Origin of the sequence: Mesorhizobium sp. M1006 (assembly GCF_040318825.1) — a bacterium.
Classification (GTDB): Bacteria; Pseudomonadota; Alphaproteobacteria; order Rhizobiales; family Rhizobiaceae; genus Mesorhizobium.
In genome coordinates this window covers 1-48,078 of record NZ_JAMYMZ010000040.1, presented here as the reverse complement: position 1 = coordinate 48,078, position 48,078 = coordinate 1, and the positions used below count along the sequence as shown (strand labels likewise).

At 61.5% G+C, this 48,078-nt stretch carries 44 protein-coding genes and 1 pseudogene; 30 read left to right on the top strand and 15 right to left on the bottom strand.

The annotated features are described in order from the left end of the window. Positions 1-225: 225 nt before the first annotated feature. Positions 226-522: a co-chaperone GroES gene (groES, locus tag NKH60_RS27005; RefSeq protein WP_006203049.1), complete on the bottom strand. Its 297-nt coding sequence runs from the start codon at positions 520-522 to the stop codon at positions 226-228. Positions 523-739: 217 nt separating this feature from the next. Between groES and NKH60_RS27000 the strand changes: the two genes are divergently transcribed. Further along, on the top strand, positions 740-1,675 hold the full coding sequence (locus NKH60_RS27000) for a bifunctional helix-turn-helix transcriptional regulator/GNAT family N-acetyltransferase (RefSeq protein WP_352874018.1): 936 nt from the start codon (positions 740-742) through the stop codon (positions 1,673-1,675). Positions 1,676-1,715: 40 nt separating this feature from the next. Here the strand turns inward: NKH60_RS27000 and NKH60_RS26995 are convergent, their stop codons facing one another. Beyond that, positions 1,716-2,378 carry an FAD-binding oxidoreductase gene (locus NKH60_RS26995; RefSeq protein ID WP_352874016.1) on the bottom strand — a complete coding sequence of 221 codons (663 nt, stop codon included), beginning with the start codon at positions 2,376-2,378 and terminating at the stop codon, positions 1,716-1,718. Positions 2,379-2,513: 135 nt separating this feature from the next. Between NKH60_RS26995 and NKH60_RS26990 the strand changes: the two genes are divergently transcribed. The 4 genes from NKH60_RS26990 to NKH60_RS26975 all read left to right on the top strand — a co-directional run bounded on the left by NKH60_RS26990 (position 2,514) and on the right by NKH60_RS26975 (position 8,870). Beyond that, the gene (locus NKH60_RS26990; RefSeq protein WP_352474535.1) at positions 2,514-2,993 is read left to right on the top strand and encodes a MarR family winged helix-turn-helix transcriptional regulator; all 480 of its coding nucleotides are present in this window, start codon (positions 2,514-2,516) and stop codon (positions 2,991-2,993) included. Next, positions 2,990-4,168, top strand: coding sequence for an HlyD family secretion protein (locus NKH60_RS26985; protein WP_352474507.1), 1,179 nt, complete (start codon positions 2,990-2,992; stop codon positions 4,166-4,168). The genes NKH60_RS26990 and NKH60_RS26985 overlap by 4 nt, the downstream gene beginning before the upstream one ends. A gap of 304 nt (positions 4,169-4,472) precedes the next feature. Further along, a complete protein-coding gene (locus NKH60_RS26980; protein WP_352874014.1) occupies positions 4,473-6,008 on the top strand; it encodes a DHA2 family efflux MFS transporter permease subunit in 1,536 nt (511 codons plus the stop codon). Positions 6,009-6,182: 174 nt separating this feature from the next. Then, positions 6,183-8,870, top strand: coding sequence for an EAL domain-containing protein (locus tag NKH60_RS26975; protein WP_352874012.1), 2,688 nt, complete (start codon positions 6,183-6,185; stop codon positions 8,868-8,870). A gap of 43 nt (positions 8,871-8,913) precedes the next feature. Here the strand turns inward: NKH60_RS26975 and NKH60_RS26970 are convergent, their stop codons facing one another. Next, complete coding sequence (locus NKH60_RS26970; protein ID WP_352874010.1) at positions 8,914-9,432, bottom strand: CAP domain-containing protein; 519 nt, start codon at positions 9,430-9,432, stop codon at positions 8,914-8,916. A 235-nt stretch (positions 9,433-9,667) separates the two neighbouring features. Next, positions 9,668-10,123 carry a MarR family winged helix-turn-helix transcriptional regulator gene (locus NKH60_RS26965; RefSeq protein ID WP_352685527.1) on the bottom strand — a complete coding sequence of 152 codons (456 nt, stop codon included), beginning with the start codon at positions 10,121-10,123 and terminating at the stop codon, positions 9,668-9,670. A gap of 62 nt (positions 10,124-10,185) precedes the next feature. Here NKH60_RS26965 and NKH60_RS26960 point away from each other — a divergent pair, with 62 nt between their 5' ends. Further along, positions 10,186-10,635: an SgcJ/EcaC family oxidoreductase gene (locus NKH60_RS26960; protein ID WP_352616835.1), complete on the top strand. Its 450-nt coding sequence runs from the start codon at positions 10,186-10,188 to the stop codon at positions 10,633-10,635. A gap of 276 nt (positions 10,636-10,911) precedes the next feature. On the opposite strand, the gene NKH60_RS26955 is transcribed toward NKH60_RS26960, so the two are convergent. Then, positions 10,912-11,277: a winged helix-turn-helix transcriptional regulator gene (locus NKH60_RS26955; RefSeq protein WP_352616838.1), complete on the bottom strand. Its 366-nt coding sequence runs from the start codon at positions 11,275-11,277 to the stop codon at positions 10,912-10,914. 106 nt (positions 11,278-11,383) lie between these two features. Here NKH60_RS26955 and NKH60_RS26950 point away from each other — a divergent pair, with 106 nt between their 5' ends. Then, positions 11,384-12,088 carry a glutathione S-transferase family protein gene (locus NKH60_RS26950; RefSeq protein ID WP_352874007.1) on the top strand — a complete coding sequence of 235 codons (705 nt, stop codon included), beginning with the start codon at positions 11,384-11,386 and terminating at the stop codon, positions 12,086-12,088. Positions 12,089-12,189: 101 nt separating this feature from the next. On the opposite strand, the gene NKH60_RS26945 is transcribed toward NKH60_RS26950, so the two are convergent. Then, on the bottom strand, positions 12,190-12,561 hold the full coding sequence (locus NKH60_RS26945) for a winged helix-turn-helix transcriptional regulator (RefSeq protein ID WP_352503373.1): 372 nt from the start codon (positions 12,559-12,561) through the stop codon (positions 12,190-12,192). A 125-nt stretch (positions 12,562-12,686) separates the two neighbouring features. Here NKH60_RS26945 and NKH60_RS26940 point away from each other — a divergent pair, with 125 nt between their 5' ends. Next, the gene (locus NKH60_RS26940; RefSeq protein ID WP_352569766.1) at positions 12,687-13,436 is read left to right on the top strand and encodes an SDR family oxidoreductase; all 750 of its coding nucleotides are present in this window, start codon (positions 12,687-12,689) and stop codon (positions 13,434-13,436) included. A gap of 133 nt (positions 13,437-13,569) precedes the next feature. Next, entirely contained in the window at positions 13,570-14,394 is an 825-nt protein-coding gene (locus NKH60_RS26935) for a DUF2189 domain-containing protein (RefSeq protein WP_352541597.1), read from the top strand. A gap of 6 nt (positions 14,395-14,400) precedes the next feature. Here NKH60_RS26935 and NKH60_RS26930 read toward each other — a convergent pair whose 3' ends face one another. Next, positions 14,401-15,033, bottom strand: coding sequence for a LysE family translocator (locus NKH60_RS26930; protein ID WP_352685524.1), 633 nt, complete (start codon positions 15,031-15,033; stop codon positions 14,401-14,403). Between the two features lie 120 nt (positions 15,034-15,153). Next, a complete protein-coding gene (locus NKH60_RS26925) occupies positions 15,154-17,121 on the bottom strand; it encodes a pilus assembly protein TadG-related protein (RefSeq protein WP_502904307.1) in 1,968 nt (655 codons plus the stop codon). A gap of 338 nt (positions 17,122-17,459) precedes the next feature. On the opposite strand from NKH60_RS26925, the gene NKH60_RS26920 reads away from it, so the two are divergent. Both NKH60_RS26920 and NKH60_RS26915 read left to right on the top strand, forming a co-directional pair. Next, the gene (locus tag NKH60_RS26920) at positions 17,460-18,320 is read left to right on the top strand and encodes a TIGR01459 family HAD-type hydrolase (protein ID WP_352503369.1); all 861 of its coding nucleotides are present in this window, start codon (positions 17,460-17,462) and stop codon (positions 18,318-18,320) included. A 9-nt stretch (positions 18,321-18,329) separates the two neighbouring features. Then, the gene (locus NKH60_RS26915) at positions 18,330-19,313 is read left to right on the top strand and encodes a bifunctional riboflavin kinase/FAD synthetase (RefSeq protein WP_352874004.1); all 984 of its coding nucleotides are present in this window, start codon (positions 18,330-18,332) and stop codon (positions 19,311-19,313) included. Positions 19,314-19,392: 79 nt separating this feature from the next. On the opposite strand, the gene NKH60_RS26910 is transcribed toward NKH60_RS26915, so the two are convergent. Further along, positions 19,393-19,947, bottom strand: coding sequence for an HdeD family acid-resistance protein (locus tag NKH60_RS26910; RefSeq protein ID WP_352685523.1), 555 nt, complete (start codon positions 19,945-19,947; stop codon positions 19,393-19,395). A 343-nt stretch (positions 19,948-20,290) separates the two neighbouring features. Between NKH60_RS26910 and NKH60_RS26905 the strand changes: the two genes are divergently transcribed. Continuing rightward, entirely contained in the window at positions 20,291-21,196 is a 906-nt protein-coding gene (locus NKH60_RS26905; RefSeq protein ID WP_352874001.1) for an alpha/beta hydrolase, read from the top strand. A gap of 197 nt (positions 21,197-21,393) precedes the next feature. Then, on the top strand, positions 21,394-22,197 hold the full coding sequence (locus NKH60_RS26900) for a MipA/OmpV family protein (RefSeq protein WP_352817449.1): 804 nt from the start codon (positions 21,394-21,396) through the stop codon (positions 22,195-22,197). A 16-nt stretch (positions 22,198-22,213) separates the two neighbouring features. On the opposite strand, the gene NKH60_RS26895 is transcribed toward NKH60_RS26900, so the two are convergent. The 3 genes from NKH60_RS26895 to NKH60_RS26885 all read right to left on the bottom strand — a co-directional run bounded on the left by NKH60_RS26895 (position 22,214) and on the right by NKH60_RS26885 (position 23,296). After that, a complete protein-coding gene (locus tag NKH60_RS26895; RefSeq protein ID WP_254817429.1) occupies positions 22,214-22,648 on the bottom strand; it encodes an RES family NAD+ phosphorylase in 435 nt (144 codons plus the stop codon). A 2-nt stretch (positions 22,649-22,650) separates the two neighbouring features. Next, positions 22,651-23,025, bottom strand: coding sequence for an Xre family toxin-antitoxin system antitoxin (locus NKH60_RS26890; protein ID WP_254817430.1), 375 nt, complete (start codon positions 23,023-23,025; stop codon positions 22,651-22,653). A gap of 85 nt (positions 23,026-23,110) precedes the next feature. After that, positions 23,111-23,296 (bottom strand): hypothetical protein, encoded by a 186-nt coding sequence (locus NKH60_RS26885; protein ID WP_352474531.1) that lies wholly within the window; start codon positions 23,294-23,296, stop codon positions 23,111-23,113. A gap of 42 nt (positions 23,297-23,338) precedes the next feature. On the opposite strand from NKH60_RS26885, the gene ileS reads away from it, so the two are divergent. Both ileS and NKH60_RS26875 read left to right on the top strand, forming a co-directional pair. Beyond that, the gene (gene ileS / locus NKH60_RS26880; RefSeq protein WP_352873998.1) at positions 23,339-26,329 is read left to right on the top strand and encodes an isoleucine--tRNA ligase; all 2,991 of its coding nucleotides are present in this window, start codon (positions 23,339-23,341) and stop codon (positions 26,327-26,329) included. Positions 26,330-26,524: 195 nt separating this feature from the next. Next, positions 26,525-27,205 carry a hypothetical protein gene (locus NKH60_RS26875; RefSeq protein ID WP_352453465.1) on the top strand — a complete coding sequence of 227 codons (681 nt, stop codon included), beginning with the start codon at positions 26,525-26,527 and terminating at the stop codon, positions 27,203-27,205. A gap of 83 nt (positions 27,206-27,288) precedes the next feature. On the opposite strand, the gene NKH60_RS26870 is transcribed toward NKH60_RS26875, so the two are convergent. Further along, positions 27,289-27,741, bottom strand: coding sequence for a nucleoside deaminase (locus NKH60_RS26870; RefSeq protein ID WP_352770845.1), 453 nt, complete (start codon positions 27,739-27,741; stop codon positions 27,289-27,291). A 76-nt stretch (positions 27,742-27,817) separates the two neighbouring features. Between NKH60_RS26870 and NKH60_RS26865 the strand changes: the two genes are divergently transcribed. The 5 genes from NKH60_RS26865 (at position 27,818) to NKH60_RS26845 (ending at position 34,122) form a co-directional block, all read left to right on the top strand. After that, a complete protein-coding gene (locus NKH60_RS26865) occupies positions 27,818-29,716 on the top strand; it encodes a pseudouridine synthase (protein WP_352873995.1) in 1,899 nt (632 codons plus the stop codon). After that, positions 29,697-30,251, top strand: coding sequence for a 16S rRNA (guanine(966)-N(2))-methyltransferase RsmD (gene rsmD, locus NKH60_RS26860; protein ID WP_352820471.1), 555 nt, complete (start codon positions 29,697-29,699; stop codon positions 30,249-30,251). The genes NKH60_RS26865 and rsmD overlap by 20 nt, the downstream gene beginning before the upstream one ends. Before the next feature lie 97 nt (positions 30,252-30,348). Next, positions 30,349-31,713 carry a M16 family metallopeptidase gene (locus NKH60_RS26855; RefSeq protein ID WP_352873993.1) on the top strand — a complete coding sequence of 455 codons (1,365 nt, stop codon included), beginning with the start codon at positions 30,349-30,351 and terminating at the stop codon, positions 31,711-31,713. A gap of 190 nt (positions 31,714-31,903) precedes the next feature. Next, on the top strand, positions 31,904-33,262 hold the full coding sequence (locus NKH60_RS26850) for a M16 family metallopeptidase (RefSeq protein ID WP_352874022.1): 1,359 nt from the start codon (positions 31,904-31,906) through the stop codon (positions 33,260-33,262). Beyond that, entirely contained in the window at positions 33,259-34,122 is an 864-nt protein-coding gene (locus NKH60_RS26845; protein ID WP_352541582.1) for a patatin-like phospholipase family protein, read from the top strand. Before NKH60_RS26850 ends, NKH60_RS26845 begins: the two co-directional genes overlap by 4 nt. Positions 34,123-34,292: 170 nt before the next feature. Here the strand turns inward: NKH60_RS26845 and NKH60_RS26840 are convergent, their stop codons facing one another. Both NKH60_RS26840 and NKH60_RS26835 read right to left on the bottom strand, forming a co-directional pair. Further along, positions 34,293-34,829: a dihydrofolate reductase family protein gene (locus NKH60_RS26840; RefSeq protein ID WP_352873990.1), complete on the bottom strand. Its 537-nt coding sequence runs from the start codon at positions 34,827-34,829 to the stop codon at positions 34,293-34,295. Positions 34,830-35,058: 229 nt separating this feature from the next. Beyond that, positions 35,059-36,789, bottom strand: a complete 1,731-nt coding sequence (locus NKH60_RS26835) for an adenylate/guanylate cyclase domain-containing protein (protein WP_352874020.1) — start codon at positions 36,787-36,789, stop codon at positions 35,059-35,061. A 483-nt stretch (positions 36,790-37,272) separates the two neighbouring features. Between NKH60_RS26835 and NKH60_RS26830 the strand changes: the two genes are divergently transcribed. From NKH60_RS26830 to NKH60_RS26785, 10 genes and pseudogenes are all read left to right on the top strand, one after another. Next, positions 37,273-38,094, top strand: a complete 822-nt coding sequence (locus NKH60_RS26830; RefSeq protein ID WP_352873988.1) for a DNA adenine methylase — start codon at positions 37,273-37,275, stop codon at positions 38,092-38,094. Beyond that, the gene (locus tag NKH60_RS26825; RefSeq protein WP_352873986.1) at positions 38,091-38,627 is read left to right on the top strand and encodes a hypothetical protein; all 537 of its coding nucleotides are present in this window, start codon (positions 38,091-38,093) and stop codon (positions 38,625-38,627) included. Before NKH60_RS26830 ends, NKH60_RS26825 begins: the two co-directional genes overlap by 4 nt. After that, the gene (locus NKH60_RS26820; protein WP_352873984.1) at positions 38,606-40,726 is read left to right on the top strand and encodes a DEAD/DEAH box helicase family protein; all 2,121 of its coding nucleotides are present in this window, start codon (positions 38,606-38,608) and stop codon (positions 40,724-40,726) included. The genes NKH60_RS26825 and NKH60_RS26820 overlap by 22 nt, the downstream gene beginning before the upstream one ends. After that, the gene (locus tag NKH60_RS26815; protein WP_352873983.1) at positions 40,713-40,901 is read left to right on the top strand and encodes a hypothetical protein; all 189 of its coding nucleotides are present in this window, start codon (positions 40,713-40,715) and stop codon (positions 40,899-40,901) included. Before NKH60_RS26820 ends, NKH60_RS26815 begins: the two co-directional genes overlap by 14 nt. A 5-nt stretch (positions 40,902-40,906) precedes the next feature. Then, positions 40,907-42,835: an AAA family ATPase gene (locus NKH60_RS26810; protein ID WP_352873981.1), complete on the top strand. Its 1,929-nt coding sequence runs from the start codon at positions 40,907-40,909 to the stop codon at positions 42,833-42,835. A 53-nt stretch (positions 42,836-42,888) separates the two neighbouring features. After that, positions 42,889-43,182: a hypothetical protein gene (locus NKH60_RS26805; protein WP_352873979.1), complete on the top strand. Its 294-nt coding sequence runs from the start codon at positions 42,889-42,891 to the stop codon at positions 43,180-43,182. A 182-nt stretch (positions 43,183-43,364) separates the two neighbouring features. Further along, positions 43,365-43,621, top strand: a pseudogene (locus NKH60_RS26800) (LacI family DNA-binding transcriptional regulator); the annotation flags it as partial. Positions 43,622-43,760: 139 nt separating this feature from the next. Beyond that, positions 43,761-45,203: a DUF6600 domain-containing protein gene (locus NKH60_RS26795; RefSeq protein ID WP_352873977.1), complete on the top strand. Its 1,443-nt coding sequence runs from the start codon at positions 43,761-43,763 to the stop codon at positions 45,201-45,203. A gap of 317 nt (positions 45,204-45,520) precedes the next feature. Next, on the top strand, positions 45,521-46,582 hold the full coding sequence (locus NKH60_RS26790) for a LacI family DNA-binding transcriptional regulator (RefSeq protein ID WP_352873975.1): 1,062 nt from the start codon (positions 45,521-45,523) through the stop codon (positions 46,580-46,582). Positions 46,583-46,665: 83 nt separating this feature from the next. Further along, complete coding sequence (locus tag NKH60_RS26785; protein ID WP_352873973.1) at positions 46,666-47,919, top strand: ABC transporter substrate-binding protein; 1,254 nt, start codon at positions 46,666-46,668, stop codon at positions 47,917-47,919. Positions 47,920-48,078: the final 159 nt, after the last annotated feature.

Genomic DNA, 48,078 nt, shown 5'->3' with positions numbered 1-48,078 from the left:
TGACGCCGTCCTTGGTGATGCGCGGTGCGCCGAACGACTTGTCGATGACGACGTTGCGGCCCTTGGGGCCGAGCGTGACCTTCACCGCGTCGGCGAGGATGTTGACGCCGCGCAGCATGCGCTCGCGAGCGTCGCGGGAGAATTTTACGTCTTTGGCAGCCATTTTTAGCTCCTGGCAGGGGCTTGGATTGAGCCCGAAGATTTAAATGAGGGTGAGGCCGATATTCAGCCGATGATGCCCATGATGTCGGATTCCTTCATGATCAGAAGGTCTTCGCCATTGAGCTTGACTTCGGTGCCCGACCACTTGCCGAACAGGATGCGGTCACCGGCCTTGACGTCCAGCGGGACGAGCTTGCCGGCTTCGTCGCGGGCGCCGGAACCGACGGCGATGATCTCGCCTTCCTGCGGCTTTTCCTTAGCCGTGTCGGGGATGATGATCCCGCCCGCGGTCTTGGATTCGGATTCGACCCGACGAACGACCACGCGGTCATGAAGCGGGCGGAACTTCGACTTTGCCATTTTTTATTCCTCGATGAGAATGGTGAGAACAGTTCCTCCGTCCGGCGGCGCCGGACATGTGGTTAGCACTCATCTTGGGGGAGTGCTAACGTGGCGCTGAAATAGGCTGGCAACTCGCGCGAGTCAAGGCGCCCGGTGAGCATCATCAGGACAATTGCTTCAAACGGATACTTGACTAAGTCAACTAAATCGCTGATCTTGCCGGGAGGAGGATGCCATGACCATTCATCATCACCCAGGCAAGGAGCGGATCGACGCGGTGCGGGCCTTCAACCGTTTCTACACCCGCCAGATCGGGCTGCTCGACGAAGGGCTGCTGAAAAGCACCTTCTCGCTGACCGAGGCGCGAGTGCTCTATGAGCTGGCGCATCGCCATGGCCTGACCGCCACCGACCTTGGGCGCGATCTCGGCCTCGATGCCGGTTATCTCAGCCGGCTGCTGAAGAAGTTCGAGGAGCGTGATCTGGTCGAGCGCGCCACGATCGAGACGGATGCACGGCGTTCGACGATCGCGCTGACCAAGGCCGGGCGGCAGGCCTTCGCGCCGCTGAACCAGGGTTCGCACGACCAGGTCGCGGCATTGCTCGACCGGCTTCCAGTTCCCGAACAGGACAGGCTGGTCAAGGCCATGCAGACGGTACAGCGTCTGCTGGGCGGAAGCGCCGAGCCCAAAATTCCCTATATGCTGCGGCCTCTGCAAGTCGGCGACATCGGCTGGATTATCCATCGGCAGGGCCTGCTCTACGCACAGGAATATGGCTGGGACGAAACCTATGAGGCGCTGGTCGCCGAAATCCTCGGCGCATTCGTCAAATCCTTCGATCCGAAATGGGAACGCAGCTGGATCGCCGAGCGGCAAGGCGAGGTCGTCGGCTCGGTCTTCGTCGTGCGCCAGTCGGACGCGGTGGCGAAGTTGCGCCTGCTCTATGTCGAGCCGTCGGCGCGCGGCCTCGGCATCGGCAAGCGGCTGGTCGAGGAATGTATCGGCTTTTGCCGCGCCACGGGTTACACGACACTGACGCTGTGGACCAACGACGTGCTCGCCGCCGCCCGCCACATCTATGAGGCTGCGGGCTTTAAATTGACCAACGAGGAGCGCCACCATTCCTTCGGCAAGGATCTGGTCGGCCAGAACTGGAATTTGGAGCTGTAGCGGTGCCGCAGAATTTCGAGCATCGGCCTGGGGCGGTCGCTCAGGCCGCAGGCTTGATGTTTTGGTTCAAGCGAAAGAAATTGGTGGGATCATACTTGTTCTTTAGTGCGGCCAATCTCGGATAATTCTCGCCGTAAGCCGCCAGAACCCGATCAGTGCCCTCTTCGCCGAGATTGTTCGCATAGACGCCGCCGGTCGAGAACGGTCTCATTGCATCCCACAGGTCGCGCGCCCATCGGATGTGCGTTTCGTCGTCAGACGGATTGTCCCAGATCGATATCGGGAAGCAATCGTAAAGTGCATCTCTGTTGGCGTAGGGCGTTCCGTCCATCGGTACTCGCGAGATGGCGCCGCCAACCTGCTGCAGGACCAGAAGCGATTCGCTGGGTGCAGTCATGTAAGTCGCAAGCATGGTATCGATCGCCTGATCTGTGATTTCGCGCATGAACTGCGCCTTCCAGTAGTAGCGCCGCCCGCGCGGAAAGAGGCTGTCCCCGGCCGATTGGATTTGAAGATAGGGGACAGGAGCAATCCGGCGCTCAACTGGCGTGCCATACTCTCTCAGAGGTTGAATGATTTGCTGGCCTTCGTCGAGTGGGCCGATGTAGCACGCCGATATGCTGACGAAGCGTTCGCCCGAGGGCGCCGTCACAAGTGCTGCATCCAGGCTCAGCTCATCCGGGGCGCCGCTCGAGAACCGCATCGCTTCGCGTTACAAGCGCCCGGCGTAATAAATTGCTAACTACGATCGCCCTGCACCAACTGCCATGCACACTCGCCGGCTTCTGGCACAATCCGGCTCCTTGAATTATGAGCACGCTTATTATATATGTCGCTCATGGTTTCCGACGGCATCGACAGATTAGGCTTTTTGATCCACGACGTGCAGCGCCTGATGCGCAAGCGCTTCGAGGCGCGCGCCAGTGGTTTCGGCCTTTCTTCAGCGCAATGGCGGCTTCTGGTACGTGTCGCCAAGGAGGCGGGTGTCGCGCAGGCGCGGCTTGCCGAGCTTCTCGAAATCGAGCCGATCAGCGTCTCGCGTCTTGTCGATCGCATGGAGGAGGGCGGCTGGATCGAGCGCCGTCCCGACGCAACCGACAGGCGAGTGCGCATGATTTTCCCGACCGCCAAGGCAAACGCGGCCTACACCCACGTCAAGAGCCTTGCCGGCGAGGTCTATGAGGAATCGCTCGTTGGCGTTTCGCCGGAAGATCGCCGCGTCCTGGTCAGGGCGCTGGAGACAATGGTGCAGAATCTTGCAGATGGTGAGGCGCCGCCCTCGGAAAAAGTGAAGAATACGGAAGGCACAGCAGCATGAACGCGGTAGCCAAACTAGATGAGAATGCGGCCAAGCTGGAGATGGAAGCTCCCGCGAAGCCGGCGGCAGCTCCGGTAACGGTCGCTCCGCAGATAGCTCCGGCGCCGGTGGCGCCGAAGCAGAAGCGCCGTGCCGGCCGCTTCCTTTTGATGTTTGTGCTGCCCGCTGCGTTGATCGCCGGCGGCAGCTATGTCTGGGTGACCGGCGGCCGCTATCAGGAGACCGAGAACGCCAATCTGCAGCAGGCCAAGGTGTCGATAGCCGCCGATACGGCGGGCCGCATCGTTCAGGTCGACATTTTCGACAACCAGTCTGTCAAGCAGGGCGACGTGTTGTTCGCTATCGATCCCGAGCCCTACCGGATCGCATTGGCCCAGGCCGACGCGGCGGTGGCCGGCGCACGGCTCAATGTCGAGCAGTTGCGTGCGGCCTACAGCCAGGCGCTGGCGCAGGAGAAGTCCGACGAAAGCCAGGTCCAGTACGCGCAGTCGCAATATGACCGCGCCGCCGACCTTGCCCAGAAGGGCATCAACGCCAAGTCGTCTCTGGACGAAGCCAAGAACGACCTCGACAAGGCGAAGCAGCAGCTGGCCGTGGCCCAGCAAGGGATCGTCAGCGCCAAGGCGGCACTTGGCGGCAATCCCGACATCGAGACCGACAAGCATCCAACGGTAATGGCGGCGCTCGCCGCACGCGACAAGGCGGCCTACGATCTGGTCCAGACCACGGTCAAGGCACCCGCCGACGGCATCATCAGCCAGGCCGCTTCGTTCAAGGTCGGCCAGTATGTCGGTTCGGGCACGCCGCTGTTTTCGCTGGTCGAGACCGGCGACACCTGGGTCGACGCCAATTTCAAGGAAACCCAGCTCACCAACATGAAACCCGGCCAGAAGGCCGAAATCATGGTCGATACTTATCCGGGCAAGACGTTCGAAGCCACCGTCAAGGCGATCGGCGCCGGCACCGGCGCCGAGTTCTCGCTGCTGCCCGCGCAGAACGCTACCGGCAACTGGGTCAAGGTCACGCAGCGCATTCCGGTCCGCCTGGAATTGACCGATGCCGACGCCAAGGCGGCGCTGCGCACCGGCATGAGCGCGACCGTCACGGTGGACACCGGCGTTTCCCGCGGGCTGCCGAGCATTTTCCGCCGCGCCACGGCAGGCGAGGCCAGGTAAAGAGGCCTGGTAGCGGCCGCATAGCAAACAGCGAGATGGATGCAGGATTGGTCCGAGGGGGGCGCGGGAAAAGTTGAATGCGTGGACGGGCTGCGCTGTAGCCTGCCTGAGCAGACAACGCCGCGCAGGATCTTCGGTCCTCAGGTTTCCGGGCGGCAGGCGCCCGCTTTGTCGAGACGCTCAGTCGATGTAACCCCCACATCGATGCTCGCGTCCCACCGCGATGAGGGTCTCTCTACAGCGGGGCCTCGCCGTCCGGAAACCTAATGTACACGTTTTTGTTACCTGCTGGAAGTTTTACGTCATGAGCAGCCCAGAACCCTTTCGCGAAGTACCGCACCGCGGCCTGATCACAGTTGCGCTCATGCTTGCGACGATCATGCAAGCGCTCGACACGACGATCGCCAACGTTGCGCTGCCGACCATGACCGGCGATCTCGGCGCCTCCCCCGACAACATCAACTGGGTGTTGACCTCCTACATCGTTGCCGCGGCGATCATGACGCCGGTGACCGGTTGGCTGGCCGACCGCTTCGGTCGCAAGGAGCTGTTCCTGACGGCCGTGGTCGGTTTCACCGTCTTTTCAATGCTGTGCGGCATCGCCTGGAGCCTTGAGACCATCGTTTTGTTCCGGCTCATGCAAGGCGTGTTCGGTGCGGCCATCGTGCCGCTGTCGCAGACCTTCCTGCTCGACATCAACCCCAGGGAACGCCACGGCCAGGCTATGGCCATCTGGGGCGCCGGCATCATGCTGGGACCGATCCTTGGCCCGACGCTGGGTGGCTGGCTGACCGAAAATTTCAACTGGCGCTGGGTGTTCTTCATCAACCTGCCGGTCGGCATCATCGCCTTCCTCGGCATGGCGGCATATCTTCCCAGCGTCCCCCGTCGCGTGCGCAGCTTCGATTTCTTCGGCTTCACCATGCTCTCGCTCGGTGTCGGCGCGCTGCAGCTGATGCTCGATCGCGGCGGCGAGGTCGACTGGTTTTCCTCGATCGAGATATGGATCGAGCTTGGTCTTTCCATCACCGGTTTCTGGGTATTCACCATCCACACGTTGACGGCGGAGCACCCCTTTATCGACCCGAAGATCTTCCTCGATCGCAATTTCGTCACCGGGCTCGCGTTCATCTTTGTCATGGGCGTGCTCATCCTGGCGAGCATGTCGCTGCTGCCGCCAATGCTGTCGACCATCTTCGGTTATCCGACCCTCACCATAGGCATCGTCTTGGGCCCGCGCGGTGTCGGCACGATGATCGCGATGCTGTTCGTCGGGCGGATCATGCACAGGATCGATGCCAGGATCCTCGTCGTCATCGGCTTCCTGCTGACCGCGCAATCGCTCTACACGATGTCGAGCTTTTCGCCGCAGATGGACAACTGGCTTATCCTCAGTTCCGGCGTCATCCAGGGCCTTGGAATGGGAATGGTGTTCGTGCCGCTGTCCACCGTGGCTTTCGCCACGCTCGACGCACGTTTCCGCACCGATGCAACGGCGCTGTTCAGCCTGGTGCGCAATCTTGGCTCGTCGATCGGCGTATCGGTGGTGACGGTTCTGCTGGTACGCAACACGCAGATCAACCATGCCGAGCTTTCGGCCTACATCAATCCGTTCAATCCCAACCTCTGGGCGGCATCGCCGGCAGCGGCGGGCGGCGATCCGACGGCGCTGTCGCTGATGGATCGCATGGTCAATGTCCAGGCGATGATGATCTCCTACGTCAATGACTTCAAGCTGCTGATGATGATGACGCTGCTTGCTGTCCCGTTTGTTTTCCTGCTGCGCAAGCCAAAGGCTGCGCCGCCCGCCGGTGGGGCGCCTGCCGCGCATATGGACTAAGCCTCAGGGCTTACGGCAACCGCGACCGGCCACGGTTTCCGTTGCCATGCCGGTCGCGTCGGCGTTGAGCCCAGGTTCACCTGCCATTAGTATATCCGGACCAATATGCAGTCGCTTTTGGGTTGAAGGCGAGCCTCCTTTGCTTGCCTCAAGCATCAGCGGGAGGAATTGTGTTTGGCCACGAAGTCATCCAGGCAAACCGCCGGCGCGCCCGAATCCGCAAATTTGACGACGCTGGCACAACTGGCGACTGCCTCATATGAGGCCCTCGAGCGCGAGCTTCGCGCCACGATTGCGGCACTTCAGGACCAGGCACTGCGGTTCCAGACCGCGATAGAGAACATCTCGCAAGGCATCTGTTTCTTTGATGCCGATGAACGGCTGATCCTGTGCAATCGACGCTACGCGGAAATCTATCGCCTTGCACCGGAGCAATTGCAGCCGGGTGCGGCGCTGCGCGAAATCGTCGAGCGGCGCGTCGCTGTCGGAACCTCGGCAATGAATGCGGACGCTTATCTGGCGTTGGCCCGGGCAGTCAATTCGGGCACGGCTTCGGGGAACTGGACAGCCGAGCTCGCCGATGGCCGGACAATTCAGGTCTGCCATCAGCCGATGCCTGACGGCGGCTGGGTGGCCACGCATGAGGACATCAGCGAGCTCAGCGCCAACCGCTTGGTCGTCGACGAGCGTATCTCCTTGCAGACGCTCATCGACCTGGTGCCTGACTACATGTGGGTGAAGGACACCGAAAGCCGCTTCGTCGTCGCCAACCGAGCCATTGCGTCCGACAGCGGTCGAGACAGCACGAGCGACATGATCGGTCTAAGCGACTTCGACCTTCACGCGCCGGATCTTGCGCAGAAATTTCGCCTCATCGAGCAGCAACTGATGCGCGACGGACAACCGATGATCGACGAGGAGGAGTTCGTCGTCGATGCGTCAGGCACCGGCAAATGGTTCCTGTCTACGAAACTGCCGTTGCGCAACGTTCAGAACAACATTTTCGGCCTCGTCGGCATTGCCCGTGACATCACTGCGCGCAAGCAGGCCGAAATCCTTCGCGACGGGCAGGCGCATATCCTCGAGATGATCGCAAAGAGCGCTCCCCTCGAAGACGTGCTCGAGCGGCTCATGCGTCTGGTCGAGTCCCAACTGGCGGGGATATTCGGTTCGGTCTTGCTGCTCGACAAGGATGGCAGCCACTTGCGCCACGCCGCCGCGCCGAGCCTGGCGAGAGACTACACCGACGCCGTCGACGGCGCCGCGGTGGGCCCAAGGGCAGGGTCTTGCGGTACCGCAGTCTATCGGCGCGAGCCGGTGATTGTCGCTGACATCATGCAGGATCCGCTTTGGCAGGACTATCGCGAACTCGCGCGCCCACACGGTTTGCGTTCATGCTGGTCGACGCCGATCCTGTCGCATCAGGGCGCCGTGCTCGGCGTCTTTGCGATGTATTCTATGACGGTGCGCGAGCCGACCGAGGCCGAGACCCGCCTCATCGATTTCACCACGCGCATCGCCGGGATCGCCATCGAACGCAAACAGGCCGAAGACCGGATCCACTTCATGGCCAATCACGACGTGCTGACCGGGCTTCCCAATCGCGCCTTGTTGGAGGACCGGCTTTCACAGGCGGTCTTGTACGCCCAGCGATACGATCGCTGGGTGACAGTGGTGTTCATTGATCTAGACAATTTCAAATTCGTCAACGACACGCTCGGCCACAATGCCGGCGACGAGCTCCTGAAGACCGTCGCAAGTCGCATGGTCGACTGCGTCCGGGCGACCGATACCGTCGTGCGGCTTGGCGGCGACGAATTCGTCGTCGTGCTTTTCGACCAGCCGGCGAACGTCGATCTCGTTTCCGAGACCTTGCAAAAGCTCAGGGCTGCACTCGCCGAGCCGGTTCGGCTCGGAGCGCATCTTGTGCGGGCGACGGCCAGCATCGGCATTGCCAACTATCCCAAGGATGGGACGGATCCCGATACGCTGCTGGCAAATGCCGACGCGGCCATGTATCGCGCCAAGGAGTTCGGCCGCGATAATTTCCAGTTTTACGCTCCGGAGTTCAACACCAGGGCGCATGAAAAATTCGTGCTTCAGGAAGAGTTGCGAAACGCCTTGGCGCGTTCGGAATTCACGCTGCTCTACCAACCGCAGGTGGACCTTCGGTCAGGTCGGGTTTTTGCGGTCGAGGCGCTGATACGCTGGAACCACCCAACGCTTGGCACGGTAATGCCGACGATGTTCATCCCGACCGCCGAGGAGACAGGTCTGATCGTACCGATCGGCGACTGGGTTCTGCATGAGGCGTGCCGGCAGAACAAAGCCTGGCAAGACGCGGGGCTGCCGCCCTTGACCGTTTGCGTGAATGTGTCGGCGCGGCAATTCAGGGAGCGCAACCTGATCGATCGCATCGTCAGCGCGCTGAAGGACAGCGGCCTGGAGGCCAGGTATCTCGAGCTGGAGGTGACCGAGAGCCTTATCATGCAGGATATCGAGCTGGCGGTCGCCACCATGAACGCCCTGCAAAGCCTGGGTGTCCAGATCTCGATCGATGATTTCGGCACCGGCTATTCCAGCCTCAGCGCACTCAAGACCTTTCCCGTGGCGCGGCTAAAGATCGACAAGTCCTTCATCAAGGATCTCGCCGCCGACGAGAACGATCAGGCTGTGGCCAGCGCGGTGATTTCATTGGGGCAAAATCTCAACCTGAGGGTCATCGCCGAGGGCGTTGAGACAGATGATCAGGTTGCTTTCCTGCGCAGGAACAATTGCGACGAAATGCAGGGCTATCATTTCAGCAGGCCGGTTTGTGCGCAGGACATCGAGGAATTGCTCGGCGGCGGCCGCAAAGACTGACGGATCGGTCGCCAGCAGGCTTCCGCCGTCCAAATGGTGGAAGTTATCTGCCGAGCACAAGGCACCAGTAGCGAAGCGTGCTGTCGCGGCCGTCGCGCACATAGGCGAGGCCGAAGCGGGTGAAGCGCGGGTCGAGTATGTTGCGGCGGTGGCCTGGCGAATGCACCCAGATATCGAACAGCTTCTGCTGGTCGAAGCGGCCTTCGGCAATATTTTCGGCGGCAGCGCCGGCAATGCCATTGTCTTTGACGCGCGAGGCAAAGTCCTTGCCCCAGCCGGTGGTGTGATTCATTCGGCCGCCGCGTGCCATATATCCGGCCTGCTGGAGCGCCGCCTGCTCGAGCCGGGCATCGGGGGCGAGCGGCCCCAGACCCGCCGAAGCGCGGATGCCGGCCAGCGTGCCGGCGGCGGAAGCAGAGACACCGGCGCTTTCACCGGTAGGCAGCACGGCGGTTGCGCAGGCGGTGAGCCCGGCAAGGGCGCCAAGGCCGGCAGCTCTGAGCAGCACGCGCCTGCTTAGGCTTGGTTGTGCCTGATAATTTTCGATTTTCGTAACGGTCATGCCCGCCTGACATAACCGCGATCATGGCTTTTGCCGGGCAGGGCGGTGAAAATGCGTGATGAATGGTTTTGACGCGATGGCACTGTGTCAGATTGATTTCACCGCTCAATCGAAACAGGCCTGCTCGGATGGCAGCATTCGCCCAGACGGCTGTTCGGGCTCGACACTCCCAGGAGCTCGATACCCAGTCAGGCCTTCACGGACAGAGAGTTTCTTTTGCCCTACCTTTGCGGCTTCACGAGCGCTGGCGAGGTATCCTCGGTTGCAAATTTTTGCTGGGGGATATCGCTTGCAGTGACGACCGGAGCGATTCGTACGCCTGAGCACCAAGCAGCCTTCGGTATTGGTCTTCGAGACGCTGATTGAAATCGTGGACGGTCCGGATCACCGCAAGCGCCGCGTCAGTTGCAACGATTAATTTGGCCCGTCGGTCGTTCGGATCATGCGAACGCCGAACATAACCAAGGCGCTCCAGTTCATCGATCAACTCACCCATCGATGCTTTGCCAATGCCAGCACGCTCTGCGAGGACGCTGGATCGGGTTCCTTCCGCGTCGATGTTGGCGAATACAGCGCCGTGTTTGGGCTTGATTGCCGAATGGCCGCTCTCCCGGAGAACCTGGACCAAAGCGCTCGCCGACGATTGATAAGCATAGAGAAGCAGAGACTGCGTGTATGGCTGATTATCCATCTTTCCAAACTTATATGGTGCCCATATAGTATGGCAACCGAACTATATGACAGGAGGTCAGCATGGCTACCGGCAACATCCGAACTGAAGGGGTGGAAAGTGTCGCGCACAGGCTGATCGAAGCTTGGAATCGTCACGATGCTCGCGCCTTTGCCGCCGTATTCGCGGCAGATGCCGAGTTTACAAACGTCTTCGGTATGCAGGCGACTGGACGTGACAAGATCGAGCAGTTCCATGCCCCAATTTTTGAGAAGATGTTCAAGCACAGCCATCTATCCGCCGAAAGCGTGCGGAACAGGCTTGTTCGCCCTGATGTTGCCACGCTCGACCTGCGGTGGTCTATGACTGGCGCGCTCGATCCGATGGGAAACGAATGGCCGCGTCGGCGCGGATTAATCAGCGTAGTGGCGACGCGGGATCATGACGAATGGTTGATTGCAACGATGCACAATATGGAACTTGGGGACGATCAAATGGCAGAGTCTCAGGAGAAACTTCAACAGGATAAGTAGGCTCTTCGTTCACGTCAGGATCGAAAGCGACAGCCATCCAGCATAGTCAAGCCGATCTGATCGGGCAATGAGATCGAACGGCGGGTCAGGTGATCGGGATTGGCGAGCTATGCTACAGGAGTTGGTGCTGGATGGCCCGTGCCTTGTCCGGTTTGGCCGACCACAATGGCGCGCCTCATAGCCGGTCGCCTTGGTCTTGCGGGATCTAATGTATGAACGGCTTGGAGCGCTGGGCTCTCGCCGGCAGTTCTTGGCGGCGCGGTGATCGCCGGTCGGCTATTCCGCCGCCACGAGTTTGGTTTCCGGCGTCGATGTAGCCCGGCTGGCCCGATCGTCCTCGGTATCTTCCCACCAATCGCCCAGGGCGTCGATGAGTGGCACAAGCTTGAGACCGGGCTCCGTGAGGTCGTAATCCACGCGTAGCGGATAGCCGGTACGCGCCGTTCGCCGCACAATCCCGGCTTCCTCCAGCTTGCGTAGTTCGAGCGCCAGGATGCGGTGCGACACTGTCGGATTGTCACGCCTCAGGTCGCTGAAGCGCTTGGTACCGTCCTTGAGATAATAGAGCAGCAAGGTGGGCCAGCGACCGCTGAGCACACGCATGGTCTCCTCGATCGGGCAGCGTGAGACGACATCTTTCATGGCGGGGACCTGGTTACAGAATAGTGCGTAATTTACATGGGGCGACCAGCGTTTAGGGTCAAGTTTCGCTGCGCAGCGTGACCCCTAACATGGAAGAGAGAAAGAAATGGAACCTATTCTCCTTTACGGCTTCCCGCTGGGAAGTTCGATGGGGCTTGTCGCTGCTTTTGAACGCCTCGGACAGCCCTACCGCCTGTGTCGTGTCGACATGCTCGCTGAGATGAAGAACGACGCCTATGCTAGTATCAACGGCCGCCAGGAAACGCCGGTGTTGATCACCGACGAAGGCAGGGTGCTCACCGAGACCATGGCGATTGCCGCCTGGCTCGAAGCTCGCGATACGCAACGTCGTATCAGCTTTGAGTCTCGCTCGCCGGAAGCCAACCGGATGCACCAGCTGATGGCTTTCGTGAACACCGGTTTCACCGCCGCTTTCACCCCGCTCTGGGCTGCTTATGAAATGGAGCCGGGCGAACCGGTGCTGCTGGCGACCTTGCGTGACTTTGGCCGCAAGGTCGTTACCAACCGCCATGACCAGCTCGAGGCGATGATCGTCGACACGGATTTCCTGGTCGGCGGCCGGCTGACGCTTGCCGATACCACGCTGATCGGCGTGGCGCGCTGGGCGGAGTTCCACCAGGCGGTCGACGGCGCCGCTTATCCCAAACTGGCGGCGCTACGCCGCCGCATCGAAGCCGATCCGGCCGTGCGTTACGCACAGGCCATCGAGGGTGGCGAAAAGCCGGCGGGTTCGGGTGCCTGTCTTGGCCATGTCCCGCTGGCCGAAGTGATCGATCGTTTCGCTGCCTAGCTTTTGTCACGCATCTCAGCCGCGCGGCGCCAAAGTGTGGTGCCGCGCGGTGACCGCCTGTGGCTTTAGCCGGGCAGGGCAAACAATCCGTGCACGATTAGTCAGGTGATCAGGTGGGATGCGTTGACACGCATCCAGTCGGCCAGCGAATCCAGCGTGCCACGCAAGGTTCTACCCAGCGGCGTTATCTCATACTCCACGCGCGGCGGCATCTCGGCATAGACCCTCCGATAGACCAGACCGCGATGTTCGAACAGGCGCAGCTGCCGCGTGAGCTCCTTTTGCGTAATCGGTGCGACGGCCCTCTGGAGCTCGCCGAAGCGGATCGGACAACCGGTGACGATCAGGCGATAAAGAATGGGAATGGCCCATTTTCCCGAAACCAGATTGACGAAATCGATCATCGGGCAACGATCGGTCGTGCCATTTCCGCCTTCGACTGGCGTTACCTCGATGGCTTTTGCCTGCGCCACGAAATTATTTCCTTTAGTACCCATTCGGTGCCTACTATACAAAGCATACTATCGTGTCGACAATGCCATTCTCATCGTCTTTGGGAAGGCAAATCATGGGTCGCCAAATCATGGGTCGCCAAATCATGGGTCGCTTGAAAGGCAAATATGCCCTCATTACCGGGGCAACCAGTGGCATCGGTCTCGAAACCGCGCGCCAGTTCCTGGCCGAGGGTGCGACGGTGGCAATCACTGGCAGGAGCCCGTCCGGGCTGGAAGCTGCGCAGCGCGAGCTGGGCGGATCGGCGCAGGTGATCAGGAATGATGCCGGCAACCTCGCTGATCAGCGTGCGCTTGCCGCCGAACTCGCGCAGTGCTGGCCTCGGCTCGACATACTGAACATCAACGCCGGCGATGTGATGCATCAGCCCCTTCAGGATTGGGACGAGGTGGTCTATGACCGTCTGATGCAGACCAATCTCAAGGGGCCGTTCTTTTTGATCCAAGCCCTGTTGCCGATGTTCTCCAACCCGTCATCGATCATCCTGTGCGGTTCGGTCAGTGCCCATATCGGCCTGCCCCAGAGTAGCGCCTACGCCGCCAGCAAGGCTGGCCTCCTGTCGTTGGCGCGCACCCTCTCGGGTGAGATGATCGAGCGCGGTATTCGCGTCAATGGCCTCAGCCCCGGGCCGACCGAGACGCCGGCCTTGGGCAAGCTGGGTCTGCCCGAAGCGGACGAGAAGGCGCTTGGCGATCAGATACGCGCGCTAGTGCCGATCGGCCGGATGGGCAAACCCTGGGAACTCGCCAAGGCGGCGGTGTTTCTAGCATCGGATGAGTCGAGCTTCGTCGTTGGCACGGAACTGCTCGTCGATGGTGGCGTCGGAAATCTATAACCGGGATTTACCATCGTGACCATCGACTTGGCGACAATCACCCCTAAATCGACTACCATAGTGCTTATACGAGAAGTGGCAGCTACGGGCGGCCATCCTGGCGGCGGCCGTCCCGACCCACGGGAGAAAGGTTATGGCCGGCTTTCATGTCATGGCGGACGCACGTGGAATGCATGTACAGCCCACGGTGCGCCGCATCAGCACCGAGGATCTGATCGATGCGCTCCGTCTCGGCGTAGAGGATTTCTGGGCCAAGCCGTCGCATTATGTGTTCCTGTGCCTGATCTATCCGGTGGTCGGCCTGATCCTGACGCAGTGGACCTCGGGCTCGAACGCCATCCAGCTCATCTATCCGCTGATGTCCGGCTTCGCTTTGGTCGGCCCGTTCGCCGCAATCGGCCTTTACGAAATCAGCCGCCGGCGCGAGTTCGGCATGGATACATCCTGGTGGCATGCGCTCGACGTGCGCCACTCGCCGGCGCTGCCCGCGATTGCAGTCATCGGTATCATGCTGGTGGTACTGTTCCTGCTCTGGCTGTTCACCGCGCAATCGATCTACACCAGCCTGTACGGCAATCAGCCTCCGGCCTCTATCGTCGGCTTTATTCGCGAAGTGCTGACGACCAGCAAGGGCTGGACACTGATCCTGCTCGGCAACCTGGCCGGGTTCGCCTTTGCCGCGATCGTGCTGGCGACGACCGTCGTCGCCTTTCCGCTGCTGCTCGACCGCGATGTCGGCGCGGTCTCGGCAATCGAGACGTCGGCAAGGGCAGTTCTGACAAACCCGCTGCAGATGGCGCTGTGGGGCCTGATGGTCGCCGTGCTGCTGGTCATCGGCTCGATCCCGCTATTTGCCGGGCTTGCCGTCGTCATGCCCATCCTTGGCCACGCGACCTGGCATCTTTACCGCAGGGTGGTCGAACCGGAGCGGGCACAGCCGGACCGGCGGCCGATGTAGGACCGATCAGCGTTGCGCGTCGGTTGCCATCTTGACGGCCAGCGCGGTCAGCACCGTGCCCATCATCCAGCGCTGGATCACCAGCCATAGCGGCCGCCCGGCGAGGAAGAGGGCGATCGAGCCGGCCGTCACCGCGATGATGGCGTTGACGGTCAGGCTGATCGCGACCTGTGTGGCACCGAGCACCAGAAGCTGCGACAGCACGTGGCCCTTGCCGGGGCTGATGAATTGCGGCAGCAGCGACAGATAGAGCGCTGCCACCTTCGGGTTGAGCAGGTTGGTCATCAGGCCCATGGCGAACAGCTTGCGCGGCCTGTCTCTCGGCAGTTCGCGGATCTGGAAGGGCGAGCGCCCGCCGGGCTTCACCGCTTGCCAGGCGAGCCACAGCAAATAGAGCGCGCCGGCAAGGCGCAGCACATCATAGGCAAAGGGCACGGCGAGCAGCAACGCGGTGATGCCGAACGCCGCCGACAGCACGTAGAACAAAAAACCGAGCGCCACGCCGCCCAGCGAGATCAGTCCGGCCTTCGGCCCTTGCGACAGCGAGCGCGAGATCAGATAGATCATGTTCGGGCCAGGCGTCAGCACCATACCGAGGCAGACCAGCGCGAAGGCAAGATGGTTGGCGGGTTCAGGCAAGAGCGCATCTCCGGGTGGGGACACTCACCACATGCTTCCATAACCCGCAAGGGCATGACGGCAGGAGCCTTTGCGCCAGCGCGCCGGGCCCCCCTGCCTTAGTCGCCAATCCCATCGCCTTCAGCCGACGATGCGCAGGTTCGACAATTCGTTGGCGATTTCCTTGAAATTGTCGGACAGCGTCGCGCCTGTCGCATTCCAGAACAGCTTGACCGGCTTGCTCGGGTCCGCCGGATCCTTGCGGAAGCGCGAATCCGAGGAACATGCCTTCAGCGCATCGATTGCCTTCTTGTCGCCGGCATCTGTGGGTGACAGGTCGAGCGCCACCGTCATCACCAGAATATTTGAATTCTTTGCATTGGCGCAGAGCGTTTTCATCTGCTCGTCGAGTGCTGCCGTGTAGTTGGCACCGGTATAGGTGGTCTTGCCAATATCGGTGCTGGTATTCATGAACAGGCGGGTTACGCTTCCAGATCCCGGATAGGTCAGGCCAGTGTAGCCGTAGGCGGCGTAGGTCGACCTGTTGTTGGCATAGCTGCTGTCGCTGACGGCGCTATAGGTATTGGCTCCGTCGGTCAGCACCACGACCACCTTGTCGTTGCCCCTCTCGCTGTTCGACCGGCCCTCGGAGAACGGTGGGTTGCTCGATACAGTTCGCCAGCCCCAGGCAAGCCCCTCCGGCACGTTGGTGTTGCCGTTCGGCGCCATGGCGTCGATGGCGTCCTTGATCTCCTGCTTCTCTGCGTCCTGGCTGACGTCCTTCAACGGCGTGATCGGGTTGGTGGTGCAGGAGGAATTCGGCCCATCGCCTGCGGCTGCGGATTGCGAACCATATGGTTTTACAAGGAAATATTTGCGCATGTCAGACTGGCGCTGGGAAGCGGTAGGACCGGCGACATAGGGCCAATCGGCCCACCAGTTGTTGCCGTAATTGTAGGACGTGCCGATGACGTCGTTGATGCCGTCACGGTTGAAATCGAGCCACAGAGTGCCAGCCTCATCCGGGGCGAACATCGGCACGAAAAGCGTGGCCGGCGCGGTTGTATCGGGCGTGGTGTCGCTGACATTGTAGGGATATGGCCGTGCTTCGACGCAACCTTGCCAGCTCGCATAGCGGCTTGTGGTGTAGATATATTCCGGTGCGCTCCAATGGCCGTACTGGCAGGTGCCGTTCTTCTTGTATGTGTCGCAGACATATTGCTTCGAATTGGGTACCTCTTCGCGGCCCGATTCGACCGTCATGTCGGCGTAGAGGCTGAAACGGGTCAGCGGCTGGTCCTTGGTCTCGCCCCAGCCGGTGCCGCGCTTGTACCAGACGCCGTTGAGCTTCTCGGCATATTTGTCCGGATTGTTGGCGGCACTCATCGTCGTCCAGTCGAAATCCTCGTGCTGGATCGGGGACATGCCGTCCTGATCCATCCAGCCGTCCTGGTCGTGGGTAGGGCCGACATTGACCGAGGCCGCAAACGGCACGAGAGAAAACTGCACCGGTTTGGTGATCTGCTTCATCTGCTGCGCCTGAAGCGCCAGCGTATCGACAAGCTGCTTGGCGGCCGACTTCAGCAGGTTTATTCGCTTCTCGCCGGTGCCGGAGCCGAGATCACTCATCGAGCCGGAATTATCCAGCACAAGCGCGACTTCGAGGGTGTTCTTGAGGCGGAGTTCCGAACATTCGGTGAAGGTCGTGTCGCTTGCCGTGCCGCCGATCAGCAGGCTGGCGGCCGGTAGAAAATAGGGATGGAAGGTGAGGCTGGCGCAGAGCTTCAGGGTGCCGCCGCCGGCATTGTTGTTGGGCAGCGTGACGGTCAGCGCTGTATTCGCCGGGTCGATACGTGCGAGATTGGTTTCGAAAAATGTCTTGGCGTAGGCCTTGACGTCGTCGTCGCTGGCGCCGGCAACGATCTGCTGGGCGGCGGCGAGGCCGGCCGCATCAAGGGCGTTCAGCGTTTCGTGCTTTTGGCGCAGCAACTCCCCGTAGTCGACACTGAGCGCCAGACCGGCCATCAGCGGCACAATGGTGATTGCAGTCATTAACGAGTAGTTGCCACGTCTGTCGTGTCGGAATTCTCCGACTATTGCCTTCAGCATTCCCGCCCGCCCCATTTTTCCCGGACGATGCCACGCATTTTTAAATTTCCGATTGCTGAAATACGTTCAAGGCCGGTACGGGTTTTCAATCCCTGTTAACCACGCGTCCGCAATCGGCAATGCTGCTCCGAGCTTCCCGCGGCAAAGCCTCTAAAAAAGGGCATAAGGCGCTGGAAAAGAAAAGCTTTCACCATCGCGTGCTCGCCGGCGTCCCCGTGCGACAATCTTGCGGCGCTATGAAAGCTGGTGACAGGGTGAAGCGCTTCGGTTAATCCCAGCCGGTCGCGGCGGACCGTCGGTCGCGGCGCTTGCAAGCATCATGGTACAGGGACAACAGCATGGCGGATTCGCCCGACATCATCGGTTCGCTCGCAGACTTGTCGGGAGCCTATTCAGCCATCCTGTGCGACGTCTGGGGCGTGGTGCACAACGGCGAATGGCATTTCCCGGCGGCGGCTGCCGCGCTGATCGCTGCTCGCGCGGCGAAAATACCTGTCGTGCTGATCACCAATTCGCCGCGTCGCAGCGCCGACGTGGTGGCGCAGATGAACGCCATCGGCGTTCCTCCCGCCGCCTACGACCGTGTCGTGACGTCCGGCGACGTTACCCGCGACCTGATCGCGGAAGGGCCGCGAAAGATCTTCCACATAGGCGCCGATCGGGATTTCACGCTCTATGAGGGCCTCGACGTCGAACTCGTCGAGGAGTTCGAAGCATCCGGCGTGGTCTGCACTGGCCTGTTCGATGACGAGGTGGAGAAGCCGGAGGATTATGCCGATCTTCTGCTGCGGCTGCGTGCCAGGAACCTGCCCTTCATTTGCGCCAATCCCGACATCGTCGTCGAGCGCGGCGAACGCATGATCTGGTGCGCGGGCGCTTTGGCCCGCGAATACGCACAGCTTGGCGGACGCACGCTGATCGCCGGCAAACCCTACGCGCCGGTCTATGATGTCGCCATGAAGGAGATCGCCGTCATTCTCGGCCGCCCGGTCGAGCGTTCGCAAGTTCTGGCCATCGGCGACGGCATGATGACCGACATCAAGGGCGCGGCCGACAATGGCTTCGACGTGCTCTACGTATCGGGCGGGATCCATGCCCGTGATTACGGTGAGACGCTGCAGCCGGATCCGGCCAGGCTCGCGGCCTTCCTGGAAAAATATGGCTACAGGCCGGTCGCGGTGATTCCCAGGCTGCAATAGGTTCAAGCCATGACGGCCATGTTCGAACGCATTTCCGCAACCGCACCGCTGCCGGCCCATCTGCGCGGCGGCGTGGTGGCTATCGGCAATTTCGACGGCGTCCACCGCGGCCACCAGGCGGTGCTCGAACGCGCGCGCGCCGAAGCGGAGCGTCGCGGCGTACCCGCCCTGGTGCTGACCTTCGTACCGCATCCACGAAAGGTGTTCAGGCCGGACATGCCGTTGTTCGTGCTGACGCCGCCGCCGATGAAGGCGCGGCTGTTGTCGCATCTGGGCTTTGCGGCGCTGGTCGAGCAGCCGTTCACACGCGAGTTCGCCGCCTTGTCGGCGGAGGCTTTCGTCACCGGCGTGCTCGAGCGCAATCTCGCCATAAGCCACGCCGTCACCGGCTTCGATTTCCATTTCGGCAAGGACCGCCAGGGCGGCCCGGCCTATCTGATGGCTGCCGGCGAGCGCCACGGCTTCGGCGTCACGCTGGTGGATGCGTTTCGCGACGAAAGCGCCGAGGTGGTGTCGTCGAGCCGCATACGCACGCTGCTGTGCGAGGGCAATGTGGCCGAGGCCGCCGGTTTGCTCGGCTACCGTTTCACCGTCGAGGCGGAGGTGATCGGCGGCCAGCAGCTCGGCCGGACACTCGGCTTTCCGACCGCAAACATGAGGCTTTCGCCGGAAGCCACCCTCAAGGAAGGGATTTATGCCGTCCGCTTCCGCCGCGCCGACGGTTCGCTTCACGATGGCGTCGCCAGCTTCGGCCGCCGGCCGACGGTCGACGACAATGGCGCGCCATTGCTGGAGACCTTCGTCTTCGACTTTTCCGGCGACCTCTACGGCGAGATTTGTGCCGTGTCCTTCTTCGGCTACCTGCGCTCGGAGGTGAGATTCGACGGGCTTGACGCGCTGGTCGCCCAGATGAAGCGTGACGAGGCCGAGGCGAAGGCACTGCTCGCCGGCGTCAGGCCGCTTTCCGGGCTGGACGCGGCCATAGCTTTTTAGAGCATGGTCCCGAACCGAAGGTCAGCGAAGCAAAAAAGTGGGAACCGGTTTTCCGATTAAGATCATGCTCAACCAGAATTTATCTCTTCAGCGCCAAGCCAAGAGCGATGAAGCTCCAACCCTGGAAGATCAGGTCGACGGCCAGGAACAGGCCCAGCACCCACACGCTGTTGACCGGCCAGCCCATGGCGATGACCAGTCCCGCCAGCGCGCTGATGACGCCGGCCGCGACCACCCAGCCCCAGCCGGGCTGTGGCCGGTGGCTGTAGCCGACCCAGGCCCTGAGCACGCCTGAGGCAAGAAGCGCGACCGCCAGGAGGAAGGTCAGCACCGTCGAGGCGAGGACCGGATTGTCGAACGCGAAGAAGCCGGCGACGGCATAGAGGAGGCCGCTGAGCAGCCAATAGAAGAAGCGGCCCCATGTCTTCACACCGAAGGCATGGATGATCTCGACAATGCCGGCCATCAGCATCAGCCAGCCCACGACAAAGACCGAGGCGACGGTTGCGATGAACAGATTGCCGAAGGCAATGCCGCCGAAGACAAGCAGCAGCACCCCGAGCGCGACGAACCATCCCCATTTCGCCCGCGTCTGGCCAATGGCGTCTTTCATGGCATCGCTGTGCACGGTCATTGCCCTTTTCCCTCAAGGTTGCCTAGCTTCTTTGTTCCGGAAGGTAGCGCCGATCGCCTTGCCCGTCCAGCGAGCAGGCTGTGAGCGCCACACTCCCGAGCGATCCGCTAGACCTCCGTTTTTGACCCGAAGCGGCCAAATACCAGATGGAATAATTCGATCATGTGGGGGGTGAGCCAGTGCTAAAAGATAACAAGCGGGTTTACGGGCGACCCGTCGTCCCGTGTATTCGCCGCGGCGCAAGTGTAACGAAAATTCCCAGTGCTGGCATTGGCCCTTTATACGATGACGTGTGCTGCTGCTATATGCCGTTTTCTACGCTTGATGAGGCTAGGGAAGCAAAATGGGCGATGTGAACGAACACCTCGATCTGACAGAGATCAACGCCGTTCGCAGGCTGTTGACGTCAAAACCACGAACGGTCCGCTGGGACGAACGCCGGGCGCGGCTCGACGAAGTCGGTTCGGTCTGGCCGGTCGCGGAGGACATCCGATGCGAGCGCGTGGTTTTCGATGGCCTTGAGGGAGAGTGGTCCCTGGCGCCTGGGAGTGACAGGGATAAGGTTCTGCTCTTTTTCCACGGTGGTGGCTACTGCTCCGGCTCCCTTAAAAGTCATCGTCGAATGGTTACCGAGGCAGGTCGGGCAATGGGAATACGCACCCTCGCGATCGACTATCGCCGCGCACCGGAACATCCTTTCCCTGCGCAACATGAAGACGCACTCACCGCATGGCGCTTTCTGAGCCGGCAAGGCATCGCGTCGGATCGCATCGTGGTTGGCGGAGACAGTGCGGGCGGCAACCTCACTCTGTGCCTGGTCAGTATATTGCGCACGGCAGGCGAGCCGTTGCCGCAATGTCTTTGGCTGGTTTCGCCCTGGACGGACCTTTCGATGTCCGGCGCGACACTATCAACCAAGGACGCAATCGACCCTATCATCCACCGGGCGTATTTGGAGGAACTGGCAACGGCCTATGTTCCCAATGGCGTTGGTCGGCGCGATCCGCTGATCTCGCCTTTGTTCGCCGATCTAAGCGGATTTCCCCCAATGCTGATACAAGCCGGTTCGGCCGAGACGCTGTTGTCGGACGCAACTCGGCTCGCCGAAGCCGCTGGCGCGGCTGACGTCAAAGTAGGTCTCGAAATTTGGCCGCATATGATTCACGCTTGGCCGGTTTGGAATGCGGGGTTGAGCGCCGGTCGCCGCGCTCTTCACAGCGCAGGCATGTTTGTCCGCGAATGTTTGTAACCCCTGCCGAGGCAACTGCTATCGTATTCCAAACACTTGATCTGGAATCTTGGTGCGCCAAACACTCGACTGCAACGCGGAACAGCCGGCCAACGCTGCCAATGTTGCGGATATTAAGTCAAATTTTACCGAACTGGCGCCATGGCTTCAGTCAAGGCTGGTTGTATCGGCCAATGCGTTCGACGTATGGAGTAACGATGCGGTCTGTCCCGACGATCTTGGCCGCATTCATGCTCGGCACCTGCGGCGTTGCCAAGGCCGGCGAGGGCACCTTCGGCTGGCTGTCCGGAGACTGGTACCTGACGGTCGGCGCCACCGGCATGGTTGCTCCGAATTTCGAGGGCGGCAAGAACTACCTGCTCAGTGCCTCGCCGATCATCTCGCTCGGCAAGGCTGGTCCCGCGGCGCGCTTCACCTCGCGCAACGACAATATTTCATTGGCATTGATCGACGATGGCGGCGTCCGCGCCGGCCTGACAGGCAAGTTCCTGTTTTCCCGCGACGGTGGTGACGCCGACGAATTGAAGGGTCTCGACCCGGTGCGCTGGGGCGGCGAGGCTGGCGGCTTCTTCGAATTCTATCCTTTGGATTGGCTGCGTGCCCGCGCCGAATTGCGGCACGGCATTCGCGCCCATAACGGTTTTGTCGCCGACATCGCCGCCGACGCCTTTTACGATGTGACGCCCGACGTCAGGATTTCGGCCGGACCGCGCGTTTCGTTCGCCTCATCGGACTATTTCGACGCCTATTACGGCGTTGATGCCAAGGAGTCCCTGGCCTCGGGACTTAGCGAATATCATCCCGGCGGCGGGGTGAAGTCGGCGGGCCTGGGCGGCGCGGTGACCTGGAAGGTGACCGAGCCGATGACGGCCAGTCTGTTCGGCGAATATTCCCGCCTGATGGGTCCGGCCGCCGATTCCAGCCTGGTCAAGGAGCGCGGCTCCAGGGATCAGTTCATGATCGGCGTGTCGACGACCTATCGCTTCGATTTCTCGATGTGAGCGGGCGGGCGTCGGCTCATTTGATCAAACGGCTGTCGAACGGATAATGGTATAGGCCCGCAATCGTAATGCGTGACGCATCGTCATGGGTCGGGTTGAGCAGATAGTTGTTTGCCTTGCGCATTATGATCGAAGGAATTTTCATGAGCGCGTAACGATTGGCCGAGAGAAAGTCCGTGCCCTGTCGCCGTGTTGATTCCATGTCCTTGTCCCAGCCGTCATGGATAACCGGTTCGGTCATTTCTATTCCGTCCGGAACGTCGATTTCGATAAGCTGGTAGGTTTCCGGAACGGTTTCGCGCGTCGCATGCACCAGTATCTCCAGCAGTGCCGTCGAAGGGTGGTCGGTGCAATAGACGATGGGCATTCCGCGCCTGTTCCATCTTCCATCAACGAGCGTTCCGCCACGACCCGAGAGATCCGCGAAATTGGAGATGCGCCAGATGCGCATCGTCAGGCAAGCATGCCAAAGTCGATACGGATAAGCTCTTCGGAAACGACGTGGGCGCCGGTCTCTGTCTCAAGGAGATCGATCGGCCTTGCACCATCCAATGCTATGATCTCGCTTCTCAGCCAACGCTGGGCTTTCTCATGGCTACCGAATACCCGATCCGCCTGCTCGGCGATGCGTTCAAGGCGCAGGGCGCGGTCGGATTCAGCTGGCGAAAGCGGCTCGGCATGTTCCTTGCGACGCGCCAGCGTGCGGCGGGGGGCAACGATACGATAGAGTTCTTCGCTACTGAAACCCAGACTGCGCAGATGATCGATCTTGTCCGTAGGGACGGAAAAGTCGTGTGTTGCGCGAATTGCCCTTGCTGCGACCGACATGAATTGTTTCCTTGGCACTGCAGGCCATTCTGCTTGCCATTTGCCTACAAATGTATGCGCAATTGGCACCTTCCGCAAGGAAGCATCAGAGTTCGGGCTTTTCAATATCGCCTGTCTCGGTTAAAAGCCCAGCCATGACGAGCTTTTCGCGCCTTCTCGCGCCTGCGATACGAATTACAGGCCCGGTGCTCCGGGCGGCCTGACCGCCGCCGGAGCCGCCGGGAATCTTGCGCGCGGCCTCTCGCGCTTTTTCCAGATCATGATAGTTCAACGCCCGGGCTCTTTTGCCGCCGGCAACGCATATGGCAGACGAATGACTGATACCGAGACCGCCGAGACGATCGATTATTCCAAAACGCTCTACCTGCCGCAGACGGATTTCCCGATGCGCGCCGGGTTGCCGGAAAAGGAACCGCTGCTGGTCAAGCGCTGGCAGGACATGGACCTTTACCGCAAGTTGCGCGAAGACGCAGTCGGCCGCGAAAAATACGTGCTGCACGACGGCCCGCCCTACGCCAATGGCAACATCCATATCGGCCACGCACTGAACAAGATCCTCAAGGACGTCATCACCCGCTCGTTCCAGATGCGCGGCTATGACTCGAACTATGTACCAGGCTGGGATTGCCACGGCCTGCCGATCGAATGGAAGATCGAGGAGCAGTACCGCGCCAAGGGCAAGAACAAGGACGAGGTGCCGGTCAACGAGTTCCGGCAGGAATGCCGTGAGTTTGCGGCGCACTGGATCAAGGTGCAGGGTTCCGAATTCCAGCGGCTCGGCGTCGTCGGCGACTTCGACAATCCCTATACGACGATGGCTTTCCATGCCGAGGCGCGCATCGCCGGCGAGCTGCTGAAATTCGCCATGTCCGGCCAGCTCTATCGCGGCTCCAAGCCGGTGATGTGGAGTGTGGTCGAGCGCACCGCGCTGGCCGAGGCGGAGGTCGAATACCAGGACTATGAGTCGGACACGATCTGGGCGAAGTTTCCGGTCGTCAGCCTCGCTCGCCAGGTCATCAACATCAAGGATGGGCAGCCAGCCCTTGATCCCAAGCTGACGCAGACGTCGCTCGATCTGCTTGATGCCAACGTCGTCATCTGGACGACGACGCCGTGGACGATCCCCGGCAACCGCGCCGTCAACTACTCGCCGCGCATCAATTATGGTCTCTACGAGGTTACGGCGGCCGAGAACGCCTTTGGTCCTCAGCCCGGCGAAAAGCTGATCTTTGCCGAGAAGCTTGCGGACGACGCTGCCGCGAAGGCCAAGGTCACTCTGAATCGGCTTCGCAGCGTTGGCGCCGAAGAGCTTGAAAACCTTACGCTTTCGCATCCCCTCAAAGCTCTGGGTGGCGGCTACGATTTCCCCGTGCCGATGCTCGCCGGCGATCACGTCACCGACGATGCCGGCACCGGTTTCGTCCACACCGCGCCGGGACATGGCCGCGAAGACTTCGACGCCTGGATGGATGCTGCCTCTGATCTTCGCCAGCGTGGCATCGACACCGCGATCCCCTTCACCGTCGACGATGCCGGCTTCTTCACCAAGGACGCGCCGGGCTTCGGCCAGGACCGCGAGGGTGGAGCGGCGCGCGTCATCGACGACAATGGCAAGAAGGGCAACGCCAACCAGGCTGTCATCGACGAGCTGATCAAGCGCAACGCGCTGTTCGCGCGCGGCCGCCTGAAGCACTCCTATCCGCATTCCTGGCGCTCGAAGAAGCCGATCATCTTCCGCAACACGCCGCAATGGTTCGTCTATATGGACAAGGAGCTTGGCGACGGCACGACACTGCGCAGCCGCGCCCTGAAAGCCATCGACGATACCCGCTTCGTGCCCGCCGCCGGCCAGAACCGCATCCGCGCCATGATCGAGGAGCGCCCCGACTGGGTGCTGTCGCGCCAGCGCGCCTGGGGTGTGCCGATCGCCGTGTTTGCGGATGCCGACGGCAATGTGCTGCGCGACGAGGCAGTCAACCGGCGCATCATGGACGCCTTCGAGAAAGAAGGCGCCGACGCCTGGTTCGCCGCCGGCGCCACGGAGCGGTTCCTCGGCAATCACGATGCCTCGAAATGGCAGCAGGTCATGGACATCCTCGATGTCTGGTTCGATTCAGGCTCGACGCATGCCTTCACGCTTGAGGACCGGCCCGACCTGAAATGGCCGGCCGACGTCTATCTCGAAGGCTCCGACCAGCATCGCGGCTGGTTCCACTCCTCGCTGCTCGAAAGCTGCGGCACCAGGGGCAGGGCGCCCTACGACACCGTCGTCACCCATGGCTTCACCATGGATGAGGAGGGGCGGAAAATGTCGAAGTCGCTCGGCAACACCGTCGTGCCGCAGGACGTCATCAGGCAGTCCGGCGCCGACATCTTGCGGCTGTGGGTGGTGACGACCGATTATTGGGAGGACCAGCGGCTCGGCAAGAACGTGCTGCAGACCAATATCGACGCCTACCGCAAGCTGCGCAACACCATCCGCTGGATGCTGGGCACGCTCGCCCACGACGATGGCGAGGAGGTGCCGCTGGATAGGATGCCTGAACTGGAGCGGCTGATGCTGCACCGGCTCGCTGAACTCGATGAGGTCGTACGCTCGGGCTACGACGCGTTCGAATTCAAGCGCATCACCCGCGCGCTGCTCGACTTCATGGTGGTAGAGCTGTCAGCCTTCTATTTCGACATCCGCAAAGACGCGCTTTACTGCGAAGCGCCTTCCAGCGTGAAGCGCAAGGCTTCCGTGCAGGTGGTGCGCCATCTCTTCGACTGCCTGGTGAAATGGCTGGCGCCGATGCTGCCCTTCACCATGGAAGAGGCTTGGCTCGACCGTCATCCGGATGCGGTCTCCGTGCATCTCGACCAGTTCCCGGAAATCCCGGCGGACTGGAGGAACGAAGCGCTGGCGGAGAAGTGGCGCAAGGTTCGGCAGGTTCGCCGTGTCGTCACCGGGGCGCTGGAAATTGCCCGCGCGCAGAAGGTCATCGGCTCTTCGCTGGAAGCGGTGCCGGTCGTTACCCTCGACGATGCCGTGCTCGAAGCGGCGATCGCCGATGTCGATATGGCCGAGATGGCGATCACCAGCGATCTGGTAATCGTGCACGGCAAGGCGTCGGCGGGCAGCTTTACCCTCGACGACGTCAAGGGCGTCGCCGTGGTCGTCGAGAAGGCGGAGGACCGTGGCCTGGTGAAGTGCGCGCGCTCCTGGCGCTACACCGCCGATGTCGGCTCAGATCCGGAATTCCCGGATGTTTCGGCCCGTGACGCCGCTGTTCTGCATGAGCTGAAGGCTTTGAGCCGTCTTTAAGGCGGTGCACAAATGCCACGGCGGGCGGCCGATCGGCCCCCGCGCGTTGCCCTTAACGAGTGGTTGAGGTAAACACGCGAAACTCCGGACGACAAATTGTCGCCGGAATTCCGTCGGAAGAGCATAGGCGATGGGGACCGGACCTTTCTTTGGCCGGCGGCAATCGAGAGGCTGTCTACAGTGGGACTTTTTGGCATGACCGAGAGAACTTACGCGCGCGTTGCGCTGCTGGCGCCGCTTGTCGTATCGGGCCTCGCTTTGTCCGGCTGCATGGGCTCGCCCACTTACGGGACAGACAAGACCGCGGGCGCGCAGCTTGCCGGCGACCTCACCGGGGCTTTTTCCTTCGCACCCAAGCGCAAGGATAGTATCGACTACAAGCCGCGCCCCACACTGGTGAAGCCAGGGCCGGGGCAGAAGGAAGTCTTGCCGCCGCCGCAGGAAAGCATCGAGACGGCGAGTGCCGAATGGCCCGAATCGCCGGAGCAGCGCCGTGCCCGCCTGCGCGCCGATGCCACCCTGCATCAGGACGACCCGGCCTACCAGGCGCAGGTCATCGATGACGTGCAGACGGATCCGGCGTCGGTCAAGGCCGCGCTGAAGCTGTCGGGCTCGAGCCACCCGCCAGCCTGGACTCCGGCCGATTCGGACAAGAGCCGCGCCGCGGAAATCATGCGCCGCCGGGCTGAAGGCAAACAGGGCGACCCGACCACCCGCAGATATCTGAGCGAGCCACCGGTGCAATACCGCGCTGCCGCCGCCACCGCGCCGCAGGGTGACCTCGGCGAGGACGAGTACAAGAAGGAACGCCGCCTCAAGAGGGAGGCGGCTGCCAAGAGTAAGAGCGGCGGCATGTTCGACTGGCTGCCCTGGTAGGCTGACGGCGCCAGAGACGTTCTTGCCCTGGATTGGCTGGCTGGATTGGCTGACTTGGATGGACCGTCTGCCGGACCAGAAAATCAGGCTCCGCGTCGCTCGCGAAAAAAGTCCTTCAGCAATGCTGCTGCTGCGTTCTCGGCCATGCCCGGATAGATGTCGGGCACATGGTGGCAGGTCGGTGACGTGAAGAAGCGAACGCCGTTGACCACTGCGCCGCCCTTCTCGTCCGCAGCGCCGAAATAAAGCCGGCGCAGCCTGGCGAAGGAGATGGCGCCGGCACACATGGCGCACGGCTCCAGCGTCACATAGAGATCGTGGCCGCTGAGCCGCTCGCTGGAAAGCTTGCGGCAGGCCTCGCGGATCGCCAGCATCTCGGCATGGGCGGTGGGATCGGCAAACTCGCGGGTGCGGTTGCCGGCACTCGCAACGACCGTATCGCCGCCGACGACGACCGCGCCAACCGGCACCTCGCCACGCTGGGAGGCGGCTTCGGCTTCTTTCAGCGCCAGCGCCATGAAATCCTGCCGCTTCACGCGGTTTCCATTCCGATTATCTCCTCGCCACTAGAGCGCGATCCTGTTACTACCCGCGCAAACGAGCAAAGGCCACATGGACGACAAAAACAAGAAATTCCCGCGCAAGGCCGGCCCGAAGCCGGCAGGGTCGCGTGGTCGCGATAGCGCTCCCGGCAAGGGCGGCAAGCCGCCCTTCGGCGCCAAAAAACCCTACACTCCGCGCGGCGACCGGACGGCGGCCGCCGAAGGCGAACGGCCGAAGCGCGACTTCAAAGGCGGCGACCGGCCATTCAGCAAAGGGCCGCGTCCGGAAGGCAAGCCTTATGAAAAGCGCGAGGATCCACGCAAGCCTTATGCACCGCGCGGCGACCGGCCGGCAGCTGCCGAAGGCGACCGGCCATTCAGCAAGCGCCCACGACCCGAAGGCACGCCTTATGAAAAGCGCGAAGGTCCGCGCAAGCCTTACACTCCGCGCGGCGACCGGCCGGCAGCTGCCGAAAGCGAGCGCGGCGAGAGGCGCTTCGACCGTCCCAAGCGTGATTTTGGCGATCGTCCCAAGCGTGATTTTGGCGGCGATCGACCGCAAGGGGCACAAAGGGCACAGGTGGCATCGGAAGGCGGCTTCAAGCCGCGCCCGCGTCGCGTCGAGGCAACGGAAGAAGCCGGCGAACGCATTGCCAAGCGGCTGGCGCGTGCCGGCCTGGCCTCGCGCCGCGACGCCGAGGAACTGATTGCGGCCGGCCGCGTCAAGGTCAATGGCAAGGTGTTGTCCTCGCCGGCCTTCAACGTCATGCCCGGCGACATCATCCATCTCGACGGCATGGAGATCCCGCCGATCGAGCGCACCAGGCTGTTCCTGTTCCACAAGCCGGCCGGCGTGGTCACGACAAACCGCGATCCCGAAGGCCGCAAGACCGTCTTCGATGTGCTGCCGCCCGGGCTGCCGCGGCTGATGACCATCGGCCGGCTCGACATCAACACCGAAGGCCTGCTGCTGCTCACCAATGATGGTGGCCTGTCGCGCGTGCTCGAACTGCCGGCGACCGGCTGGTTGCGACGCTACCGCGTGCGCGTTCACGGCAAGGTCGAGGAAAGCGCGCTTGCAGGGCTGCGCGAAGGCATTGCCGTCGACGGTGTCTTTTATGGCGCCATCGAGGCGACGCTCGACCGCGAGCAGGGTTCGAACGCCTGGCTGACACTCGGCCTGCGCGAAGGCAAGAACCGCGAGGTCAGGAACATCCTGGGCGCGCTCGGTCTCGACGTGACGCGGCTGATCCGCATTTCCTACGGGCCGTTTCAACTCGACGATTTGCCGGAAGGCCATGTGCTGGAGATCAAGGGCCGCGTGCTGCGCGACCAGCTCGGCGAGCGCCTGGTCGAAGAGTCCGGCGCCAATTTCGATGCCGATATCGCCAAGCCGTTTTCCAACAAGCCGGTCAGGCGTGAGCGCGAGGAGGAGCCCGAGCGGCCGAAATTCACCCGCGACGGCGAACGCCGGCCGATCGGCGAGGGCGGCCTGATCAAGAACCGCAAGCGCCGCGAAGGCAGCCGCGACGAAGCGCTCGGCAAGCTGTCGACAAGCCCTGACAGGAGCTTTGGGCCAAAAAAGAGCTTTGGCGAGCGTGGCCCCAGACCTGAACGCAGCGACTTCGGGGACAAACCCCGCGGCGACAAGCCTCGTGGCGGCTTCGGTGGGAAAAAATCCGAACGCGAGCAGCGGCCGATCGAGCCGCCGGGCCAGCGCAAGGCCAATGTCTGGATGGCGCCGGGCGCACGGCCGATCGGCAAGGGCAGGGCGGAGGCAGACGCCGCCAAGGCGGCGGAAAACAAGGCGCGCAAGGCATCGTTCAAGCCGTCTTACGGCAAGCCCGGCGGCAAGCCGCAAGGCGGCGGTGCAAAGCCGTTCGGCAAACCGCGCGGCGAGCGCCCGGATGGCGGTGGCGACCGGCCGCGCGGCGGCCCGAAGGGAAGCAATGCGGATCGTCGGCGGTGAGTTTCGCGGGCGTCCGCTGGCGACGCCCCGCACCTTTGCCATCCGCCCGACCACCGACCGCACGCGTGAGGCGGTCTTCAACGTGCTGGCGCATCGCTTTCCTGAAAAACTGGACGGCGCGCGCGTGCTCGACCTGTTCGCCGGCACCGGCGCGCTCGGCCTCGAAGCGCTGTCGCGCGGCGCCTCCTACGCTGTCTTCATCGAAGAATCCGCCGAAGGGCGCGGCCTGATCCGCAGCAATGTCGAGGCCTTCGGCCTCACCGGCCGCACCAAGATATTCCGCCGCGACGCGACGGGCTTGGGCGAGGCGGGCACCATCGCCGCATTCGGCCTGGTCTTTGCCGATCCGCCCTATGGCAAAGGCCTTGGCGAACGCGCGTTGCGCTCGGCCAAGGCCGGCGGCTGGCTCGCCCCCGGCGCGCTCTGCGTCGTCGAGGAAGCGGCGGCGGCGCCGTTCGAGGCAGGGCCGGGCTTTTCGGTTGTCGACGAGCGCAACTATGGCGAGACGGTCATCCGGTTCATCGAGGCCGCCTGAGTTCGGCTTCCACGGTGGCGCCTTCAAAATGACGAACAATTCGCTTTGCCTCGACCAGCAACCCCGCCTATCGTCCCACTACAAACCGGAGCCATCTATGACATTTCAGGCTGAATGGCTGCGCGGAACGCTCTTGGGACTGGCTCTGGTGATGGCCGCGCCGGCTCTGGCGGATAATAATCCTGACGATGGCGTGGTGACCGATTTCCTGCTCGACAACGGCATGGAGGTCGTCGTCATCCCCGATCACCGCGCCCCCATCGTCACCCATATGGTCTGGTACAAGATCGGCAGCGCCGACGAGCCGCCGGGCAAGTCCGGCATTGCCCATTTCTTCGAGCATCTGATGTTCAAGGCGACCAGCAACCATGCGGCGGGCGAGCTCGACCGTGCCGTCGCCGCCATCGGCGGCTCGGACAACGCCTTCACCTCCTACGACTACACCGCCTTTCACGAGACGGTGGTGCCTCAGGCGCTCGGTGAGATGATGAGCTTCGAGGCCGACCGCATGCGCAATCTCATCCTCAACGACGACGTCATCAAAACCGAGCGCGACGTCATCCTCGAGGAGCGCCGCTCGCGCATCGATAGCAATCCGCAGGCGGTGCTCGACGAGGAGATCGACGCCACGCTGTGGCAGAACCAGCCGTACCGCATTCCGGTCATCGGCTGGATGCAGGAGATGGAGAAGCTGAACCGCACCGACGCGCTGGCCTTCTACAACAAATATTATACACCCAATAACGCCGTGCTGGTGGTGGCCGGCGATGTCGAGCCCGAAACGGTCAAGGCGCTGGCCGAAAAGACCTATGGCAAGATCGCGCGCGGCCCGGACCTGCCGCCGCGCATCCGACCCGTCGAGCCCGAGCAGAACACCAGGCGCACGGTGACGCTGACCGACGGGCGCGTCAGCGTGCCGAGCTTTACCACGCAATGGGTGGTCCCGTCCTATCACACGGCAAAGCCCGGCGAAGCCGAAGCGCTCGACGTGCTGTCCGAAATCCTCGGCGGCGGCAACCGCAGCCGGCTCTACCAGGAGCTTGTCGTCAGGCAAGGCATCGCCGCCGAGGCCGGCGCCTTCTTCCAGGGCACCATGCTCGACGACACCAATTTCACCGTCTACGGCGCGCCGCGCGGCGATGCCAAGCTTGCCGACATCGAGGCCGCGGTCGACGCTGAGATCGCCCGCATCGCGAAAGACGGCGTCACCAGCGACGAGCTGGAAAAATCCAAGGACCGTTTCGTACGTTCGATGATCTTTGCCCGCGACAAGCAGGAGGACATGGCCAACATCTACGGCTCGACGCTCGCCACAGGCGGTAACGTCCAGGACGTCCAGCAATGGCCGGACCGCATCCGCAAGGTCACCGCCGACCAGGTCAAGGAAGTCGCTGCCCGCTATCTCAATCTCGACCACGCAACGACCGGCTATCTTCTGCCGCAAACCCAGGCTGGGAATTGATTTGATGATGAGTTTGAGCGTCGGCGCCGCCCCTCACCTGCCTGCCGGCATCCTCTCCCCGTATACGGACGGGGAGAGGGGCGCCGCCACCGACGGTTTCGCCAATCTTCAGCGTTTGCAGAGCGAGCGCCGGGACAGCGGCCAGCCCCTTCTCCCCGTCACTATACGGGGAGACGTGCCCGGCAGGGCGATGAGGGGCGGCGCCGACCTTGGCAATTGGCGCGCCGGCCCTCTTCTGGCCACCCTCATTCTCTCCCTCGTCTTCCTCCTCCTGCCGGCGCTTTCCGCTCGCGCCGCCGTGAACATCCAGGAGGTGACCTCGTCGAAGGGCATCACCGCCTGGCTGGTGGAGGATTATTCGGTGCCGATCGTCGCTATCCGCTTCGTTTTCGATGGCGGCGCGACGCAGGACCCGCCCGGCAAGGAAGGGCTTGCCAATCTGATGAGCGGCCTGTTCGACGAAGGTGCCGGCAACCTCGACAGCGAGGCCTTCCAGATCAAGCTCGACGACGTCGGTGCAGAGATGAGCTTCGAGGCGCAGCGCGACGGCATCTACGGCTCGATGCGCATGCTGGCCGACCAGCGCGACGGCGCCTTCGACCTGTTGCGCGTGGCAGTCAACCAGCCGCGCTTCGACCAAGTGCCGATCGACCGCATCCGCGCGCAGATCCTGTCCGGCATCATCGCCAACGAGCGCGATCCCGATACGCTCGCCCAGCGCAAATGGCTGGAAGCGATCTATGGCAATCATCCCTATGCGCGGCCCGACCAGGGCACCAGGCAAAGCATCGCGACGATTACGCCGTCCGATCTCAGCACCTTCCACAAGGCGAATTTCGCCCGCGACGGCCTGCATGTCGCGGTGGTCGGCGCCATCGACGCCGAGACGCTGAAGCAGAAGCTCGACCTGGTGTTCGGCAGCCTGCCGGAAAAGCAGGCGCTGACGCCCGTTCCCGACATCGAGCTGAAGCTCGGCCAGCAGCTCGAGGTCGTTTACGACCAGCCGCAGGCCTCGCTGCAACTCGCCTATCCCGGCGTGAAGCGGAATGCGCCGGATTTTTTCGCCGCGGTGCTGATGAACGAGATCCTCGGCGGCGGCACCTTCACCTCGCGGCTGTTCGACGAGGTGCGCGAGAAGCGCGGCCTGGCCTACAGCGTCAGCTCCGACCTCGTCGACCACCAGCATTCCGAGGCGCTGTCCATCACCACCTCGACCCGCGCCGACAGGGCGGCCGAGACGCTGGCCGTGGTGCGCGACGTGGTCAAGCGCATGGCCGAGGAGGGGCCGACCGAAGCCGAGCTGGCGGCGACCAAGAAATACATGATCGGCGCCTATGCCATAAACAATCTGAATTCCTCCGGCGCGATCGCCTCAACGCTGGTCGAGATCCAGCTCGGCAAGCTCGGCATCGACTACATGCAGCGCCGCGCCGCCCTGATAAACGCGGTGACGCTGGACCAGGTGAAAGCGGTGGCGAAAAAGCTGCTCTCCGCCGAGCCGGCCGTCATGGTGGTCGGGCCGAAGCTCGGCGCGGCCAACAAGGGATGAGCCCTAGCTTCGGCATCGCCTTTGGCGGCGGCGGGGCGCGTGGGCTGGCGCATATCCATGTCATCGAGGCGCTGGACGAGCTGGGCATAAGGCCGGCGGCAATCGCCGGCTCGTCGATCGGCGCCATCATGGGCGCCGGCATGGCCTCGGGCATGACCGGCAAGGACATCCACGACTATACGCGCTCGATCCTCGGCCGCCGCGCCGAAGTGGCCACGCGCATGTGGCGGGCGCGGCCCGGCACTTTTGCCGAGGCGATGCAGGGCGGCCTGCGGGTCAGCCAGTTCAATGTCGAGCGCATCCTCAAGGCGTTCCTGCCCGACGCCATTCCCGAGACCTTCGCCGAATTGAAGATACCGCTGAAGGTGACGGCAACGGACTTTTATGGCCACAAGCTCGCCGTGTTCGACGAAGGCGAGCTGCATTCGGCGCTGGCCGCCTCGGCGGCGATCCCGGCGGTGTTCCGCCCGGTGATGCGCGACGGCAGGCTGCTGATCGACGGCGGCATCTACAATCCCGTGCCGTTCGACCTGATCGAGCTCGACGCCGACATCATCATCGCCGTCGACGTGGTCGGCGCGCCGACCGAGGCCGGCCGCAAATTCCCGACCTCCGTCGACCTGATGTTCGGCGCCACGCAGCTGATGATGCAGTCGATCATCGCCAGCAAGCTGAACCAGAGCCGGCCCGACATTCTGATCCGGCCGGCCGTCTCGAAATACCGGGTGCTCGATTTCATGAAGGTCGAGGCGCTGATGGCAGAGACGGTGGCGATCAAGGACGAGCTGAAGCGCGAGATCGAGAAGGCGCTGAAGGCGCGGGAAGACGCTGCGGTCGAGGGCAGGCAGCGGACGGTGTAGGGGCGCTGCCAATCTCCCCCCTTGAGGGGGAGATGTCGCCGAAGGCGACAGAGGGGGTCGGTTCGACCGGGCGCGGCCTCCCTCTTGCGTCGATAGGGGTTGGCGCATTACGCGAGACGACCCCCTCTGCCCTGCCGGGCATCTCCCCCTCAAGGGGGGAGATTGGCTCATCACGCCATCCCAGCCGCATACTCCAGCGCCACCACGCCGTTGCTGAATTGCGTGGCCGAGATCAGCTCGAGCGGCAATTGCGCGCCGGGCGGGAACAGCAGCTTGCCCTGGCCGACGGCACCGGGATAGCTGAGCAGGCGGATGCGGTCGACCAGGCGATGGCGCAGCAATTCCTGCGCGACGCTGAGGCTGCCATGCACATAGATGTTGCCGCCGCTGCCTTGCTTCAGCCCTCTGACGGCGTCCGGCAATGCGCCCTGCAGCAGCTCGGCCGGCTGCCAGTCGAGCGCCTGCAAGCTGGTCGAGGCGACATATTTCGGCAGCGCATTGAAGCGGTCGGCGAAGTCTCCGGTCTCCTTGGGCCACGAGCCGGCAAAGATCTCATAGGTCGTGCGCCCCAACAGCATGGCGCCGCTGTCGGCAAGCTCGTCGTCCTTGAATTTCTGCATCTCATCGTTCCAGGCCACGCTCGGCAGCTTCTCGACCTCGGCAATGCCATCGACGCTGATGAATTCGGTGATGATGAGTTTTCTCATGGCGGGTTCCTTCTGTCGGGACGGCCGTGCGGGTCTTGTGCGAACTGCACCGTCAACTAGCGCGGCGCTTTTTCAGGGGGAGGGTTTTCCCTGTTCGCTTCCAAAGACCGATACCGTGGGAAAAGCTTCTCCGACCTGCCCGTCGTTCGGTCATGCCACAAGGTCCGCATCGGGCGCCGGTCTTTTTTTGCCTGTCCCAGATTGGCTCTGGTTCGTAGCTACCGGCTGGCTACAGGTGGGCAATACCGGCTTTCAGCAGTCCTTCGCGGACGTGCTGCACATCAGGCTCCTGGGCATAGTGCAGGGTGGCGATGAATGAATCGAGGTCGAATTGGGGATCGAGCGTTCTGATCTTGCCTAGATGCGCCGCGGCCGCGATTTCGTCGCCGAGCCAGCCGTAGCAGGCAGCGGCGAAAGCGTGCTGAGCCGAGTCCATGGTTGACAGATGCATGAAAGCTTCGATCGCCTCGCCATACTGGCGCGCGGCGAAATGCGCTTTTCCCAGATGGCTCCAGAACCTCTCCGGGTGGTGCGGGTTCAACTGCATCGCCTTGCGGATCCATTCAATTCCCTCCTCCGGCCTCCCCAGCCACGTCAATAACTCGCCTTGCTGCACCACCACGAGGTCGTAATTGGGATTGAGGGCCAGCGCCCGCTCTTGATGGTAGCGCGCTGTGGTCAGCTCATTGTTGTTCACGTTCACGGCCGCGAGAATGCGATGGACATCGGCATCGTTGTTGTCCAGCGCCAGCGCCCTGTCCAGCGCCGTCATAATGTTGTTCCAGACGGCATCCCTGTCTTCGCACCAGTTATGGACCCAGGCCTGGCCAAGAATGCAGGCCCGCCAGGCATGGGCATGGGCATAATCGGGGTCGAGCGTGACGGCCCTTTCTATCAAGGTTTGCGCGCGTTCATTATCCGCAATCGTGCTTCGGTGATGCAGCACCTTGGCAGCAAGCACACATTCATACGCGGCCATGTTTGCGGGTTTCGCCCGCGCGAGCTGGTCCCGCTGAGCCGCCTCGACACGACCGGGCAGCGTGGCTGCGATCGCCGCGGTCACCTCATCCTGAATCGCGAATATGTCGTCCAGCTTCCGGTCATATTTGTCTGCCCAAATATGAGCGTCATTCGCCGTGTCGATGAGCTGAACCGTCACGCGCACCCTGTCGCCGATCTTGCGGACGCTTCCCTCCACCAGGTATTGGACGGTGAGTTTCTCGGCCACCTCGCGCACATTCACGGCGCGGTTCTTGTAGACGAAGCTGGAATTGCGCGAGATGACGAACAGCTCATGGTGGCGGGACAGTTCGGTGATGATGTCCTCGGTCAGTCCGTCCGCGAAAAATTCCTGCTCGGGGTCGCCGCTCATGTTGGTGAATGGCAGCACCACTATCGAAGGTTTCGAGATGGATCGCTTTGCCTCGACTTCCGGCAGGGCAGGACTGTCAAACCCAATGCGATAGAGGCGAACCGGGCGGCTGATGTTCTTCAGCGTCTTCTCACCCAGGTCCTCCATGGCAATTTCGAGACGGTCGGCAATTTGGGTCGCCACCGCTGCGGTCACGCAGATACCGCCGACGTCGGCGAGTTGCTCGATGCGCGAGGCAATATTGACGCCGTCGCCGAAAATATCCTCATCATCGAAAATGATGTCGCCGAGATTTATGCCGATCCTGAATTCGATACGCCGTTCTTGCGGCACATCCGAATTGCGCCGTTTCATGCGCTGTTGGATTTCCACGGCGCATTTCACGGCATCGGTCACGCTCTGGAACTCAACGAGCATGCCGTCTCCGGTGGTCTTGATGATCCGGCCCTTGTTCTTCGCGATGGCGGGATCGACCAGTTCTATGCGATGGGTCCGAAGGCGTGCGAGCGTGCCGGATTCGTCGGCCTCCATTAGCCGACTGTAGCCCGCCATATCGGCAGCCAGAATTGCGGCTAGTCTCTGTTCCATCGCTGAACCACAAACCAAGCTTATCCTTCCAGAGCTGCCAAATCCAGCAATTTGGGCTTGTGGCTGAATCAAGAAGTCTTCCTACCGCCGCAGCAAGAAAGGGCGGATCAGAACCTTCCGCCTGGTGGCTGCGAACTCGATCGCATCAATGGCGGGAGACGCCCCGATGCGCGCGGCGTCAGATGAGTTTTCTCATGGCGGGTTCCTTGTGTCAGAGGACGGGGCGCGTTGGGCTTCTGCGACACGCTCCGTGAAAATGTCGGGGTTTGCCATTTGGATCGATGGCCGAGGCAAGCGTCGACTTGATGGTCCGCTACGAAACAGAACGGGGTTAGCCCCCAGGCACTTGTCCCCCGCGTGCACTTTAGCGCCAAGATGGTAAGCTCCGGGACTGAGTCGGAGCACTAGTGGAGAGGGCATGGGGCAGACAAGCAAAGCTTTTGATCGAGAGCGCTCGCCGTCTGTCAAGGCCGGCGGTCTGCGGTGACGAAACCGATCAAGTCCCTTCGACCCTTCTTCAGCTACTACGGTGGAAAGTGGCGTGATGCGGTTCGTCTCTATCCAAAGCCGGAGCACGAAACGATCATCGAACCATTTGCGGGATCAGCCGGATATAGCCTAAGGTACCCGGACAGAGCGGTGATTCTGTACGAGATTGACCCAGTTATAGTCGCGGTCTGGCGTTTCTTGATCTCTGCTACACCAAAAGACATCTTGGCAATTCCAGACATTCCGCTTGATGGAACTTGCGACGACCTAAAGGTTTCCCAAGAGGCCAAATGGCTAGTCGGGTTCTGGCTCAATCGCGGCACTGCCAGTCCACGCAAATCTCCATCAAAATGGATGCGCGACAAGATTCGTCCTGGATCGTTTTGGGGCGAAAGAGTGCGAAACACGATCGCGACCCAAGTCGAAAATATCCGCCACTGGAAGGTATACAATAGCGGCTATGTTGAGTGTCCCGAAAACTCAGAGGCTACCTGGTTCATCGATCCACCCTATCGCGAGGCGGGCCGGCACTATCGCTTCGGTTCGGAAATCATCGACTATCCCGCGCTGGCAACTTGGTGCCGAAATCGGTCTGGGCAAGTTATTGTTTGCGAAAATGCGGGAGCAGACTGGTTGCCTTTTCGAGATCTTGGATCAACTAAGACCACTCGAGCAGACCGCCGATCGAAAGAAGTGTGTTGGCTAAGTGAGTTCGACGAAGACTTGAGTTCCATTGACGAGAACGCAATCGTTGATGCAGGTACAAATGGGACCGTAAGCGATGATGGGGTGCCACAGGAGAAGAACGCCGCATGACTGCCCGAGCGGTGCACTTGCATGGGGCGTTGTTAAAAGCCTTAGGTGGCCGGGTGAACTGGACCAGTCCTACCAACGATAAGCCACTGATCTTGGACTTACGTGAACCAGAGTCCCTGCGTCTGAGGGTCTATATGTACAGCCTAGTTGGCGGCGCTGGCGAACGGGCTCGGCGCGAATACAAAATCGTGCTGCGGGTTCGGGATCAGGCGGTGGGCCAGTATGGTTCGTTCGATCATTCCGACGGTCGGTTCACCACTGTGGTCGGTTATGATGCAGATTTGGACGTCTTTGTCTTTTGGGATGCTAGCCTGCATCCTCGATTTAAGAATGGCGGGAACTTGCAGGTGCGGGATCAGGTCGTCCGCAATGCTGCCGTCTATGGGACAGCCGAGCAGGTGCGGTACCTGACGAACGGCGCCAAGGAAGCAGTGTTGGTTTGCCAAAGCCCGGAATTGTGGCGAACTCTTCAGACAAGGATCACCACTACTGGCGGGATCGAGGAAGGTGAATGTTTGACCTTTCTCAACTGAATTTGAAAACCTCTTATCATAAGGGTCACGATGATATTGCGCGCGACTTCTATCTACCTTGCATGATGCAAGCGACCCATTTTGACCGAGCTGTAGGCTATTTTCGGAGCACAGTCTTCATCATTGCTTGGCCGGCATTAAAGGGCTTCATTGAGCGTGGCGGTAAGATCCAAGTCCTGTGTTCACAGATTTTAGCTGATGCCGATGTCGATGCTTTGGAAGCTGGCTACGCGGCCAGGGCCGACGAGGTAATCGGAAGGCGGCTGCTCGAACAGGTTGCATCTTTACTGCAGAATGAAGAACTCTGCGAGCCAGCAAAAATTTTGGCGGGACTTGTCGCTCGCGGTCTTCTTGATCTTCAGGTGGCAATTCTACGAGAGAACGACCTGCTTTCCGCGAAGGGACGCATATTCCACGATAAACTAGGTATTTTCCGCGACCCGATTGGTCATCGGGTGATATTCAAGGGCTCTATGAACGAGACTTGGACGGGTCTCGCGTCGGACGGAAACTTAGAGTCGGTTGACGTTGCTGTAAGTTGGCTCGGCCCTCGTGACCTTGAGCGATGCGACGTTGAAGAAGGCTATTTCAGCGATCTTTGGCAACGAAAATACCCTGGGCTCTGTGTTCGCCCCTTTCCAGAGGTGGCGCGCACTGAACTGACCAGCGCTGCGCCCGACGATTTCGAACGAGCGTTCGATGATTTTCTCCGGAAAACCACCTCTACAGAACCCGCGGATCCCCGCGGCCGAGTTCTGAAACCACACCAAGAGCTCGGCTTGGCCTCTTGGGCAGCCAATGGCCGCCGAGGCATTCTCGCGTTCGCCACTGGGGCAGGTAAAACCTTCACAGCAATCACCGCCATTCGCGAAGCTTTGAGAGAACATCGAAATGTAGTGCTAGTGATCGTCCCGGATCAGACTCTCTTCGGCCAATGGGAAAAGGAAATCCGCGAGACTACCGCGGACCTCACTCCACGGATCCTGCGCGCGGGCGCCGGACATAATAGCGGGTGGCGTGCGACATTGCGTCAGTGGACGACGCCTGGCGAGCAGATGCGTATCGTGCTGGCTACTGTCCAAACCGCATCGAGCGAAGAATTTCGCGGCCAGCTTGATTGCGGAGCGCATCTGATGATCGTTGTAGACGAAGTGCATCGCTTGGGATCGCGGAAACATCGGAAACTAATGGACGATGCCAACTTCGGGCCACGGCTTGGACTGAGCGCGACGCCTGAGCGTTACGGTGATCCTGATGGAACTGCAGCTATCATGGCTTTTTTCGGCGGCGTCCTGCGGCCACGTTACACGCTTCCCGACGCTATTCGCGATGGAGTTTTGACACCCTACTTCTACCGGCCCCACGCCCTGCGTCTAGAGCCAGATGAGCAGGATGCTTGGGCGAAGTTGAGCCGGGAGATTGTACGGATACAAGCGCGAATTCGCGCCAATGACAGAACGCCTGGTTTGGCCGAGAAGGTGCAAAATCTGCTGATCCGCAGAGCGCGCCTAATCAAGCAGGCGCGCGCCAAGGTGCAACTAGCCGTCCGCGTGATTAGCCAAGGCTACAGGGTCGGCGAACGATGGCTGATCTACTGTGACGACAGCACACAACTTAACGCTGTCATCGCGAACTTGGCAGCCGCGGGCATTTCGACCTTGGCGTATCATTCCGCGATGGAAGGTGATCGAGATCAGACACTAAGGTGGTTGGCTAAGCGCGGTGGCATTGTTACAGCCATCAAGTGCTTGGACGAAGGCGTGGACATCCCCTCTGTGACTCATGCTCTAATCCTGGCTTCATCCAAGAACCCGCGGGAGTTTGTGCAGCGCCGTGGCCGCGTGCTTCGTAAGGCCGAGGGCAAGGCGCTAGCGTACATCCATGATGCCATCGTCCTTCCATCTAGGCTGGACTCGGAGAAAGACGGTGATGAGCGAAGGTCGGATCCAATAACATCTGGAGAGCTGGCTAGGGCGATCGAATTTGCCACATATGCGTCCAACCCCGCGTCAGCGACCGACCTACAACAAATTGCAGTACAAGCGGGACTCGACTGGCACGCACTTGTGGGGCTTGGGGTGGAAGATGCGGAAGACTGATCTGGAAGACATTCGCTCGGTGATCCATCGGGTTCGTGCAGAGCGCTTTTCTCATCTGGACGAGCAGTTTCTCGACGCCGTTTTGGATGCCGAGGCACGTACGTTGGGGGACGACGCTGGCGCCGTCCAATTGATCCGGCGCGCTGTGGACGTTGCGCTAGCAAAGATGGGCTAAAGCAGATGCTGCTGCTTAAGAAACTGGAAATCGAAGGATTTGGGCCGTTTGCGGACAAGCAAGTCCTGTTGTTTCCGGCAAAGCCCGGTGTACTGGTTGTCTATGGCGAGAACATGCGGGGCAAGACTACTCTTTTGAACGCTATCCGATATGCGTTTTTCGGCAAAGTGTTGGGGCGGGGGCGGCGTGAACGACTAGTCCATAGCTTATCCAATCGCGAGCGAGCATCGGCGGGCAAGTTCGGCTTCAATGTGGCTTTGGAATTCGATTTCGATGGTCAAGCCTTCGAGCTCTATCGCGGGCATGAAGCACGTGTCCCAAGCCCCATCAATGACGGCGACTATCGGTCTGAGATACTCCTTCGACGAGGCGGCCAGGTGGTAAGCCAGCAGGAGCAAGACCGGCTTCTTGCGCAAATTTTTCCGGAGGACATTTCACGGTTTTTTCTTTTCGATGGCGAGCTTCTTCAAGAGTATGAGGAGTTGATCATCAACGAGAGTGAGGTTGGACCTCAGATTTCAAGCGCGATCGAAAGAATTCTTGGGGTGCCGATCCTCAAGGCGGGACGCCGCCACCTTCTGGAGTTGGCCGACGAGGCCGACAGGCAGGCCGCTACGGAGGCGTCTCGACATCAAGAAACTCAGAGCTTGGGCAACGCGCTTCAGGCGGCTATTACGCTGCGCAAGGCTCAACAGGATGAACTCGTCCGACTAAAGGACAATCTCGCCGATCTCACTCGACAAAAAGGCGAAAGCGACGCCAAGCTCGCGGCTGATCGACGAGCCGCTGATCTCATGAACCGTCGCCAGGATGCGCTCAATCGCGCTGCTGCAGCGGCGACCAGGCAAGTGGATTTGCGATTGGATATCAAACGCGTCATGAGCGATGCGTGGCGGACGGTTTTGCACGAGCCCATTCGTAAGGCCAGGGAACAAGCACAGATCAACTTGCAGTCGCAGATCGAGGCCTTAAAAGTCGAGCTGCGCCGCGCCGCCGTTGAGCGAAGTCATTGTGATATCTGCGAACAGGATGTTGCCCCAGCTCTGCGGTCGAGGCTGCTTGCGACATTGGGCGACGCGGGAGCAGCGCGGCCGGCAGACCAAGCATCAATCCGCTTGGGGGCCGTAGGCGGATTCAGAGATTTGGATGTATCCGGCGAGGTTCGTCAATTGGTCCGGCAAATTCAAGATATGGCAGTGGTGGTACAACATGAGCGCGAAGAAGCGAAAGATCTTCTCTCTTCGTTGGCCGATACGGACCAAGCGTCCGTCCGCAGTACCCAAGCAACTTACGTCGAAGTCATCGAACAAATTGCGATCGTTAAGCAGGGTATCGAGAAGCAGGCGGCCCAGCTCGAGCAGCAGGAGACGCGCGTCGATGGATTGCGTCGAAAATTACAGAACACTGCTCGAGCCGATCTTATGGCAGTAGAGGCTCGAGCCAAGCTCTTGCGAGACAGTGCCGCCGTGTTCGACGATGCGGTAGAAGCATATAAGACGGATTTGCGAAAACGTGTTGAGGCCAGCGCCGCTGAACTGTTTCTAGCAATGACCACTGAGAAGACTGACTATGCTGGCCTGAGAATCAACAATGACTATGGCCTGACGATCATACATACGGATGGTCGTCCTGAGGACGCGCGTTCTGCGGGAGCCGAACACGTCGTCGCCTTGGCGTTGATGGGTGCGTTGCAGCAAAATGCCCCGTTGCGCGGTCCCATAGTGATGGATTCGCCCTTTGGCCGTCTTGACGATGGCCACACGTCCAACGTCGTGAGCGGTCTCCATAAGATGGCCGATCAGGTTGTTCTTCTTGTCTATGAAGCGGAAGTTGGCCGTCAGCGTGCCCGGGAGCTTTTGGGCTCTCGGTTGGTAGCTGAGTACGAGCTCGAACGCGTGAACAGCCGGCGTACCAACATAAGAGAGATTCGCTGATTATGGATCAAGACCGGCGTAGCATTGGCCTTTCGGCCGAATCTCAACGCCTCATGGAAGAGATTCTGAATAAAGACTGGTTCAATGAAGCTCAAGAAGCAGCCCGCTTCTCCATGGCCTATGCGATCAAAGCAGATGTCACCCCTGGTGCGACACCAGGCGTGGACACTCGTTGGGCGAGCGGACTATTTGACCCGACTGGTGAGATCGTCTCCCTTGTGAATGCGCTCTATCCAGAAGTGACAACTCCAGTGCGTGCGATCGAAAACTTCGTTAACGAAGGCTTGCGATTGGTGCACGAACGACTGGTTGTCCGAGGCGAAACGCCCGCGGATTTGCTTCGCTGAAATCATCGCCGAGGTAGCATATTTTGATGGCATATCTCTTGCCATCCCCGAATCTTCATCCTAATCTCCCTCTGAGAAACCCTTTTCCCAAATCGCCTCGCATCCGCTGACCGCACCATTCAGCCCCGCGCCGGGCCATAAGAGAAAAGCTTTTCTCAAATGGGACGATCGATATCCAAATCATGGCGTCCGACGTCCAGCCAACGCCTGCCAAGCAGCCGGTCACCTTGCGCGAGGTGGCGGCACTCGCCGGCGTCAGCGTCGCCACCGCTCAAAAGCGCTGAACGGGCAGGGGCGGATGACTGCCGAGACGCGGACCCGGATTCGCGAGACGGCGCAGCGGCTGGGTTTTCGCCCGAACAGCCTGGCGCAGAGCCTGTTGCGGCGGCGCAGCTTTACCGTCGGGCTTTTGACCAACGACACCTATCGCCGCGCCTCCGGCGCGCATTTGTGATGGTCACCGCCCTCATGAAGCAACTCTGATCCCAAATATCATCGTCCGATGCCAAGCCGCTGCGGGAGGGGATGCGGGTAACGTCAGCAAAGTGGAACAATCCGGCAGCCGACGGGTTTGTACGATGAAGGGCGATCTGTTTCGGAGGAAGATTACGATGAAACGCGTCCTTGCCCAACATGCGGTGCGACTGATGCTCGGCGGCGTAACCGCCTGCCTGCTCACGGTCGTCGAGATTCCCAACCCAATTGCGCCATTGTCGCTTGTGTCCGAGGCAAGGGCTGCCACCACCGTTTCGATCAGCACGTTCTACGAAGACCTGTCTTCCTATGGTGATTGGGTCTCGTATCACGGAGCGACCGTTTTCGTGCCGGTTGATGTGCCTGACGATTGGCGTCCATATACGCTTGGACACTGGGTCTATACCGAGCAGTATGGCTGGCTCTGGGTGTCCGACGAGCCATTCGGCTGGGCGACGTACCATTACGGCCGGTGGGGCTATGCCGACGATATCGGCTGGTACTGGGTTCCGGGCACTCGCTGGGCGCCAGCATGGGTGAGTTGGCGTCGTGACAGAGAGCACATCATTTGGGCGCCGCTGCCGCCCCGCCGCGATCCGGATTTGATTTCAATCGAGGTGACCTTCGACACGACGCCGGATTATTACTGGGTTGTGGTCCCCACCCGCGAATTCCTTGCCGCGGACATTTCTGTGGTCGTTATTCGTGATGAGCCGGAGTTTGTGCGCATTGTCGAGGCGGCCGAACCGGCCGGCGACGTGACGATCCAGAACAATTTGGTGATCAACAAAGTCATTGATGTCGATGTGATCGAAAAGGAGACGAACCAGAAGGTGACTGCCGTCAAGGTCAGCAAGACCGACGCGCCCGAGCAGTCCGGCAAACTGGAAAACGATACGGTCGCTGTCTTTGAGGGCGAGGTGAAAGCCGACCCTAAGGCCAAACCAGCTAAGCTCAAAGACATCGAAGAGGTGAAGCAGGTTCAGGCTGGCCGGAAATCGAAGCCGACCGAAGGCGCTGCAACGACCGAGCAGGCCAAGCCCGAAGAAACCGCCAAGCCTGAGAAGCCGAAGACCAAGGAGCAGCCGGCCACCGAGCAGCAGCAGGCCGAGCCCGGCAAGGCGGCCAAGCCTGAGAAGCCGAAGGCCAAGGAGCAGCCCGCCGCCAAGCAGCAGCAGGCCGAGCCGGAACAGGCGGCCAAGCCTGAGAAGCCGAAGACCAAGAAGCAGCCCGCCGCCGAGCAGCAGCAGGCCGAACCGGAACAGGCGGCCAAGCCTAAGAAACCGAAGATCAAGAAGCAGCCCGCCGCCGAGCAGCAGCAGGCCGAGCCCGAACAGACGGCCAAGCCTGAGAAGCGGAAGGCCAAGAAGCAGCCCGCTGCCGAGCAGCAGCAGGCTGAGCCGGAGCAGGCTGCCAAGCCTGAGAAGCGGAAGGCCAAGGAGCAGCCAGCGGCCGAGCAGCAGCAGGCCGAGCCCGAGCAGGCGGTCAAGCCCAAGCCACAGAAGCAAAAAAACAAGGCGTGCGATCCGCAGACTGAGAACTGCTAGCTGTGCGGATAGACTACGGGCACCGCGGCCGTTCCATCGCGGTGCCCGCTGAACGGCAATGCACGCCAAAGCTGCTCGCCCTCTTTCCTTCGGGCCCCCATGGCAGATCCTGGACCCAGGGCAGCGAGTCGTAGTTGACTGCCGAGCATGCCTGTAACCAGGCCATTCCCTCTTGCCATCCTTGCATCGTTCCCCTAATCTTCCTTTTGAGAAAACCTTTTCCCAACTCTGCCGGCATCCGCTGACTTCACCATTCAGCGGCTCGCAGGCCGATAAGAGAAAAGCTTTTCTCAAATGGGAGGATCGATATCCAAATCATGGCGTCCGACGCGCAGCCAACGCCTGTTTCTGCCAAGCAGCCGGTCACCCTCCGTGAGGTGGCGGCACTCGCCGGCGTCAGCGTCGCCACCGCCTCAAAAGCGCTGAACGGGCAGGGGCGGATGACTGCCGAGACGCGGACGCGCATTCGCGAGACGGCGCAGCGGCTTGGCTTTCGCCCGAACAGCCTGGCGCAGAGCCTGTTGCGGCGGCGCTCCTTTACCGTCGGGCTTTTGACCAACGACACCTATGGCCGCTTTTCGCTGCCGCTGATGGCCGGCGTTTCCGATGCGCTCGTCGATGCCGGCGTCTCGGTGTTTTTGTGCAATGTCGAGGACGACCCACGCCTTGCCCAGTTGCATGTCGATGCCATGCTCGACAAGCGCGTCGACGGCATCATCGCCACCGGCAAGCGCATCGATCGCCATCTGCCGGTCGACCTCGCCAATCTCGGCATTCCGGCGATCTACGCCTTTACCGAGCCGGATCCCGGCGCCATCGCCTTCGTCTCCGACGATGCCGGCGGGGCGCGGCTGGCGGTCGAGCACTTTTGCCGGCTTGGGCGCCGGCGCATCGCCCATGTCACCGGTCCCGCAAGCTTTGCCGTGGTGCATGCCCGCGCCGAGGCCTATCGCGAGGTACTGGCCGAGAACGGCCTGCCCGTCATGGAGCCGCTGCTCGGCCCGTGGTCGGAGGCCTGGGGCCACGAGGCGGTCAAGAAGCTGTTCGACGGTGAGGGTTTCGACGGCACGCGCGAAAAACCCGATGCGGTGTTTTGCGGCAACGACCAGATCGCGCGCGGCGTCATCGACGCTTTGCGCGAGCGCGGTATCGGCGTGCCGGACGAGGTCGGCGTCATCGGTTTCGACAATTGGCAGATCGTCGCCGAGGCAACCCGCCCGCCGCTGACCTCGGTCGACATGAACCTTTCAGCACTTGGCCGCGAGGCCGGCCTTGCCTTGCTTTCGCTCGTCGGCGGCGAACCCGCTTTGCCGGGCATCAGAAAACTGCCGTGCCGGCTGGTGGTGCGTCAGTCATGCGGCCGTCCGCCGGACGGCTGAACGAAACGGGCCGTGTCGATAGTCACCCGCTTGGGGGCGCGGCTAAATTAAGACGCTAAATTAAAACCATGTGGAGGAGAAGCATGAGAACCACCATTACCGGGCTCGCCATCGCCGCGAGCATTTTGGGCACGCTGGCAACCGTCGGGACGGCCGCCGCTGACACCGCTAACATCTGGGTGCGCGCCGACGGCTCGAACTTCATGCCGCGCATCGTCGATGCCTTCAACAAGGGGCATCAGAACCAGATCAAGCTCGACATCATCCCCAACGCCGAAATCATCCCGAAATACGGCGCTGCCGCCGCCGGTGGCACGGCACCCGATGCGCTGTCGCTCGACCTGATCTACACGCCGTCCTTCGCCGCCGCCGGCCAGCTCGAAGACATCACCGACTGGGCGAAATCGCTGCCTTATTTCGCCAGCCTGTCGCCGGCGCATGTCAAGACCGGCACCTATAAGGGCCGCATCTACGGGCTGCCGTTCTCGGCCGATAGTTCGGTGCTGATCTGGAACAAGAAGCTGTTCAAGCAGGCCGGCCTCGATCCGGAAAAGGGCCCGACCAACTGGGCCGAAATCGAAACCGACGCCGAAAAGGTCAATGCCCTCGGCGGCGACATCAAGGGCTTCTACTTCTCCGGCAATTGCGGCGGCTGCAACATCTTCACCTTCACGCCGCTGATCTGGGCCTCGGGCGGCGACATCCTGACGGAGGACGGCTCGAAGGCGACGCTGGACACCCCGCAGATGCGCGGCGCCATCGACCTTTACCGTTCGATGGTCAAGAAGGACCTGGTGCCTTCAGGCGCGCAGACCGACACCGGCTCCAACTTCTTTGCCGCCTTCGCCACCGGCAATATCGGCATCTCGCCGTCCGGCGCTTTCGCCATCGGCGCGCTCAACACGCAATATCCCGACATCGACTACGGCATCACCTTCCTTCCCGGCAAGGATGGCGGCTGGTCGTCGTTTGCCGGCGGCGATAATTTCGTCGTCACCAAGGGCACCACGAAGGTCGCGGTGGTCAAGGAGTTCCTCGATTTCGCCTATTCGCTCGAGGGCCAGACCATCCTGGCGAAATACGGCAGCCTGCCGGTGCGCGGCGACATCGCCAATGAGGCGCTGAAGGATCTCGACCCGCGCTACAAGGTCGCCGCCGAGGCCATGGCCAAGGGCCGCACGCCCTATTCGGTGGTGTTCAACGACCTGATCAACTCGGCCAACGGTCCGTGGAACCAGATGATGAACGAGGTCTTCTTCGGCGAAGACGTCGACGGCGCCATCGCCAACGCGCAGGAAACGATGCAGTCGATCATCGATTCGGCGCCGCAGAAGTAAGCGCCGGCTCCACCTCCCCCTTGAGGGGAGGTCGGACCGCAGGTCCGGGTGGGGTCCTGGGGCGCGGGGGGGGGGCGGGCCATTACGCGGGGGGCGGGGCGCGGGGGCCGGGCCCCCCCGCGGGGGGGGGGGCGCCCCCGCCGGCGGGGGGGGGGGGGG

Excerpts from the sequence above, each read along its gene's own strand:
- groES (WP_006203049.1), bottom strand. The coding sequence starts at position 522 with ATGGCAAAGTCGAAGTTCCGCCCGCTTCATGACCGCGTGGTCGTTCGT.
- NKH60_RS27000 (WP_352874018.1), top strand. The coding sequence starts at position 740 with ATGACCATTCATCATCACCCAGGCAAGGAGCGGATCGACGCGGTGCGG.
- NKH60_RS26995 (WP_352874016.1), bottom strand. The coding sequence starts at position 2,378 with ATGCGGTTCTCGAGCGGCGCCCCGGATGAGCTGAGCCTGGATGCAGCA.
- NKH60_RS26990 (WP_352474535.1), top strand. The coding sequence starts at position 2,514 with ATGGTTTCCGACGGCATCGACAGATTAGGCTTTTTGATCCACGACGTG.
- NKH60_RS26985 (WP_352474507.1), top strand. The coding sequence starts at position 2,990 with ATGAACGCGGTAGCCAAACTAGATGAGAATGCGGCCAAGCTGGAGATG.
- NKH60_RS26980 (WP_352874014.1), top strand. The coding sequence starts at position 4,473 with ATGAGCAGCCCAGAACCCTTTCGCGAAGTACCGCACCGCGGCCTGATC.
- NKH60_RS26970 (WP_352874010.1), bottom strand. The coding sequence starts at position 9,432 with ATGACCGTTACGAAAATCGAAAATTATCAGGCACAACCAAGCCTAAGC.
- NKH60_RS26965 (WP_352685527.1), bottom strand. The coding sequence starts at position 10,123 with ATGGATAATCAGCCATACACGCAGTCTCTGCTTCTCTATGCTTATCAA.
- NKH60_RS26960 (WP_352616835.1), top strand. The coding sequence starts at position 10,186 with ATGGCTACCGGCAACATCCGAACTGAAGGGGTGGAAAGTGTCGCGCAC.
- NKH60_RS26955 (WP_352616838.1), bottom strand. The coding sequence starts at position 11,277 with ATGAAAGATGTCGTCTCACGCTGCCCGATCGAGGAGACCATGCGTGTG.
- NKH60_RS26950 (WP_352874007.1), top strand. The coding sequence starts at position 11,384 with ATGGAACCTATTCTCCTTTACGGCTTCCCGCTGGGAAGTTCGATGGGG.
- NKH60_RS26940 (WP_352569766.1), top strand. The coding sequence starts at position 12,687 with ATGGGTCGCTTGAAAGGCAAATATGCCCTCATTACCGGGGCAACCAGT.
- NKH60_RS26935 (WP_352541597.1), top strand. The coding sequence starts at position 13,570 with ATGGCCGGCTTTCATGTCATGGCGGACGCACGTGGAATGCATGTACAG.
- NKH60_RS26925 (WP_502904307.1), bottom strand. The coding sequence starts at position 17,121 with ATGCTGAAGGCAATAGTCGGAGAATTCCGACACGACAGACGTGGCAAC.
- NKH60_RS26920 (WP_352503369.1), top strand. The coding sequence starts at position 17,460 with ATGGCGGATTCGCCCGACATCATCGGTTCGCTCGCAGACTTGTCGGGA.
- NKH60_RS26915 (WP_352874004.1), top strand. The coding sequence starts at position 18,330 with ATGACGGCCATGTTCGAACGCATTTCCGCAACCGCACCGCTGCCGGCC.
- NKH60_RS26910 (WP_352685523.1), bottom strand. The coding sequence starts at position 19,947 with ATGACCGTGCACAGCGATGCCATGAAAGACGCCATTGGCCAGACGCGG.
- NKH60_RS26905 (WP_352874001.1), top strand. The coding sequence starts at position 20,291 with ATGGGCGATGTGAACGAACACCTCGATCTGACAGAGATCAACGCCGTT.
- NKH60_RS26900 (WP_352817449.1), top strand. The coding sequence starts at position 21,394 with ATGCGGTCTGTCCCGACGATCTTGGCCGCATTCATGCTCGGCACCTGC.
- NKH60_RS26895 (WP_254817429.1), bottom strand. The coding sequence starts at position 22,648 with ATGCGCATCTGGCGCATCTCCAATTTCGCGGATCTCTCGGGTCGTGGC.
- NKH60_RS26890 (WP_254817430.1), bottom strand. The coding sequence starts at position 23,025 with ATGTCGGTCGCAGCAAGGGCAATTCGCGCAACACACGACTTTTCCGTC.
- ileS (WP_352873998.1), top strand. The coding sequence starts at position 23,339 with ATGACTGATACCGAGACCGCCGAGACGATCGATTATTCCAAAACGCTC.
- NKH60_RS26875 (WP_352453465.1), top strand. The coding sequence starts at position 26,525 with ATGACCGAGAGAACTTACGCGCGCGTTGCGCTGCTGGCGCCGCTTGTC.
- NKH60_RS26865 (WP_352873995.1), top strand. The coding sequence starts at position 27,818 with ATGGACGACAAAAACAAGAAATTCCCGCGCAAGGCCGGCCCGAAGCCG.
- rsmD (WP_352820471.1), top strand. The coding sequence starts at position 29,697 with ATGCGGATCGTCGGCGGTGAGTTTCGCGGGCGTCCGCTGGCGACGCCC.
- NKH60_RS26855 (WP_352873993.1), top strand. The coding sequence starts at position 30,349 with ATGACATTTCAGGCTGAATGGCTGCGCGGAACGCTCTTGGGACTGGCT.
- NKH60_RS26850 (WP_352874022.1), top strand. The coding sequence starts at position 31,904 with ATGAGGGGCGGCGCCGACCTTGGCAATTGGCGCGCCGGCCCTCTTCTG.
- NKH60_RS26845 (WP_352541582.1), top strand. The coding sequence starts at position 33,259 with ATGAGCCCTAGCTTCGGCATCGCCTTTGGCGGCGGCGGGGCGCGTGGG.
- NKH60_RS26840 (WP_352873990.1), bottom strand. The coding sequence starts at position 34,829 with ATGAGAAAACTCATCATCACCGAATTCATCAGCGTCGATGGCATTGCC.
- NKH60_RS26835 (WP_352874020.1), bottom strand. The coding sequence starts at position 36,789 with ATGGAACAGAGACTAGCCGCAATTCTGGCTGCCGATATGGCGGGCTAC.
- NKH60_RS26825 (WP_352873986.1), top strand. The coding sequence starts at position 38,091 with ATGACTGCCCGAGCGGTGCACTTGCATGGGGCGTTGTTAAAAGCCTTA.
- NKH60_RS26820 (WP_352873984.1), top strand. The coding sequence starts at position 38,606 with ATGTTTGACCTTTCTCAACTGAATTTGAAAACCTCTTATCATAAGGGT.
- NKH60_RS26815 (WP_352873983.1), top strand. The coding sequence starts at position 40,713 with ATGCGGAAGACTGATCTGGAAGACATTCGCTCGGTGATCCATCGGGTT.
- NKH60_RS26810 (WP_352873981.1), top strand. The coding sequence starts at position 40,907 with ATGCTGCTGCTTAAGAAACTGGAAATCGAAGGATTTGGGCCGTTTGCG.
- NKH60_RS26805 (WP_352873979.1), top strand. The coding sequence starts at position 42,889 with ATGGAAGAGATTCTGAATAAAGACTGGTTCAATGAAGCTCAAGAAGCA.
- NKH60_RS26795 (WP_352873977.1), top strand. The coding sequence starts at position 43,761 with ATGAAGGGCGATCTGTTTCGGAGGAAGATTACGATGAAACGCGTCCTT.
- NKH60_RS26790 (WP_352873975.1), top strand. The coding sequence starts at position 45,521 with ATGGCGTCCGACGCGCAGCCAACGCCTGTTTCTGCCAAGCAGCCGGTC.
- NKH60_RS26785 (WP_352873973.1), top strand. The coding sequence starts at position 46,666 with ATGAGAACCACCATTACCGGGCTCGCCATCGCCGCGAGCATTTTGGGC.